Annotated in this window: 50 protein-coding genes (1 of these 50 only partly in view); 27 read left to right on the top strand and 23 right to left on the bottom strand. The window is 36.4% G+C overall.

The features are described from left to right. Both ACUXEY_RS21060 and phnA read left to right on the top strand, forming a co-directional pair. Positions 1 to 223, top strand: partial view of a DUF2628 domain-containing protein gene (locus ACUXEY_RS21060; RefSeq protein ID WP_461301538.1) — the 3' portion only. Its footprint begins 572 nt before the window's first position; the window shows 223 of its 795 coding nt (coding positions 573–795); its start codon lies beyond the left edge, outside the window; its stop codon occupies positions 221 to 223. Between the two features lie 237 nt (positions 224 to 460). Next, a complete protein-coding gene (phnA, locus tag ACUXEY_RS21065; protein ID WP_000212737.1) occupies positions 461 to 802 on the top strand; it encodes an alkylphosphonate utilization operon protein PhnA in 342 nt (113 codons plus the stop codon). 195 nt (positions 803 to 997) lie between these two features. Here the strand turns inward: phnA and ACUXEY_RS21070 are convergent, their stop codons facing one another. The 4 genes from ACUXEY_RS21070 to ACUXEY_RS21085 all read right to left on the bottom strand — a co-directional run bounded on the left by ACUXEY_RS21070 (position 998) and on the right by ACUXEY_RS21085 (position 3,966). Continuing rightward, positions 998 to 1,795: an ABC transporter permease gene (locus tag ACUXEY_RS21070; protein WP_088022635.1), complete on the bottom strand. Its 798-nt coding sequence runs from the start codon at positions 1,793 to 1,795 to the stop codon at positions 998 to 1,000. Then, the gene (locus ACUXEY_RS21075; protein WP_461301539.1) at positions 1,779 to 2,438 is read right to left on the bottom strand and encodes an ABC transporter ATP-binding protein; all 660 of its coding nucleotides are present in this window, start codon (positions 2,436 to 2,438) and stop codon (positions 1,779 to 1,781) included. Before ACUXEY_RS21075 ends, ACUXEY_RS21070 begins: the two co-directional genes overlap by 17 nt. Positions 2,439 to 2,492: 54 nt before the next feature. Then, positions 2,493 to 2,666, bottom strand: a complete 174-nt coding sequence (locus tag ACUXEY_RS21080) for an aspartyl-phosphate phosphatase Spo0E family protein (RefSeq protein WP_048561647.1) — start codon at positions 2,664 to 2,666, stop codon at positions 2,493 to 2,495. Positions 2,667 to 2,895: 229 nt separating this feature from the next. Beyond that, positions 2,896 to 3,966 carry an NAD(P)/FAD-dependent oxidoreductase gene (locus ACUXEY_RS21085; protein WP_376906868.1) on the bottom strand — a complete coding sequence of 357 codons (1,071 nt, stop codon included), beginning with the start codon at positions 3,964 to 3,966 and terminating at the stop codon, positions 2,896 to 2,898. 352 nt (positions 3,967 to 4,318) lie between these two features. On the opposite strand from ACUXEY_RS21085, the gene ACUXEY_RS21090 reads away from it, so the two are divergent. From ACUXEY_RS21090 to ACUXEY_RS21100, 3 genes are all read left to right on the top strand, one after another. Further along, positions 4,319 to 4,558, top strand: a complete 240-nt coding sequence (locus tag ACUXEY_RS21090) for a YuzB family protein (protein ID WP_000595026.1) — start codon at positions 4,319 to 4,321, stop codon at positions 4,556 to 4,558. Between the two features lie 243 nt (positions 4,559 to 4,801). Beyond that, positions 4,802 to 5,668 carry a diaminopimelate epimerase gene (gene dapF / locus ACUXEY_RS21095; RefSeq protein WP_000077403.1) on the top strand — a complete coding sequence of 289 codons (867 nt, stop codon included), beginning with the start codon at positions 4,802 to 4,804 and terminating at the stop codon, positions 5,666 to 5,668. A gap of 41 nt (positions 5,669 to 5,709) precedes the next feature. Then, on the top strand, positions 5,710 to 6,063 hold the full coding sequence (locus ACUXEY_RS21100) for a HesB/IscA family protein (protein ID WP_000573830.1): 354 nt from the start codon (positions 5,710 to 5,712) through the stop codon (positions 6,061 to 6,063). A 146-nt stretch (positions 6,064 to 6,209) separates the two neighbouring features. Here the strand turns inward: ACUXEY_RS21100 and ACUXEY_RS21105 are convergent, their stop codons facing one another. Beyond that, a complete protein-coding gene (locus ACUXEY_RS21105; RefSeq protein WP_166704714.1) occupies positions 6,210 to 6,773 on the bottom strand; it encodes a GNAT family N-acetyltransferase in 564 nt (187 codons plus the stop codon). A 162-nt stretch (positions 6,774 to 6,935) separates the two neighbouring features. On the opposite strand from ACUXEY_RS21105, the gene ACUXEY_RS21110 reads away from it, so the two are divergent. Continuing rightward, complete coding sequence (locus ACUXEY_RS21110) at positions 6,936 to 7,034, top strand: methyltransferase (protein ID WP_461301540.1); 99 nt, start codon at positions 6,936 to 6,938, stop codon at positions 7,032 to 7,034. A gap of 105 nt (positions 7,035 to 7,139) precedes the next feature. Continuing rightward, complete coding sequence (locus ACUXEY_RS21115; RefSeq protein ID WP_098346624.1) at positions 7,140 to 7,493, top strand: YxeA family protein; 354 nt, start codon at positions 7,140 to 7,142, stop codon at positions 7,491 to 7,493. Between the two features lie 27 nt (positions 7,494 to 7,520). Here ACUXEY_RS21115 and ACUXEY_RS21120 read toward each other — a convergent pair whose 3' ends face one another. Then, positions 7,521 to 7,982, bottom strand: coding sequence for a 2-thiouracil desulfurase family protein (locus ACUXEY_RS21120; RefSeq protein WP_461301541.1), 462 nt, complete (start codon positions 7,980 to 7,982; stop codon positions 7,521 to 7,523). A 79-nt stretch (positions 7,983 to 8,061) separates the two neighbouring features. On the opposite strand from ACUXEY_RS21120, the gene ACUXEY_RS21125 reads away from it, so the two are divergent. Next, a complete protein-coding gene (locus ACUXEY_RS21125; RefSeq protein WP_461301542.1) occupies positions 8,062 to 8,943 on the top strand; it encodes a helix-turn-helix domain-containing protein in 882 nt (293 codons plus the stop codon). Positions 8,944 to 9,377: 434 nt separating this feature from the next. Here the strand turns inward: ACUXEY_RS21125 and ACUXEY_RS21130 are convergent, their stop codons facing one another. After that, the gene (locus tag ACUXEY_RS21130) at positions 9,378 to 10,565 is read right to left on the bottom strand and encodes an MFS transporter (protein ID WP_431144410.1); all 1,188 of its coding nucleotides are present in this window, start codon (positions 10,563 to 10,565) and stop codon (positions 9,378 to 9,380) included. A gap of 91 nt (positions 10,566 to 10,656) precedes the next feature. On the opposite strand from ACUXEY_RS21130, the gene ACUXEY_RS21135 reads away from it, so the two are divergent. Beyond that, on the top strand, positions 10,657 to 11,526 hold the full coding sequence (locus tag ACUXEY_RS21135) for a LysR family transcriptional regulator (protein ID WP_000158035.1): 870 nt from the start codon (positions 10,657 to 10,659) through the stop codon (positions 11,524 to 11,526). 565 nt (positions 11,527 to 12,091) lie between these two features. Here ACUXEY_RS21135 and ACUXEY_RS21140 read toward each other — a convergent pair. The 3 genes from ACUXEY_RS21140 to ACUXEY_RS21150 all read right to left on the bottom strand — a co-directional run bounded on the left by ACUXEY_RS21140 (position 12,092) and on the right by ACUXEY_RS21150 (position 15,107). Further along, positions 12,092 to 13,339 carry an MFS transporter gene (locus ACUXEY_RS21140; protein ID WP_061679570.1) on the bottom strand — a complete coding sequence of 416 codons (1,248 nt, stop codon included), beginning with the start codon at positions 13,337 to 13,339 and terminating at the stop codon, positions 12,092 to 12,094. Positions 13,340 to 13,513: 174 nt separating this feature from the next. Beyond that, the gene (locus tag ACUXEY_RS21145) at positions 13,514 to 13,990 is read right to left on the bottom strand and encodes a GyrI-like domain-containing protein (RefSeq protein ID WP_461301543.1); all 477 of its coding nucleotides are present in this window, start codon (positions 13,988 to 13,990) and stop codon (positions 13,514 to 13,516) included. Positions 13,991 to 14,117: 127 nt separating this feature from the next. Then, on the bottom strand, positions 14,118 to 15,107 hold the full coding sequence (locus ACUXEY_RS21150; RefSeq protein ID WP_166688319.1) for an NAD(P)/FAD-dependent oxidoreductase: 990 nt from the start codon (positions 15,105 to 15,107) through the stop codon (positions 14,118 to 14,120). A gap of 462 nt (positions 15,108 to 15,569) precedes the next feature. On the opposite strand from ACUXEY_RS21150, the gene ACUXEY_RS21155 reads away from it, so the two are divergent. The 5 genes from ACUXEY_RS21155 (at position 15,570) to pepA (ending at position 20,048) form a co-directional block, all read left to right on the top strand. Beyond that, complete coding sequence (locus ACUXEY_RS21155; protein WP_144615327.1) at positions 15,570 to 16,778, top strand: NAD(P)/FAD-dependent oxidoreductase; 1,209 nt, start codon at positions 15,570 to 15,572, stop codon at positions 16,776 to 16,778. A gap of 123 nt (positions 16,779 to 16,901) precedes the next feature. Beyond that, on the top strand, positions 16,902 to 17,408 hold the full coding sequence (locus ACUXEY_RS21160; protein WP_166704709.1) for an NUDIX hydrolase: 507 nt from the start codon (positions 16,902 to 16,904) through the stop codon (positions 17,406 to 17,408). Next, the gene (locus ACUXEY_RS21165; protein ID WP_000027015.1) at positions 17,405 to 17,722 is read left to right on the top strand and encodes a YuiB family protein; all 318 of its coding nucleotides are present in this window, start codon (positions 17,405 to 17,407) and stop codon (positions 17,720 to 17,722) included. Before ACUXEY_RS21160 ends, ACUXEY_RS21165 begins: the two co-directional genes overlap by 4 nt. A gap of 86 nt (positions 17,723 to 17,808) precedes the next feature. After that, positions 17,809 to 18,435 (top strand): 3D domain-containing protein, encoded by a 627-nt coding sequence (locus ACUXEY_RS21170; protein WP_140386927.1) that lies wholly within the window; start codon positions 17,809 to 17,811, stop codon positions 18,433 to 18,435. Between the two features lie 128 nt (positions 18,436 to 18,563). Next, positions 18,564 to 20,048 (top strand): cytosol aminopeptidase, encoded by a 1,485-nt coding sequence (pepA, locus tag ACUXEY_RS21175; protein ID WP_461301544.1) that lies wholly within the window; start codon positions 18,564 to 18,566, stop codon positions 20,046 to 20,048. Between the two features lie 108 nt (positions 20,049 to 20,156). On the opposite strand, the gene cdaS is transcribed toward pepA, so the two are convergent. Beyond that, complete coding sequence (cdaS, locus tag ACUXEY_RS21180; RefSeq protein ID WP_001158741.1) at positions 20,157 to 20,762, bottom strand: sporulation-specific diadenylate cyclase CdaS; 606 nt, start codon at positions 20,760 to 20,762, stop codon at positions 20,157 to 20,159. A 143-nt stretch (positions 20,763 to 20,905) separates the two neighbouring features. On the opposite strand from cdaS, the gene ACUXEY_RS21185 reads away from it, so the two are divergent. Both ACUXEY_RS21185 and galU read left to right on the top strand, forming a co-directional pair. Then, on the top strand, positions 20,906 to 22,630 hold the full coding sequence (locus ACUXEY_RS21185; protein WP_461301545.1) for a phospho-sugar mutase: 1,725 nt from the start codon (positions 20,906 to 20,908) through the stop codon (positions 22,628 to 22,630). A gap of 107 nt (positions 22,631 to 22,737) precedes the next feature. Continuing rightward, positions 22,738 to 23,625: a UTP--glucose-1-phosphate uridylyltransferase GalU gene (gene galU / locus ACUXEY_RS21190; RefSeq protein WP_029440499.1), complete on the top strand. Its 888-nt coding sequence runs from the start codon at positions 22,738 to 22,740 to the stop codon at positions 23,623 to 23,625. Positions 23,626 to 23,670: 45 nt separating this feature from the next. Here galU and ACUXEY_RS21195 read toward each other — a convergent pair whose 3' ends face one another. After that, entirely contained in the window at positions 23,671 to 24,264 is a 594-nt protein-coding gene (locus tag ACUXEY_RS21195; protein ID WP_166704704.1) for a biotin transporter BioY, read from the bottom strand. A gap of 50 nt (positions 24,265 to 24,314) precedes the next feature. Beyond that, complete coding sequence (locus ACUXEY_RS21200) at positions 24,315 to 25,058, bottom strand: DUF3298 and DUF4163 domain-containing protein (protein ID WP_166704703.1); 744 nt, start codon at positions 25,056 to 25,058, stop codon at positions 24,315 to 24,317. A 95-nt stretch (positions 25,059 to 25,153) separates the two neighbouring features. Here ACUXEY_RS21200 and ACUXEY_RS21205 point away from each other — a divergent pair, with 95 nt between their 5' ends. Continuing rightward, the gene (locus ACUXEY_RS21205) at positions 25,154 to 25,537 is read left to right on the top strand and encodes a hotdog fold thioesterase (RefSeq protein ID WP_001140606.1); all 384 of its coding nucleotides are present in this window, start codon (positions 25,154 to 25,156) and stop codon (positions 25,535 to 25,537) included. Positions 25,538 to 25,576: 39 nt separating this feature from the next. Here ACUXEY_RS21205 and ACUXEY_RS21210 read toward each other — a convergent pair whose 3' ends face one another. Both ACUXEY_RS21210 and ACUXEY_RS21215 read right to left on the bottom strand, forming a co-directional pair. After that, positions 25,577 to 26,953, bottom strand: a complete 1,377-nt coding sequence (locus tag ACUXEY_RS21210; RefSeq protein WP_000287154.1) for a glycine--tRNA ligase — start codon at positions 26,951 to 26,953, stop codon at positions 25,577 to 25,579. A gap of 347 nt (positions 26,954 to 27,300) precedes the next feature. Next, entirely contained in the window at positions 27,301 to 28,014 is a 714-nt protein-coding gene (locus tag ACUXEY_RS21215) for a DNA alkylation repair protein (protein WP_166704702.1), read from the bottom strand. 117 nt (positions 28,015 to 28,131) lie between these two features. Here ACUXEY_RS21215 and ACUXEY_RS21220 point away from each other — a divergent pair, with 117 nt between their 5' ends. Next, entirely contained in the window at positions 28,132 to 28,599 is a 468-nt protein-coding gene (locus ACUXEY_RS21220; protein ID WP_166704701.1) for a hypothetical protein, read from the top strand. Between the two features lie 89 nt (positions 28,600 to 28,688). Here the strand turns inward: ACUXEY_RS21220 and ACUXEY_RS21225 are convergent, their stop codons facing one another. Beyond that, positions 28,689 to 30,014, bottom strand: coding sequence for an ArsB/NhaD family transporter (locus ACUXEY_RS21225; RefSeq protein ID WP_142952729.1), 1,326 nt, complete (start codon positions 30,012 to 30,014; stop codon positions 28,689 to 28,691). 289 nt (positions 30,015 to 30,303) lie between these two features. On the opposite strand from ACUXEY_RS21225, the gene kapD reads away from it, so the two are divergent. Next, entirely contained in the window at positions 30,304 to 30,927 is a 624-nt protein-coding gene (gene kapD, locus ACUXEY_RS21230; RefSeq protein ID WP_166704700.1) for a 3'-5' exonuclease KapD, read from the top strand. A gap of 41 nt (positions 30,928 to 30,968) precedes the next feature. On the opposite strand, the gene kapB is transcribed toward kapD, so the two are convergent. Further along, positions 30,969 to 31,352, bottom strand: coding sequence for a kinase-associated lipoprotein KapB (gene kapB / locus ACUXEY_RS21235; protein WP_429601846.1), 384 nt, complete (start codon positions 31,350 to 31,352; stop codon positions 30,969 to 30,971). Between the two features lie 164 nt (positions 31,353 to 31,516). Here kapB and ACUXEY_RS21240 point away from each other — a divergent pair, with 164 nt between their 5' ends. Further along, complete coding sequence (locus ACUXEY_RS21240; RefSeq protein WP_048528424.1) at positions 31,517 to 31,693, top strand: hypothetical protein; 177 nt, start codon at positions 31,517 to 31,519, stop codon at positions 31,691 to 31,693. Positions 31,694 to 31,761: 68 nt separating this feature from the next. After that, the gene (gene sodC / locus ACUXEY_RS21245) at positions 31,762 to 32,301 is read left to right on the top strand and encodes a superoxide dismutase [Cu-Zn] (protein WP_166704699.1); all 540 of its coding nucleotides are present in this window, start codon (positions 31,762 to 31,764) and stop codon (positions 32,299 to 32,301) included. Positions 32,302 to 32,434: 133 nt separating this feature from the next. Here the strand turns inward: sodC and ACUXEY_RS21250 are convergent, their stop codons facing one another. Further along, positions 32,435 to 33,589 carry a MalY/PatB family protein gene (locus tag ACUXEY_RS21250; protein WP_429601844.1) on the bottom strand — a complete coding sequence of 385 codons (1,155 nt, stop codon included), beginning with the start codon at positions 33,587 to 33,589 and terminating at the stop codon, positions 32,435 to 32,437. 117 nt (positions 33,590 to 33,706) lie between these two features. Between ACUXEY_RS21250 and ACUXEY_RS21255 the strand changes: the two genes are divergently transcribed. Continuing rightward, positions 33,707 to 33,958 carry a YugE family protein gene (locus tag ACUXEY_RS21255; protein WP_429601842.1) on the top strand — a complete coding sequence of 84 codons (252 nt, stop codon included), beginning with the start codon at positions 33,707 to 33,709 and terminating at the stop codon, positions 33,956 to 33,958. A gap of 30 nt (positions 33,959 to 33,988) precedes the next feature. Here ACUXEY_RS21255 and ACUXEY_RS21260 read toward each other — a convergent pair whose 3' ends face one another. Then, the gene (locus ACUXEY_RS21260) at positions 33,989 to 34,828 is read right to left on the bottom strand and encodes an alpha/beta fold hydrolase (protein WP_166704697.1); all 840 of its coding nucleotides are present in this window, start codon (positions 34,826 to 34,828) and stop codon (positions 33,989 to 33,991) included. 109 nt (positions 34,829 to 34,937) lie between these two features. Next, positions 34,938 to 35,930 carry a 2-hydroxyacid dehydrogenase gene (locus tag ACUXEY_RS21265; protein WP_429601840.1) on the bottom strand — a complete coding sequence of 331 codons (993 nt, stop codon included), beginning with the start codon at positions 35,928 to 35,930 and terminating at the stop codon, positions 34,938 to 34,940. 265 nt (positions 35,931 to 36,195) lie between these two features. On the opposite strand from ACUXEY_RS21265, the gene ACUXEY_RS21270 reads away from it, so the two are divergent. The 3 genes from ACUXEY_RS21270 (at position 36,196) to yugI (ending at position 38,478) form a co-directional block, all read left to right on the top strand. Next, positions 36,196 to 36,693, top strand: a complete 498-nt coding sequence (locus ACUXEY_RS21270) for an Lrp/AsnC family transcriptional regulator (RefSeq protein ID WP_038356754.1) — start codon at positions 36,196 to 36,198, stop codon at positions 36,691 to 36,693. Next, positions 36,690 to 37,880, top strand: a complete 1,191-nt coding sequence (locus ACUXEY_RS21275; RefSeq protein WP_461301546.1) for an aminotransferase — start codon at positions 36,690 to 36,692, stop codon at positions 37,878 to 37,880. Before ACUXEY_RS21270 ends, ACUXEY_RS21275 begins: the two co-directional genes overlap by 4 nt. Positions 37,881 to 38,133: 253 nt before the next feature. Beyond that, positions 38,134 to 38,478, top strand: a complete 345-nt coding sequence (gene yugI / locus ACUXEY_RS21280; protein ID WP_000003765.1) for a S1 domain-containing post-transcriptional regulator GSP13 — start codon at positions 38,134 to 38,136, stop codon at positions 38,476 to 38,478. Between the two features lie 112 nt (positions 38,479 to 38,590). Here the strand turns inward: yugI and ACUXEY_RS21285 are convergent, their stop codons facing one another. Further along, complete coding sequence (locus ACUXEY_RS21285) at positions 38,591 to 38,824, bottom strand: DUF378 domain-containing protein (protein ID WP_000105788.1); 234 nt, start codon at positions 38,822 to 38,824, stop codon at positions 38,591 to 38,593. Positions 38,825 to 39,099: 275 nt separating this feature from the next. On the opposite strand from ACUXEY_RS21285, the gene ACUXEY_RS21290 reads away from it, so the two are divergent. Both ACUXEY_RS21290 and ACUXEY_RS21295 read left to right on the top strand, forming a co-directional pair. Further along, entirely contained in the window at positions 39,100 to 40,452 is a 1,353-nt protein-coding gene (locus tag ACUXEY_RS21290) for a glucose-6-phosphate isomerase (RefSeq protein WP_078419259.1), read from the top strand. Between the two features lie 107 nt (positions 40,453 to 40,559). Continuing rightward, a complete protein-coding gene (locus ACUXEY_RS21295) occupies positions 40,560 to 40,973 on the top strand; it encodes a YugN-like family protein (protein WP_166704694.1) in 414 nt (137 codons plus the stop codon). Here the strand turns inward: ACUXEY_RS21295 and ACUXEY_RS21300 are convergent. Together ACUXEY_RS21300 and ACUXEY_RS21305 are read right to left on the bottom strand one after the other, a co-directional pair. Beyond that, a complete protein-coding gene (locus tag ACUXEY_RS21300) occupies positions 40,960 to 41,955 on the bottom strand; it encodes a potassium channel family protein (RefSeq protein WP_461301547.1) in 996 nt (331 codons plus the stop codon). The genes ACUXEY_RS21295 and ACUXEY_RS21300 overlap by 14 nt on opposite strands. Positions 41,956 to 42,048: 93 nt before the next feature. Continuing rightward, a complete protein-coding gene (locus ACUXEY_RS21305; protein ID WP_048528454.1) occupies positions 42,049 to 42,729 on the bottom strand; it encodes an MgtC/SapB family protein in 681 nt (226 codons plus the stop codon). Positions 42,730 to 43,150 lie beyond the last annotated feature (421 nt).

Genomic DNA, 43,150 nt, shown 5'->3' on the forward strand with positions numbered 1-43,150 from the left:
TAACCCAACTTGGAAGTTTGTGAAGAAAGAAAAAGATTATGATGTAGTAGAGTTTACTGGTTATGATTATACAGAGAAGAAAAACGTGAAAATAAAATTTGCTGTTTATTTCGATGAAGATTATTTCGAGTGGCAAGAGGTATACGAGAATACTAAGAAGTTAAGTGAAGAAGAGTTAGAAGAGTATCAATTTTATATTGAAGAAAATAGTTGGAGTTTCTAGAGCGAAACTCGTTCATTTTGGAAAGAAGGATCTTGTGAAGGTTCTTCTTTTTTTTATTGGAAACACCATACGAATTGAAATTTTGTAAAATACAATAAAAAATGAGAATTCCAGGTAGGCTTGTCAATAACGTGAGACTATGGCACTATAAAGAAATGCTGTACAAATTTTATTTATCGAGATGTAAACATCAATTTTGATTTTTACGTATAAATAATGAACGGAGGAAATGAATTTATGGCTACTTTACCAAATTGTCCAAAATGTAATTCAGAATATACGTATGAGGATGGCGTTCTTTTCGTATGTCCTGAGTGTGCTCATGAGTGGGGCCAAGAAGCAGAAGCTGAAAATAATGATGGTGCAAAAGTTGTAAAAGATGCGAACGGAAACGTTCTTCAAGACGGCGATGCTGTTACTGTTATTAAAGATTTAAAAGTAAAAGGAACTTCTTCAGTTGTGAAGATCGGTACGAAAGTAAAGAGTATCCGTCTAGTTGATGGCGATCACGATATTGATTGCAAAATCGACGGTTTCGGAGCTATGAAGTTAAAATCACAATTCGTTAAGAAGGCGTAAGTAAAAAGAGGAGGCGAGTGGCCTCCTCTTTTTTATTGTCATTTTTTGTCGGTAAGTCGATATTCCTTGTCGAATCGTCGATATATTTCAAAAATCGTTGATATATTTTGAGTTATGATAGATATATTCGAAAAATCGTCGATATAATTTCACTCGCCGAGAAAGGTGTATCATTTACCGAGCAAGAAGTATCATTTACCGCGCACTATAGTCAATCTCTTTCAACTGACACCGCTTATTAAAGAATGTTTTATATCCAAGCTGTAAGAAGATAATGACAGCGAAAGCGGTACTGCCTGAGATACCGAGTATGATGGCAATTTGATATTGAATAGCTGTGAACGGTGATACACCAGATAAGATTTGTCCTGTCATCATGCCTGGTAGGCTTATAATCCCCATTCCGACCATAGAATTGATTGTAGGTAAAATGGCAGAGTCAAAAGCGTCGCGTATGAGCGGAGCAGCTGCTTCTTTCGGTGTTGCGCCGAGCATAAGTGCACCTTCAATTTGACCTCTTTGCGATTTCATATTGTTTAAGAACGTATTTGCACCGAGAGAAACACCAGTCATCGCATTTCCGACTAACATTCCCGTAATCGGAACGATATATTGCGGCGCGTACCAAGGATCGTGCCCGATAATAACAAAGATAAATAGTAGAAGTGGCCCAATTGATCCGGCAACCATGGAAAGAGCGGCTACTCGTTTTAAGTCTTTTGACATTGGGATGTTAACTCGTTTATAAATATTAAAAATTGCAAAGGTAGTAATAGAAGTAATGAGAGCAATTGTATAAAATGGATTACTATTTTCAAAGACGTATGTAAGAACATATGCAACAAGTACGAGCTGAATTGTCATACGAAACGTTGCGAGCGCAATTTGTTTTTCGCGTGGTATTCCTTTTAATTTCACAAGTCCAATTAATATAAGAATGAAAATATATGCAGCGGCAAGTTGCCAAATTTGGAGTTCAATAACGCCTTTCAACTGAGAGCACTTCCTTTCTAGTTGCACCGTTTGCTTTGCTAATCTCAATAATATCGTCTGCAATTTCTTCTGGAAGTTGTTGTGAGTGTGTGATGAAGATAACTGTTTTTTTCTTTTCTCTTGCCAGCGTAGTAAATTGCTTCATAACGCGTCTTTCGGTATCGCTATCTAACGCCGATGTTGGTTCATCTAATAAATAAACTGGTGGATCCATAAGTACGATACGTGCAAAAGCAAGTCGTTGTTTTTCCCCGCCTGATAAGGAATCAGCGTTGTCTTCTAAATTTTTTTCTAAGCTAACAGTCGTTAATGCGCTTCGCAAGGCATCATCATTTGGAAATGGTTTTTCAGAAAGACGAAGTCCCATTAATAGATTGTCTTTAATCGTTCCATCAAAAATAGGTGGTGTTTGCCCAAGCATGACTACGTCACGTCGTAATTGAATAGGGGGATAGTCAGAAATTAGCTTTCCGTTATATTCAATTGTACCGGATGTTGGAGAGTGTAAATCATTTAGCATGCGGAGCAATGTACTTTTTCCGCTCCCACTCTCACCGATAATACATGTGATTTTTTCTTTTTGAATCTGTAAATAAGGAATGTGTAGTATATCTTTATATGTAACGTCTTTTAATATAAACATAAATGGCTCCTTTCTGATTCTAGCTCTATCGTATCAAAAAAGAGAAGATAACGGTTATAAAGAGCAACGTTTTTTCTTTGTCTTAAGTTCTATTAATAAGTTAAGTAAACGATCTAATTCTTGGCTGAAAGAAATCACTTTATCATGAGTGAATCCATATTGTTCAACGAGATGGATCAATTCTTGCTTCTTCGCTTCTATTCGATCGTTTAGTTTCGTTAAGTTCATAAGTGAAATGGAATGCCTCCTGTAAAAGTATTTATGACACAAAAAATAAGACCGAATGACTTCGGCCTTAAAGGAAATAAAACAACTTATAAATAGCATACACTGTTTATCGATAGTTTTTAATATAAAAATGAAAAATAATCATCATCCATATTGAGAAAGATGTGTCAGATAATTATATTGTAACTTATAAAAAAAGCTGCCTACTTAGTAGACAGCATGTAAAGTATTAACCCTTATGATATTTGTACATCCAAAGAAGACCGGATTTTAATAATCTCGGTACACGCCCCATTAATGGTTGGTTTGCTAGTAAACCGAAGCCGTGCTTCTTCCCAAGAGAGCCGAGAACACCTTTTAATTTAATAACAGGTAGTTCGTCAGGAAGTGGTTCATTATTCCAACGTTTTAATAATATTTGGACAATTTGTTCTCCTTGACCTTCAGCAAGTTGGGCAGATGGAGCGTGTGGAAGTGCTGCGCAATCTCCTACAACATAAACGTGCTCGTTATTCGGAATATTGTGATATTTTGTTAAAACAACCCGTCCGCTACCATCTTGTTCAACTGGAAGGTTTCGAACAACTTCATTTGCTTGAATACCAGCTGTCCAGACGATTGCATCACATTCAAGTGGTTCATCATGGTTGTACACAATATTTGGTTCTACTTTTGTAATGTTAGAGTTTCGTATAATAGCAACTTTATGTTTTACGAACCATTCTTCTACATATCTACTTAATTTCTCTGGATATGGGAATAGAATTCTATCTTTTCGATCAAATAAGTAAATTTTTAAATCAGAACGGCTTTCGCGAAGTTCACTTGCAACTTCAACGCCACTTAATCCAGCACCAACGACAGCTACTGTTGCATTTGGTTCTAGACTATTTAATTGTTCATATGTCTTACGTGTTTGTTCAATCGATTGTAGGCTATGCGTATATTCCTTCGCCCCAGGAACGTTATGATATTTATCCTCACAGCCAAGACCGATAATTAAATCATCATATTGGATCGCTTCACCGCCATCGAGATGAACAGCTTTTTCTTCGAGATCAATATTTGTTATCGTGCCGTATTGAATATTGAGGCGTGGGTGTTCAGGAAACGGTATACGAATATGCGTTTCTGAAATAGTACCCGCAACTAATGCATAATATTCAGTTTTGAAGCAATGATATGGTACTTTGTCGATTAATGTCACTTGTACATCATCTGGAAGTTGGTTACTTGGAAGTAGCCGCTGCAGAATTCTCATTCCCCCGTAGCCGCCACCCAGTATTACGAGGTGTTTCATGATGGATTACCCCTTTTCTGTTGAAATATCCCCTAATCACACAATTTTATATTAATAAAATATTTTGACTTTACTCAATCAAATTATATCGAATTTGTGAACAAATAACAATGCATGAATGAATACTCTGTTGTACAATAAGAAGAAAAGTAAAGTAAACTGTTTTGCCTTTTTAGTTACTATTTCATTGCAAGTAGCATGTTATATAAAATAAGACCATCTACTTTGAAGTGAAATAGTGAAGTAACTAAATAGTTTAGAATGTATAACAAAAACAACAAGAGACAGCTTAGTTTTCTTCTTATAGATGAAGTCAGAAAGTAATTTGTTTTGTAGTACAGGGGGGAGAATTTTGATTAAACCATTAATTGAATTTTGTGTAGGTAACCTTGCGAGTGGTTCACAAGCAGCTTTAGAGAAATTAGAAAAAGATCCGAATTTAGATGTAATGGAGTATGGTTGTTTAGGATATTGTGGTATTTGTTTTGAAGGACCTTTTGCACTTGTAAATGGTGAAGTTGTACAAGGTGCTACAGTAGAAGAACTGGTCAATAATGTATATGAGTATTTGGATGAAAATCCAATGTTTTAAGGTGTTGCAATCGGCAGCACCTTTTTCTTTTTCTATGAGATAAAATTTTGTTTCGCGGGAGAGGATAATATTGTATGTAAATAAAAAAGGCCCTTTTAGAAGGGCTTTTTTCTTACACAACTTGTGCAAGAATGGCTCATCGCCAAATGTTGTCAAATATGAGAAACGGGGGACATTCATATTGTGTTCTAAAAGCGTGCATTTTATACTTACAATAACAAACTATTTTTGGAGTGAATACAAATGAGCCAATTTTCTTTTACAAAAATGCATGGTCTTGGCAATAGTTATATATATGTAAATATGTTTGAAGAACAAATTCCGGAAGAAGATTTAGCTCTTGTGGCGGAAAAGGTTTCTAATATTAATACTGGTATTGGAGCAGATGGAATGATTTTAATTTGTCCATCTGACGTAGCTCCGGTGAAAATGCGCATGTTTAATAATGATGGATCAGAAGGAAAGAGCTGTGGTAACGGTTTACGTTGCGTAGCGAAATATGCGTATGAGCATAAACTAGTAGAAGAAACAGTTTTCACAATTGAAACGTTAGCTGGCATTGTAACGGCGGAAGTAACGGTAGAAGAAGGGAAAGTTACGTTAGCGAAAATCGATATGGGAGCGCCGCGTTTAACACGTGCAGAAATACCGATGCTTGGTGAAGGTGAAACACCATTTATTCGTGAAAACTTCTTATACAATAATCATCGTTATGCATTTACAGCTGTTTCAATGGGAAATCCACATGCGGTTATTTTTGTGGATGATGTAGAACAAGCACCTCTTACAACACTTGGCCCAGTTCTTGAGACACATGAAATGTTCCCAGAACGAGTAAATGTTGAATTCATCGAGATTTTGAATGAGGAAGAGATGAACTTCCGCGTTTGGGAACGTGGATCTGGTGTAACACAAGCTTGCGGAACAGGGGCGTGTGCTGCGGTTGTAGCCTCTATTTTAAATGGGAAAATGGAACGTGGTAAGGAAATTACAGTTCATTTAGCTGGCGGCGATTTAATGATTGCATGGACAGAAGAAGGCAATGTGTTAATGAAAGGACCCGCGGAAGTAATTTGCCGCGGAGTGTATGAGTACAAGATAGAAGCGTAAAGATGTATAATAGAATGAGAACAGAAAGGATGGTGTATTTCATGATTGAAGTTACAGAACAAGCAGCTTTTCAAATTAAAGATATGTTAAAAGATGCTGAAGATGGAGAGAAGTACGTGCGCCTTGCTGTACATGGCGGCGGATGTACTGGCCTTTCTTACGGCTTAGGATTTGAAGTAGAACCAAAAGAAGACGACACAGTTCTTGAGTTTTTCGGTGTTGAATTTGTTATCGATACAGAAAGTGCTCCAATTGTTAAAGGAGTAAAAATTGATTATAAACAATCGATGCTTGGCGGCGGATTTACAATCGACAATCCAAACGCAATCGCATCATGCGGATGTGGATCATCTTTCCGTACAGCGACGAATGCTGGTAAGCCAGAAGAGTGCTAAGTTTTTAGCAGAAATAGAGAAAGACCTTTTTAGCGATGAAATAAAATCGTTAAGGAGGTCTTTTCTTTTGTCGTAAAAAATCAAAAACTTCGATTTCCAAATGTAGAAACCGACCTTAAGATATGTTGCATAACGAATGTTGAAATCTAATTTATTTTTGCATAGATGCAAGTATCAGTTAGTTGTTTGCCGTCAGCTGAAAAATCTTCATTACGTAATATCCCTTCAAGTTCAAAGCCTAGTTTTTCAGGGATTGCACGACTTTTCGTGTTATTAGATTCACATCGTATTTCAATCCTTCTAAATTTGAATAACTGAAATCCAAGGTTTATTAACGCACTTACTGCTTCTGTCATATATCCCTTCCCACTAAATTGCGTGTTAATCCAGTATCCAGTTTCACATTTAGAAACTTTCCAATCAATTGCGTGAAGGCTAGCAGTTCCAATAAAATCATTCGTCTCCTTATGGTAGATAAGATAGCGAAAGCTTTCTCTTTTCAAAAAATCTATATGCGCATTTCTCAGAAGAATTTCCGTTTCTTCAACAGTAGGAATGGACTGGAATAAAGACAACCATTGCTTTAATTCACGAATGGAATCTTTAATAGCTTCGTGTACTACATTCCCTTCACCAGATTGAAGTGGTGCTCGAAGAATGAGTCTATCTGTTTCTATTTGTAACGGAACATCTAATAAAATGGGATTCATATTATTTCTCCTCTCAAAAGCTAGAAAACAATAAATATATATTCCATTCATCGTTTAGAAATCCCTTTTCACATATTGAAGACGGAATTGTTAGTTGGATAAGGAGTGATTATTTTTCTTCTGATTTTTGTCTTTTGCATAATTAGAGGTTGGTTTATATGTATGAAGAAGTTTAACGAAGTAATAGCAACTCATCCAAGTTTAGAATCCGTACTCATTCCAATCGGTGACGGGATGACTGTTTCTAAAGTGAAGAAATAATTATTATCTTACAAAAGTGTAATGTTCATGTCATGTTTTTGAATTTCTTCTTTAAAGTTTAGGCCTTAAGATAACAATATAAGAAAAACACATGAGGTGAAGGAAATGAAAAGATATATTGCACTTTTTAGTATTTTAGTTGTATTTGCAAGCCTGTTAGTTGGCTGTGATTTAAATCGTATGGGTAAAGACGAGTATTACGTTCAAATTACAGTAGATGGAAAAGAGTATAATGGTAAATCTGATAATGGTGAGCCGTATAAAAATTACGAATATAAACTAAATGGTTTTGATAAAGACGGAAAAGAAAAAGAATTAGAATTTAATGCACAAAAAAATCTTCGTAAAGAAGCATTCTTACGTGTATATCACTCAGATAAAAAAGGTGTAACAGCTTGGGAAGAAGTGAAGAAAGACGAGCTTCCTACGAAAGTGAAAGAAAAATTAGGTGCGAAATAAGAAAGAAAAAGGAATTGACGAACAGGGTCAATTCCTTTTTTCTTTCTCAAAATCCTCTTCTGAAATGACTTTAAATCCGTGTCTTTTGAATAAAGCAGTTGTTACCCCGTAACCAGTCTGTTTATTCCCGTTAAATTCTCCAGTGTAAATTGTAGAGCTACCACAAGATGGACTGCGTTCCTTTAAAATAATATATTCTGGATGTAAATCTTTCATTTGTTCTAGAGCTTTATAAGCACCGCTCACGAAAGCGTCTGTAACATCTTCACCGTCTTTTGTCATCACTTTCGCTTTACCATCTAAAACGTCATCGCCATTTCCGCCAATAATTTCAGCTGAGGGACGAGGCGTTGGCAGTCCTCCTAATACTTCAGGACAAACAAGTAAGGTATCTTCTCTTTGTAATAACTCCTCTATTTTTGAAACGAGATTGTCATTTCCATCATACCGACAAGCGATGCCACCTAAACAAGCACTGATTACAATCATATTTTCATCTCCAATAAAAAATATTAACTATCACGCCAATTTCTCTTCCTGCCTCTTATTTATAAGTGAGGTGATAAAAATGGGAAGCTTATATAATTTAATGAAACCATATAGTGAATTTCGAAGTAAAGAAGAGTTTAATACATACCAAAAACAAGTTTTGAAATATTATCGATTTCAATTAAATAAAACGGATGCTACTATTATTCATTTTTTAGGAAAATATGCGGTGAATGAGAAACAGAACACAGTGGGAGTTGCTTGTCCGTTAATGGAGACGATTGCTACGAATGTTGGAAAAAGTATTCGTACAGTACGCCGCTCTATTGCAAAGTTAGAGGAACTAGGAATTATAAAGCGTGTTGCGACAAAAGAAAGACATAAACGCGGCGGGTATAGTGCGAACTTATATGTATTTCTTATATCTGCAATTGACCGCATGGATGACCGTATGAAAATGTCCGCATGTGAAAGTGAGGATCGTGCAGATGGCTGTAGTAAAACTGAGCAAAAAAATAAGGGGGAAACAATTTTTTCTAAAAACATCCCACAAATAAAAGAGAATAGAAAAGAAACGTACGAACTTGATGAGACGTATTGCCGCCACGATATACCGAAGCCTTTTATATACGCACTTGTACCGATGACGAGTAATCCGAAGAAGATTAATATATTTTGGAGTAAGGTGGAACTTGCGTATAAAAAGAGCGGATTATTAGAACAAGGTGTTTTACTGGAGCAAATATTAGCTAATGAAGAAGTGTATGGAAATTTCATTTGGCGAGTGAAGAGTGTCGTGAGAGCGTATAAATATGGGGAAATCCGTAAAAATGTTAAGGCGCTTTTATATAGTACAGTGCGGGATCTATTTTTAGAGGTTGGACTAGAATGGGGAGCAGCTATGAGAAGAAGTAAGGGGATACCGTTATTTGATCCGTTTAAAAAGGAGCCATGCGTATAACACATGACTCCAAGTGTGGCTTTAAAATAGCGTTTGATCAAAATTACCTTTCAAACTCGTATTTTACGTTAAATAAAAGGAATCCGTTCTGAAAAAAGATTGATCAAAACGGATTCTTCTCTTGTGAATTAGTATAGATCTTTTATAAAAAAGTTTGATTATTTTATGCCTGTGATCTTCCACAATCGCGCACTTTAATGGAATAACTAAAATATTTATCAAATCCTATACTCATTAGTCATACTCTAATGAAAGTTTCCTTGTTCTCTTCTTCAATACAAAAGCCGTTAAATGCACAGCGAACTTGATATTCGGTACGTTCGTTCTAATATACATTTCCTCTCCCTTCACAACTGCAAAGGTGGGTGATGATTTCCCCTTTCAAAACCTTCAACAAGTTTTTGAAATGCTGGTATTGGAAAGTATTTTTATCCTTAAAATTGGTGATTCTTCATAAAATTTCTATTTAAATAGAAAGAATATCTGATAAAAATAAGTGCAAGTATACCGAATAATCCTCCAATCCAGCTTAAATTCACTATATTTGTATACTGAATAATGATTCCTCCTAATGCAGAACCTAGCATCATTCCAACATTCATTAAGGCGGTATTAAAACTGAGTACTGTTTCAGAGGATTGTGGTTTTAGTGAAATTAGATAAAACTGCTTTGCTGGTGTTGTTGTCCAAGTTGCTACTCCCCAACAAGCTAGTGTGACAAATACACCGACTGCCCTATACTGTGTAAATGTTAGTACAAATAAAGAGATGATATGAACACATAAACTTAATGAAATCGTTCGATTAGGTCCCCATCTGTCTACCGCATATCCTCCAAAGCGTGAGCCAATAAAAGCAAAAGTGCCTAAAACAAATAAAGCGATACTTGTCATTTCTATAGAAAAACCAGCAGTATGACTTAATAATGGAGCAATGTAGGCGAACACAATCGTATATCCTAAAATCCAAAAGATCGTTGTCATTAAACCAGTAAGGACTCGTTTATCTTTCATAATTTGTAGCTGTTGTGTAAATGGCAGCGGTTGGTTTCCTTTTATTGATGGTAATAATTTGTAAAGTCCTATTATTAAAAAAACTGTGCCAAGCGCAATAATTAAGAAAATATAGTGCCAATCAAAATGTCCAGCTAAAAATGTTCCGATAGGTACTCCAAGTACTAATGAAACAGTGAAACCTGTAATGACTGTTGCCATAGCACTACCTCTTTTTTCTGGAACTGCAATTTGCGCAGCATAATTGGTGGCAACAACAATGTATAACCCTCCACTCATCGCCATAATGACTCTAGATAACATAAGAAAGACAAAATTATAGCTAAAAAATGCAACTAGATTCCCTAGAATAAATATAGAGATAGCATATAAAAGTACTTTTTTACGATCCAATTTAGACGTTAGCATGACCAAGATCAAAGCTCCAATAGCATAAGATAAAGAATAAATCGTAATCAACTGACCAGCCATTGAAATTGAAATATCTAATTCAAAAGAAATCAATTCTAAAATTCCAGAAACAACAAACTCTGCTGTTCCTGTTACAAAAGCCCCTAAAGCTAAAAGTATGATGATTAGTTGATTCATATTATTTTTCAATTTGTACATCTCCTTATATTTGAACTACTGTTTTTATTTTATGTTCCATGTTAACATAAGTAAAATTGATGTTTTTAATAGAGGAGATGAGTAATTACTCATGACTATTGTGCGCTACGAAATCATTGCAAAAGTAGTTGAGCTAGGAAGCTTTACAGAAACTGCTGAAACATTAAATATGACCCAATCTGCCGTGAGTCATGCAGTTGCGAGTTTAGAATCTGAATGGGGAGTTTCTTTATTAATTCGTGATCGAAAAAAAGGAATAACACTTACAGATATAGGACAAAAAATTCTGCCGCATATTAGAGAAATATTGAAAAGAGTGGAAGTCATTAATCAAGAAATTGCGCTTATGACAAGCTTGGAAACAGGTATTATTCGTATCGGCACTTTTGCAAGTGCTTCTTCCTGCTTATTGCCTAAATTACTTGCAAAATTCCGGAAAAAGCATCCTAAAATAGAATTTAAATTTTACGAAGGAACCTATGAAGAGATTACGGAATGGTTAGGTTCAGGCATTATTGACATTGGATTTGTAGTAAAAGGAAAATCAAACCCAAATTTCGATTTGGTTCCTTTGATTAAAGACAAGATGGTAGTCGCTTATCACCCTGATCATCAATTTCATTCTAAAGAAATAGTAGAAATGAATGATTTAATGTATGAATCCTTTATTATGCCAACAGGGATGTACCAATCACATGTTGAGGAATTATTTGCAGAAGCGCAAATTAAACCATCTATTCTTTTTGAAGTACACGACTGTACAACCATCGCTAATATGGTACAGGAAGGACTTGGCGTTACGATAGGTCCAGAATTATTTTTAAAGACACAGCAAAACATAAAAATCAGCAAACTAAATATTGAAAACAGCCGTGAAGTAGCACTTGCCTGTCAATCAATTGCAAATGCTTCTCCTGCGGTTAAGGAATTTCTTCATGTGGCAAAAAATAGGAATTATTAATAAAACACTAAACTACTCCCCATAGTAAGCCAATCCTATTCATGGTTTGTGACGCTTTGAACGCCAAAACCATGGCAGGACTGGCCCTTTAGTTTAATAAGATATCCTACAATTCTTAAAGAATAGAGAACGAGAATACTGAGTACTAAAAAGATTTGAATGATAATTCCCACCACACTACAAATTGAACCGGAAGTAGCTAATCCACTACCACTTTGGTTTTTTTCTACAATTTCTTTTGTCGCTTTTCTAGCAACTACAACTCCTAAACCACCAAAAAAAACCGATAAATGGTATTAGGATATAAATAATACCAAGGTTTAAAGAAATTACTGAATTACTGTTTGTTTGAGCATTTTCAACCATTTAGATTTCCCCCTTTACAACCCTTTAGTTTAAGGGAAAATCTTCACAATTTTTTTGCTCCATAATTATTTTCAGTAAAGTGTTACTCAAGAAAATGGCCCGTTTGTGGAACAAGAAAAAATCCTGCATATCAACACAGGATCTTTAATCAAACTTTATTATAAATAATCAGACTTTTTTCAAAAGCTACACCAAGTAGTTAATCAAACTTTCTTACAACTGGAACACGAATCGCTACAAATAGTACGAAGACGATAACGGCGATTGCACCGCTTTTCATAACGGTTACGATTGGAATTCCTATTGCAAGTGCGATTGATGTGAATGCATAAGAAAGCGGGATAAAGCCCATTGATGATAGCATAAGTAGACTCATTACGCGTCCCATCATTTCTTCTTTTACTGTCGATTGAATCATCGCCATAAGCGGAACGATAGCCATTGCGATTGTAATACCGTAAAACATGCCAGCTAATAATGCTTGCCAAAGTACGGTGCTAAAGTTAATGGATAAGAAGAACACACCAGACAGTAGCATCATGATAATGCAAAATAGACCACGTCTACGATTAATATTTTTTAAACCGACAATGACAGCACCTATTGCCATTCCGCCACCTACAGATGCTTCTAAGTAACTAAACTGAAGAGAATCACCGTGCAGAACATTTTTAACGAAAAGCGGGAAACCGACTTGCATCGGACCAATTAAAAATAAGTTTAAAAAGGCACTACAAAGAAGGAAAGTTGAAAGGAATGGTGATTCTTTTACATATAAGATTCCTTCTTTAATAGAAGTGAACATGCCTTTGTCTGTATTTTCCTGTTCTGGCATCGTAAATTGTATTTTTTGAACGAGTATGGCTGCGACGATCAGTAATAAAATCGTGATCGAAAAGATCGTTTCATAGTTCGTAAATTTGATAAGAATGCCGCCAAGTACAGGACCTAAGATGACCGATGCTTGGTTTGTCATTTGTGTAAGTGAGTTTGCTTGTGTTAAACGGCTTTTTTCTACAAGTTCAGGTAAGATAGATCCGTCAGCTGACCAGAAAAAAGCATCAGCAAGTCCAAAGAATAAAGCGAATAAAGCAAATGTATACAGTGTTACATCACCTACGATGAACCATGTAAGAATGGTCGCGACGAGAATAGCACGAATAATATTAGAATAAAACATAATGTTTTTTTTCGGGAATTTATCAGCTACAGCGCCGCCGATAATCATAAAAATAAGCCTTGGAACACTAAGAGCTACGAAAACAACACCGAGTGAAGCCTCAAGGTTTAATGTTTTTGCTATGTACCACGTTTGTGAAAAAGTAAAAAAGGCTAAAGCAAAACTTGAAAAGAGTGTAGCTGCCCAAAGAAAAAGGAAATTCGTATTTTTTAATAACGGTTTTCCGCTTCCCTCTAAAGCAGATTTATTTTGTTGTAGTTCCTCCATATTGCTTCCTTTCTATGTGACAAATTTAAACTAAAAACTTGTTAACAATCACTTTATACAGTTTCTAATATTTCTATACTGCACTTTCTCATTGTAGACAATAATATTGAATTTGCACAGTGGCTATTTAACGACAAAAAAGAAGATACCAGATGGCATCTTCTTTTTTGTCGTTCAGGCTAATGCAATATAAATATCTAATTGTGCGTTAGTTGGATCTGTTGCTTTTTCATCATAAAGCTCAAAATCTGTTGTAAAAGCACGTTTGTTTTCTTTTGACCATTTCCAAATATATTCCCAGGCTTCGCAAACGACTTCAGCAATTGGTCCTTTTCTCGTTGTAAATACCGCATACGTAGCAGCAGGTATTGTTACAGTTGTCATATTTTCAGGAATGTCTTCTAATGAAGAAACGGGCATACCGATTGTAAATTGATATGTACCTGTTTCATCGGATTCGTAATTTGAGTAAAAAGCGAATGTTTCTTTCGTTTGTTGATTTGGGATGTGATGCATCATTTGTTCTTGGAAGTATCGGTTCCAAAGCTGTGGGATTTTTCCTTCAGTAGATGCTTCTTTTTCGTTTATCGTCGTAATCGAAACGCCGATTGCTTGGAAAGCTTCTTTTTTTACGATAATAGGTTCTTTCATTTTTAAAATATCCCCCTTATTAGATAGAACATTTGTTCTTTTTGAGTATAACATATTTTGGAAGGAGAAGGTAGCACAATAACAAAAGAACTCCTTTTGCGTAAAAGGAGTTCTTATCATTTCTATATTAAAACATACTAGAGCTGTGCATCGGTTGCAGTTTTGCGCTTGGATCGAAGTAAGCTTTTGCATTGTTTACTGCTGTTGGTGCTTCACCGAAGCCGCAAGCAATGAGTTTTACTTTTCCTTCATATGTACAGATGTCACCAGCAGCGTAAATGCCAGGAATATTTGTTTCCATTTTCGAGTTCACGAGAATGCTGTTTTTTTGTATATCTAAGCCCCAGTTTTTAATTGGCCCAAGGGAAGAAACGAAGCCGTAGTTTACGATTACGTCATCAACATCGATGATAATTTTTTCTTCCGTTTTTACATGCTGAAGAACGACTTGTTCAATTTTGTCATCACCAATGAGTTCTACTGGAACGTACGGTGTGCTTACTTCTGCACGAGAATTCATTAAGCTTTCTACGCTATGTTCATGCGCACGGAATTTATCACGGCGATGAACGATTGTAACTTTGTCAGCAATCGGCTCTAACATCATTGTCCAATCAACCGCTGAATCGCCGCCGCCAAATACTACGACGCGCTTACCAGCAAATTTATTCATATCATCAACGAAATAATGTAAGTTTTTCTTTTCATACTTTGCTGTACCTTCTAATTCTAAACGGCGCGGTTGGAAAGCACCATTGCCAGCAGTAATAATAACTGATTTAGAATAGTGAGTTTGCTTATTCGTAACAAGTTTAAATATACCGTCAGCTTGTTTCTCAAGCGTATCAACAGCTTCTTCTAAACAAACGGTTGGGTCAAATTTCTTCATTTGCTCTTTTAAGTTATCAACTAACTCTTGTGCGCGCACTTTTGGGAATCCAGCTACATCATAAATGTATTTTTCAGGGTAGAGTGCGGATAATTGTCCGCCAAGTTGAGGTAAGCTTTCAATGATTTTTACACTTGCTTGTCTCATACCGCCATAAAATGCTGTGAACAGTCCTGTCGGACCACCACCAATAATTGTTATGTCGTAAACTTTTTGATTTTCTGCCACTTTCATTCCCCCTATAGATGGAATTTTGATATTGATTTCATATATTGTTCATATGTACACGAAAATCCTGCAAATGATGACACTTTCAAATAAATGATAGCATATTTGAGTTCATAATACTTCTGAAAACGACTGAATTGTGTGTAAGTTTTCGCATAGATGCGTTTTTAATTGTATAAAATATGGTGAAAGGAAAATACATGAAAAAAAGGCTGAAAAACCCTTGAAAACGCTATGTTATTTTAAAATATTGATAATTCTCCAGACGCTTGAATTCTGGAATAAAACCGACTAATATAGGGAAGTATTATGTTAAATTTCTATGACAAAATTCGTACGATTTTTTGACTGCGTTTTGTTATGATATAGAATGTGATAAATTCCACATTCTTGACAAATAGAGTTTTTAGTACTTGGTATTATTTTTCATTACTATTATATAAAGAAAAGGGTTGTGATTTGGTGAAGACTCCAAAAATCGTAGTTTTAGGTGCAGGTTATGGCGGGATGATTACGACTGTTCGTCTGCAAAAAGCATTATCTGTAAATGAAGCTGAAATTACGTTAGTAAACAACAACAGCTATCACTACCAAGCGACTTGGTTACATGAGAGCGCAGCTGGTACATTACAAGATGAAAAAATCTGTCTAGATATTCAAGACGTTATTGATACAAATAAAGTAAACTTTGTACAAGACACAGTAGTAGAAATTAAAGCTGCTGAAAAACGCATTATCTTAAAAAATGGCGAGTTAGAGTATGACTACTTAGTAATCGGTCTTGGTTTCGAATCAGAAACATTCGGAATTACAGGATTAAAAGAGCATGCATTCTCAATCGCTAACATTAATGCAACTCGTGAAATTCGTGAGCATATGGAAGCTAGTTTCGCTAAATATGCAACTGAACAACGCGATGAGCTAGTAACAATCGTTGTTGGTGGTGCTGGATTTACTGGTATCGAATACGTAGGTGAGCTTGCAAACCGTGTTCCTGAACTTTGCAAAGAGTACAATGTACCACGTGAAAAAGCACGTATTATCTGTGTAGAAGCTGCTCCAACAGCACTTCCAGGTTTCGATCCAGCATTAGTAGAATACGCTGTAAAACAACTTGAGAAAAAAGGTGTAGAATTCCGCATCGGTACAGCAATTAAAGAAGCAACTGAAGAAGGTATTATCGTTGCAAATGGCGATGATACTGAATTAATTAAGTCTGAAACGGTAGTTTGGGCTGCAGGTGTTCGTGGTAACGGTATTGTAGAAGAGTCTGGCTTTGAAGCAATGCGCGGACGTGTAAAAGTTGATGAGTACATGCATGCTCCAGGATACGAAGAAGTATTCATGGTTGGTGACGCAGCGTTAATCATTAACGAAGAAATTAACCGTCCATACCCACCAACAGCACAAATCGCAATTCAACAAGGTTACAACATTGCACACAACTTAACTGTGTTAGTTCGTGGCAAGGGCGAAATGAAGAAATTCGCATTCGATAATAAAGGATCTGTATGTTCTTTAGGTCATGACGATGCAATGGGCGTTGTTATGGGCAAAAAGTTAACAGGTTGGAAAGCTTCCTTCATGAAGAAAGTTATCGATAACCGTTACCTATTCTTATTAGGTGGACCTTTATTAGTTCTTAAAAAAGGTAAATTAAAGTTCTTTTAATGTATAGTAGAAAAAGCAGAAATGGCTAAGAGCTGTTTCTGCTTTTTTCATTTTAAAAATATAGTATAATATATAAAAAAGAAAGAATATTCTGTCCGTTCTAATAGAGGAGGGTATTACATCATGGAGAAAAGAGGGAAAGTATGGCTAGCCGTCGGTGGATTAGTAGCTACAAAAGATGGCAGGTGGCTGTTCGTTAAGAAAAAATACAGTGGATTAAAGGGGAAATGGTCTTTGCCGGCTGGTTTTGTAAATGAAGGTGAGACGGTTGATGAAGCTGTGAAACGTGAAGTGTTAGAAGAGACAGGCATTGTCGCTCATGTGAAGGGGATCATTGGTGTTCGATCGGGCGTGATTCGAGATGAGATTAGTGATAATATGATTATTTTCCTTTTGGAACCTGAAGGAGAGAGCATTATTGTACAGGAAAAGGAATTGTCTGAAGTGGCATTTCTGCATCCAGATACGATTGCGGACGACCCGAATACGTCTGTACTTATTAAATATTTGTTAGAAAGAAAATCAGAACTACATCTTGAGATGGACAAAACATTAAATCCAGGAGAGCAATTTGGTTATACAGCCTATCATGTATTTACGGCGCATACGAAGGAGAGGGAGAAAGAGTGAGTATACCGGTACTACTTATTTCAATGATGTTATTTTTCATTTTGTTTTTTGGAATTGGATTTTTACTCAACATGATATTGCGAGCAACATGGGTAATGGTTATTGTGTATCCGATTGTTTGTATGCTTATTATTAATAAGGCGAGTATGTGGGATTACTTTTCAAAGCCAAAAGAAACATTCTCTTCATTTGGGACAAGTGTATCGCATTTAGGACAAGCAGATGTATTTATTTTATCGACTGGATTAGTAGGTGCTGCTTTAGCTGGAATTGTCATTAAGAAACTTCGGAAAAGCGGATATCAAATGTTTTAATCTCCAATTCATTTGGAGATTATTTTTTTGCATATTCCTTCATTGTATAGGGAATGATTAACGATGAAGGAGTGTGGAATATAAAAATGTTAAAACGATATTGTATTCGCATTATGATGACTTGTTTACTTGTATCCGCATTATGCGTAACATGGAATGCTTTCACAGGAGTTTCTTTATTAGAGATTGTAAAGAAATATGAGGGAACGAGTGCAAAAGAAGTACATGCAGCAGAAGTTAAGAGAAATGTTGCTCCGAGTAAAGAAGTGATAAATGCTTTAGAGCAGGCAAATGACTGGTCTAAATATCGTTCAATTGAAATGACTGCAACAGGTTATACGTCGGGAATTGAATCAACTGGCAAGAGGCCGGGACATCCGGAGTATGGTATTACATATTCAGGTGTTAAGGCGAAAAGGGATTTATATTCCACAATCGCTGCGGATTTACGCGTATTCCCGATTGGAACGATTCTCTTTGTTCCAGATTATGGGTATGGTGTAGTAGCTGATAAGGGCGGTGCTATAAAAGGAAACCGTCTGGATTTATATTATGATACGGTGAAAGACGTTTATAGCCAATGGGGTAAGAAAAAAGTAAATGTATACGTAGTGAAAATAGGAAATGGTAAGTTTACAGAAGAAGAGTTAACGATGTTAAATGAAGACGAAACGATGCAAGTGTTCCGTGGTCAATATTTAAAACAAAGATAGTCTAGTGATAATTACGCTAGACTTTTTTTATTTCATAATGGAGGTAATAGTAGAAGTTAGAATTGTCGCATTTTATCGAAAATAAAGTTATAATAAAGGTAGAGTAGAGAAATTTAGGGGGTCTGAACATGTTTCAAGTACAAAAAGAATTAGCAAGCCATGAAGCGGTAATTGTTGCCTTATTTGAAGAAGAGAAAACGAGTAGTTTTGTACAAGAACTGGACAAAGCGTTTGAAGGACAATTACAAGTTTTATTAGAAGAGAAAGAACTTTCTACTAAGAAGAAAGCTATTTCAAAAGTACATAGTTTAGGAAAAACAAATGTGAAACGTTATTATTTCGTTGGTTTAGGTAAGAAAGAATCTTATACGACGGAAACGTTACGTGCAGCTCTTGGTAAGGCTTTTAAAACGTTACAAGCAGCAAAAGTACAAGATGCAGCAATCTTACTGGATTCTTTCGTAACAGAGAAACTAGATGCGATTGATGTAGCTCATATTGCAGCAGAAGTACAAGGTCTTGGTACATATGAGTTACAAACGTATAAATCAGATAAAAAGGATCGTGTGAAACTAGAGAAGTTCACGGCTATTACAGCAGAAGATGCACAAGAAATTGAAGCTGCATTAACAGTTGGTTACGTACATGGACGTGCAACAAATTCAGCTCGTACACTTGTAAATATGCCGCCAAACGTATTAACAGCAACAAAGCTTGCTGAGTATGCTGTTGAGTTAGCGGAGAAGTATGATATGGATTATAAAGTTCTTGAGAAAGAAGAGATGGAAGAGCTTGGTATGGGTGCGTTACTTGCAGTAAACCAAGGTAGTACAGAGCCGCCAAAAATGATTGCTCTTATTTATAAAGGAAAAGAAGAGTGGACAGATGTCATTGGATTTGTTGGAAAAGGAATCACATACGATACAGGTGGTTATTCTTTAAAACCGCGTGAAGGCATGATCGGTATGAAAGGTGATATGGGCGGTGCAGCTGCTGTATTAGGTGCGATGGAAATTATCGGTGAACTTCGCCCAGAGCAAAATGTAATTGCTGTTATTCCATCAACTGATAACGTTGTAAGTGGTACAGCATTTAAGCCAGACGATGTAATTACATCTATGAGCGGAAAAACAATTGAAGTATTAAATACAGATGCAGAAGGTCGTCTAGCATTAGCTGACGGTATTACGTACGCTAAAAAATTAGGTGCAAACTACCTTATTGATGTTGCGACATTAACAGGTGGAGTAATTGTTGCACTTGGAAATCATACGACAGGCGCAATGACAAATAATGAAGAATTGTTTGAGCAAGTGCTAGAGGCATCTATGGAAACAGATGAATCAATTTGGCAATTACCGATTTTTGATCGTGATAAAGAACGCGTGAAAAACAGTAAGTTTGCTGATTTAAATAACTCACCAGGCCGCGAAGGACATGCGGTTATGGCAGGTACATTCTTAGGTGAATTCGCTGAAGATACACCGTGGGTACACTTAGACATCGCTGGAACATCTGAATCATCAGGAGTGCATGATTTAGGGCCGGCTGGTGCAACAGGTGCAATGGTACGTACACTTGCAACACTTGTTGAACGTTTCGGAGAAGAATAAGATAATAAGAGAAGGCTGTTCCAATATTTTGGAACAGCCTTTTTTATTGGTATGATTCTGGTTGTCTTATCCTATATGAACTGCCCGCAAACTATATATAGTTTCACTTTATAACGAAATCGTATACAACGTCCCATTTAAGGCGAATGAAGTACGACCTGTTTCTTCAGAGACAACTAAAATAAGTGCATCGCTTTTTTCTGATAAGCCAATGGCGGCTCTGTGACGTGTTCCTAGCTCTGGATCAACTTCTGTACTTTTTGTTAGTGGAAGAATATTAGCAGCTGAAACAATATGATTATTTTTAACGAGAACGGCTCCGTCATGAAGAGGGTTACCTGGATAAAAAATCGATTCGAGCAGTGGTGCGGTTAAATGAGCGTTTAACGTTGTTCCAGTTTGAATACAAGATTCAAGTGTCTCGTTTCGTTCCACAACAATAAGAGCACCGTGTTTTCTGGCGCTTAAATGTTGGACAGCTGTTGTAATGAACTGTGAGCTTTCCGTATAAGGTGATAAATACGCTTGAATATAGTATGTAGCTGCCAGTGTTTGTACATTTGCTAACATATGATGAATATCTTCCATCTTACACAAAATACATTCATCTTCTTTATCAATTGCTTGCCTCATAATTGATAATTCTTTTTCGGCAATTTCAATCATTTGCTTTGTTTGTATTTTGAGTTCTTCTGACAAGCCCCATTCCTGCATAATCCTCATTCCCTTTAGTGGAGTATTTAACCATAGTGTATACAAATATTACTAGTAAAATCCTATTAGATTGTAAAAAATATTGAGATACAGGTTGTTTTTTTCATATAATAAAGGTATGACAAGCGAGAGGAGATTGAAGTATGAACTGGAAACAAGAATTTAGTCGCTGGCTTTCATATGCAGAGTTAGACGTAGAACTAAAAGAACAGTTAGAAAACATGAAGCAAGATGAGAAGAAAATTGAGGACAGCTTTTATAAAAATCTAGAATTTGGCACAGGTGGTATGCGTGGTGAACTTGGTGCTGGTACGAACCGTTTGAACGTATATACAGTTCGTAAAGCAACGCAAGGATTAGCGAAGTTTATTGAAAAATTAGGTGAAGAAGCGAAGAAGCGCGGTGTTGTTGTTGCGTATGATTCTCGTCATAAATCACCTGAGTTCGCAATGGAAGTAGCTGCTACACTTGGTGCACACGGTATTACAACATATGTGTTTGAAAGCTTACGTCCAACGCCAGTGCTTTCTTTCGCAGTTCGTCATTTACATACAGTGAGTGGAATCGTTCTTACGGCAAGCCACAATCCGCCGGAATATAACGGTTATAAAGTATACGGTGAAGATGGTGGGCAATTGCCTCCAAAAGAAGCTGATGAATTAATTAGCTACGTAAACGCAGTAGAAGATGAATTAACAGTTGAGGTTGCTGATGTGGAGCAATTAAAAGCTGACGGTTTATTACATATTATTGGACAAGAAGTAGATGATGCATATGCTGCAGAATTGAACAATGTCATTATTAATAAAGAAATGGTACAAAACGTTGGGAAAGACTTAAAAATCGTCTTCACCCCACTACACGGAACATCAAATATTTCTGTACGCCGTGGTTTAGAAGAAGTTGGATTTACAGATGTAACAGTTGTAAAAGAGCAAGAGTTACCAGATCCGAATTTCTCTACAGTAAAATCACCGAACCCAGAAGAGCATGCAGCGTTTGAGTATGCAATTCGTGATGGTGAGAAGGTAGGCGCAGATGTGTTAATCGCAACAGATCCTGACGCAGACCGCCTAGGTGTTGCAGTTCGTAATCAAGATGGCGAATTCCAAGTATTAACTGGTAACCAAACAGGTGCATTAATGCTTGATTACTTATTATCTCAAAAGAAAGAAAACGGAACGCTTCCAGAGAACGGTGTTGTATTAAAAACAATCGTAACATCTGAAATTGGCCGTACAATCGCGAAAGCATACGGTTTAGATACAGTTGATACGTTAACTGGATTTAAATTTATCGGTGAGAAAATTAGACAGTATGAAGAAAGCGGACAATACGAATTCCAATTCGGTTATGAGGAAAGCTATGGTTATTTAATCCGTCCATTCTGCCGTGATAAAGATGCAGTACAATCTGTTCTATTTGCATGTGAAGTAGCTGCATACTACAAATCACAAGGTAAAACGTTATACGATGGTCTATTAGAAGTATTTGAGAAGTACGGTTTCTTCCGTGAAGACCTTGTATCGTTAACGCTAAAAGGAAAAGATGGAGCGGAACAAATTCAAGAAATGATGGCAACATTCCGTGAAAATCCTCCGAAAGAAGTAGCTGGCTTAACAGTTGTAGCAGTTGAAGACTATAAAGCGAGCATCATTACATCTTTACAAGATGGACATAAAGAAGAGATTCACTTACCGAAATCAAATGTGTTAAAATATCAATTAGAAGATGGTTCTTGGTTCTGCCTACGTCCATCTGGAACTGAACCGAAGATCAAGTTCTACTTCGGTGTTCAAGATAATTCTTTACAAAATAGTGAACAAAAGTTACTTACTATTAAAGAAGATATTATGAATCGTTTATAATATAAAGTAATTTTAAGTAGTAGGGAACAAAAGGGAGCGAAACCTCCCTTTTGTTCTATGTAAGGAAAGATCGTTATTGATTCTGACAGAAGAGAGGGTATTTTGTGATGAAAAGAGTAAGAAAAGCGATAATCCCAGCAGCTGGATTAGGAACACGTTTTTTACCAGCTACAAAAGCAATGCCAAAAGAAATGCTACCGATAGTAGATAAACCAACTATCCAATACATTGTAGAAGAAGCAATAAAATCAGGAATCGAAGATATTATTATCGTTACTGGTAAAACAAAGCGTTCGATTGAAGATCATTTTGATAATGCCTTTGAGTTAGAGCAAAACTTATTAGAAAAGAAAAAGTATGAGTTACTTGAAAAAGTACAGGCTTCTTCAAAAATGGTAGATATTCACTATATCCGTCAAAAAGAACCAAAAGGATTAGGACACGCTGTTTGGTGTGCACGTAAATTCATCGGTGATGAGCCATTCGCTGTTTTATTAGGTGATGATATCGTTCAAGCTGAAAAACCATGTTTACGTCAATTGATTGAAGAATATGATAAAACGCTTTCTTCTGTTATTGGTGTACAAACGGTTCCAGAAGATGAAACACACCGCTACGGAATTATTGACCCATTAGAGCAAGAAGGACGCCGTTATCAAGTTCGTAATTTCGTTGAGAAACCAGCAGCAGGTACAGCACCTTCAAACTTAGCAATTATGGGACGTTACGTTTTAACACCTGAAATCTTCATGTTCTTAGAACAGCAACATGTTGGTGCTGGTGGCGAAATCCAGTTAACAGATGCTATTCAAAGCTTAAACGAAATCCAACGTGTATTCGCTTACGATTTCGAAGGAAAGCGCTACGATGTAGGTGAAAAGTTAGGATTCGTTCAAACGACAATCGAAATGGCCCTGCAACACCCAGAATTACGTGATGACATGGTTGTAATGATGAAGAAAATTTTAGAAGAACATACGAATCAAGAGTCTTAATATAAAAAAGGAGTTATTTCAGTGCGCTGAAATAACTCCTTTTTATTATGAAATCGTCGAATGAGAATGCTGATAAGCGGAACGACGTACAGCATAGTATATGCGAGGTGCAATGATAGCACCGATAATTGTAAATACAATATCTTTTACTGCGAACCACATCATAATCATCCAAGCAGCTTTATAGCTCATATTACCGCCCATGAAGAGATTGACTGCCCCGTACATGTAAGTAGTACCGATAATATAAGTTAAAATAATTCCTGTGAAAGAGGCAATTGCAAATGTACGAAATGTTGGCTTTTCCTTTTGTTCTACGAGTTTTCCTGATACGTAAGCAACGATAATAAATGCGATAATAAAGCCACCAGTAGGATCTAAAAGTGCTCCAAATCCAGCTTTGAAGTTAGCGAAGATGGGCGCGCCTGCTAATCCGACAAGCATATAAACCGTCATTGATAATGCGCCAAGTCTACTTCCGAGAAGAAGCCCTGCTAAAATTGCGAAAAATGGTTGCATAGATAATGGGATGCCCGCTACTTGTAAGAATGGTGCCCAAGATACAATATTTGCACCAATGGCCATAAGAGCAACGAACATGGCAGCTAATGCTAAATCTAAAACATGAAATCTTCTCATAATGTTAACCTCCTGTTGTTTTTAGGTTAACATTATCGTAGCGAAAATATTTACTTGTTGTCAATCAAAATATTTTGATAAGAAGGCTTCAAATAGTCCCTTAGCAACGTATACGGAATACGAAATTGCGGAATTCCGCTTGAATAAGGAGCAATCTCATATAGAGGGAAATAAATGACGAGATTGTTCGGCTCTAAAAAGAAGTGAAACTTTTTCGTGCTCATGACCTTTTCAGTTGCATCGGGAAAATAAATGCTTTCATTTTGTTTAATTTGTCTTACAATCTCAGCACGTATTACTTCTTTATATTTATCTTTTTGTTGAAATAAATCATCTAAGTGTAGTAACTTTTTTTCGTTTAAATCAAATGTGTTTGCTTTCCACGTATAAAGACCGTGCGCACCACCTGTATATTGATAGTAATTCAAATATAGGCTGAGAAAAGGTGGTTTATTTAAAGAGACTTTATAATCAACATTCGCCACGTACGGATGAAATGGTGTACTGGATCCTTCTGTTTCTTTATAATATTTTTTTGCGTCTTTTTCTAATCTGGCTTTAAATTTGTCAGTAGATTTTTTGTAATAGAAATTGAGCTTATTTTGAAATTTAGAATCGGAAAAGTTATGAAATGAAGGTCTATTAATTTGATATTCTATATAAGGTTTCTTACCTTTTTGCGTTACAGTCTGAACATCGATTGTCAGGTTGGATGCTTTGGCTGCTAGTGCACAATTTGGTACAATAGTCAGCAAGGAGAGCATAAGCAGTAATATACAAAATTTCTGTTTCATTTAGGTGAAACCTCCTTATTTAAGTGTTACAAGTAGTTTGAAAATAAATAGGTAAAATTATACATTCAATTAAAGTAAGAGAAGGGGGAAATGATATGGCAAAAACTTTAATGGATTCACTTGGAATTGAGTTGTTAGAGATGACAGAAGATAAGGTGGTTGCTACGATGCCTGTTGATGAGCGTACACATCAGCCGTTTGGTTTTTTACACGGTGGTGCATCTCTTGCATTAGCAGAAACAGTAGCAAGCGTCGGTTCATACAATTTAATTGATCAAGAAAAATGCATCTGTTTCGGTCTAGAAATTAACGCAAATCACATTCGCTCAAAGAAAGATGGAATTGTAACAGCGATCGGAACACCGATACATAGAGGACATTCAACGATGGTTTGGGATGTGCGTATCATTGATGAGAATGACGATTTATTATGTATTTCAAGATGTACAGTAGCAATTAAAGAAAAACGTGAAAAGTAAAAAAGAGGCGGCTCTCATGAGCTGCCTCTTTTTTTATAATTAGAACTGGATTTTCTTCTCTAAGAAACCTTTTAGTTCGCTAATTGGCATACGAACTTGTTCCATTGTGTCACGGTCACGTACTGTAACAGCTTTGTCTTCAACTGAGTCGAAGTCGTAAGTGATACAGAATGGTGTACCGATTTCGTCTTGACGACGGTAACGTTTACCGATAGAACCAGTTTCGTCAAAGTCTACCATGAAGTCTTTAGCTAATTCTGCGAATACTTCAGTAGCACCTTCAGATAGCTTTTTAGATAATGGTAAGATAGCTGCTTTGTATGGTGCTAAAGCAGGGTGGAAACGAAGAACTGTACGAGAATCGTTTTCTAATTGCTCTTCTTCGTATGCATCACATAAGAATGCTAATGTTACGCGGTCAGCACCTAAAGATGGCTCGATGCAGTATGGTACGTAACGCTCATTCGTTTGTGGATCAATATAGTTAAAGTCTTCGTTAGAGTGTTCCATGTGACGTTTTAAATCGAAGTCTGTACGAGATGCAACGCCCCATAGTTCGCCCCAACCGAATGGGAATTTGAATTCAATATCAGTTGTTGCGTTACTGTAGTGAGATAACTCTTCTTCACCGTGGTCACGAAGACGCATGCTTTCTTCAGTCATACCAAGTGAAAGTAACCAGTTCTTACAAGTTTCACGCCAGAATGCGAACCACTCTAAATCTTCACCAGGCTTACAGAAGAATTCAAGTTCCATTTGTTCGAATTCACGTGTACGGAATGTGAAGTTACCAGGCGTGATTTCGTTACGGAAGCTCTTACCGATTTGGCCAATACCAAATGGAAGTTTTTTACGCATAGAGCGTTGTACGTTTTTAAAGTTTACGAAAATACCTTGTGCTGTTTCAGGACGAAGGAAGATTTCGTTTGTGCTAGACTCTGTAACACCTTGGAATGTTTTGAACATTAAGTTGAACTGACGGATTTCAGTGAATTCTTCACTACCGCAATCAGGACATTTTACTTCATGTTCTTTCATTAAGTCAGCCATTTGGTCGAAAGTAAGACCGTCAACAACCATTTCGATGCCTTTTGCATCTAAAGCATCTTCAATTAATTTGTCAGCACGGTGACGCGCTTTACATTTTTTACAGTCGATCATTGGATCGTTGAAGTTACCAACGTGACCAGAAGCGATCCAAGTTTTTGGGTTCATTAAAATAGCTGCGTCTAAACCAACGTTGTATGGAGATTCTTGAATGAATTTTTTCCACCAAGCTTTTTTAACGTTATTTTTTAATTCGATTCCAAGTGGACCGTAATCCCAAGTGTTTGCAAGACCACCGTAAATTTCAGAACCAGGGAAAACAAAACCGCGATGTTTCGCTAAGTTTACAACTTGTTCCATTGAATACATAATAAAATCCTCCTTTTGAAAGTTAACGTATTGGCGATGACGTGCTCAGGTACGGGTGAAACGAGCGGTATATGCTTTGAAAAACATAAAAAAACGCTCATCCCAAGGCTTAATTGCCTAGGGACGAGCGTTTGCCCGCGGTTCCACCCTAGTTGATACACAAAAGGGTGTATCCACTTTATCACGTATTGCTCGAGACTGCCGTTTCCTTGCGGCTTCAGGCTTTCACTATCCCTGAATCGCTTTTTGTGCAAGTACTTATAAGTCCGTCATCGCTACTTATATTAATAATAATGAACATATTCTAACACGTTCTTTTTTAAATCTCAATAGAGGAACGCGTCTATCTATGATAGAGTCTCGCCTATTTTTTCGTTATTTATTCCGTAATTTTCTTTAATGTGCTTAATTGCTTCACGTTTACTTAATGGAGCGAGCTCATTGTTTTGCACGTATTCCCAAACTACATCCGGCTTTGTTTTTGCATATTCACGAAGGACCCAGCCAATCGCTTTTTGAATGAAAAATTCTTTTGAAGAATGTAGTTGTCCAATGATCCAGAAAAGAAGTTCTTCATCCATCTTTTGTTTATATTTTAGCTGGAATAAAATAGCGGCGCGTTGTAACCATATGTTATCTGATGCAATCCATTTTGGAATATAGGCAGAAATTAATTCCGGATGTTTTAAAAAGATATTCCCTAAAAATGTAGGAACGATGCTATCAACTGTATCCCACCAAGACTTTGTGACAATGAGTTCTTCTAAGAAGGGGATATGAGTTTCGTTTATATGCTTTTTATATTTTTGCATAATATCAAGTGCGGCCGCTTGAAATTCACGTTCTGGTAAATCCCAAAGCTCACGTATGATAACTTGGAAGTCTTTTGAATCTGGGAGAGTATGTATTTGAATAACGTCTTTTAATAACTGTCTTCTCTCGGGAGTTTGAATACCGAGAAACGGGAAGTGATTTTTCATATAACGTGCCATCGGTTCTGCTTTTTCCAGATTTTTGTGAGCTATGAAATGTTCTTGTAGTGCTTTTACAAATGGATGCATCAGTTGTTCTCCTCTCTAATTATCTTACTCCTATTATTATACAGAGAGTTTGGTTGAATTTTAAAACATAACTTGTAAAGTAATGAAATATGTTGAAAGTAGAGAGGAGAGGATAAGATGGAAGATCAAGGTTTACTAGCAGGTTTCTTTGCTCTTAGTTTTGCGTTTATTCTTGTTGTATTGATTTGGGCAGTTATTGCGTATTTGTTAACGGCTTTTGCACTGTATACGATGGCGAAAAATGATGGTGCAACGGATGGTGCTCTTGCATTTATTCCTTTTTTAAATAGTAAGATCTGGGGTGATTTAGCGAAAGATAAATTACCAGATTTCTTAAAAGAAGAAGCAGGATGGAAAGTATTCGGCATATATGTCGCGTGTTTCATTTTTAACTTCGTACCAATTCTATATTTAATAGCAACAGCTGTATCGATTGTGCTATCTATTTATCTTATCTACGCAATTTTAGATAGGTACGGAACGAACTCTATATTATTTACAATTATTCATACAATCACGTTTTCGGTTTTCTTACCGATTCACTTATTTATTATTCGGAATGAGCCGGTAAGGTATAACGAGTAGATATATATGTATGGAGCTGTTTCAAAGATATTTTGGAACAGCTTTTTGTTGACCAAAAAAGGGCTGCCACATAGGACAGCCCTTTTCTACTACATAAGGTAACGTAAATAAATATAAATATGAGAAATGATTAATGAAACGATCATAATTGGGAAACCGACTTTTAGGAAGTCCATGTAGCTAAATTTATGTCCTTCTCGGCTTGCGATACCTGCAACAATTACGTTAGCAGAAGCTCCGATTAATGTTCCGTTTCCACCTAGACAAGCACCTAATGCTAATGCCCACCATAATACGTCGATTTGTGCGTCAGAAGGTGATAATCCTAGCCCAACTGCCATATCGTTAATAAGTGGGATCATTGTTGCAACGAATGGAATGTTATCAATTGTTGCCGAGGCGATACCAGATACCCATAAAATAAGGATAGATGCGTAAGAAATATCTCCGCCCGTTATGCCAATTACTTTTTGCGCTAACATTTTGATAAGACCGATATCGATAAGTCCTCCAACGAGTACGAATAGTCCTGCGAAGAAGAAGATTGTTACCCATTCTACACTTGCGAATACCTCTTCAATTTCATGTTCTTTCACACCGATTAGCATAAGAACAGTAGCACCAGTTAAAGCGATGATAGCTGCATCAACATGGAAAATCGAATGAGTCATGAAACCTACAATTGTAAGTCCAAGTACTGTTAAAGATTTTTTCATTAATACGGGATCTTTAATGTATTGCTTTTCATCTAAACTCATTAATTTCTTAACTTGTACAGGATCAGCAATTAATTGTTTACGATACATGAAGTAAAGTATTGTCGCTGTCACACCAATAATAATGATTACGATAGGTGCTAAGTTGAATAAGAACGCATTGAAATCTAAATGCTTATTTGCAGAACCAATCATAATATTAGGTGGATCACCAATTAATGTTGCTGTTCCTCCAATGTTTGAAAAAATAATTTCAGAAAGTAAATAAGGAACAGGATTTACTTGCAGTATGCGCGTAATAGATAAAGTAACTGGAACAACAAGAAGTACAGTTGTAACGTTATCTAAAAATGCGGAACCAAGCGCAGTAAGTAAGGAAAGTGAAATTAAAATTTTAATTGGATTTCCTTGTGCTCCTTTTGCTGCTTTAATGGCAACGTATTGGAAGACACCCGATTTACTCGTAATGTTCACCAAAATCATCATACCGATGAGTAGTGTAATCGTCCCCCACTCAATATGTTTCGTAAAGGCGTTGTGTAAATCAACGACCCCCATAATTACCATGAGTGCTGCACCAAGAAGTGCGATGACAGCGCGATTAATTTTTTCAGAAATAATAATGGCATATGTAATTAAAAAGACTGCGATAGCAAAATAATACTGCCAGTTTGCGAGCTCTTGCGTTGTTTCGTGCAAAACTCTCATCTCCTTTCATTCACTTTTATTAGTGTGTCAAAAATTAATTAGATGAAACACACATAACGTCATTATAAATTAGAAAAATGTCGGATGTAAATGAAAGGGCTTATTTTGTTATATTTTCTGCAAAGGTCATTTTTTCGTATTTTTAAAAATATTTGCGGGCATTTGACATATATATAAGATACATCCAATCTGAATATTTAAAATGGAATTAGCATTCGAGCTTGTTCGTATAGGAGTGTCAAATAGAAAGGAATGACAAAGATGATAAGGAAGGGATCGTATGGATGAACAACAATTTTTATTTTTGGATTTTGAGTTTACGATGCCCCAGCACAGAAAAAAACCAAAAGGATTTTTCCCGGAAATTATTGAGGTAGGACTCGTTTCGGTTGTCGGCTGTAAAGTAGAAGACACATATTCAGCTCATGTTAGGCCGAAAACGTTTCCTTCTTTAACGGACCGATGTAAAAAATTTTTAGGGATTAAACAAGAAGCTGTAGATAAAGGAATTTCGTTTCTAGAACTCGTTGAAAAACTTGCAGAATATGAAAAGAGATGTAAACCAACCATTGTTACGTGGGGAAATATGGATATGAAAGTGTTGAAGCATAATTGTGAAATGGCGGGAGTCGACTTTCCTTTCTTAGGACAGTGCCGTGATTTATCAATGGAGTATAAGAAGTTTTTTGGTGAGAGAAATCAAACAGGATTGTGGAAAGCAATTGAGGCCTATGGAAAAGTAGGGACAGGTAAGCATCATTGTGCGCTAGATGATGCGATGACGACGTATAATATTTTTAAATTAGTAGAAAAAGATAAAGAATATTTAGTGAAACCAGCACCTCCAACATTAGGAGAACTCGTTGATTTTTCAAAAGTTTTAAAGAAAGTGAGTACACAGTAACGACCAAATTGCACAGTATGTAATTTGGTCGTTTTGTTTTTTTATAGTTTGTAGTCTTTTTTTAACTGCTCTAATGTTTCTAGACTACGAACCGCAAAAGGTGAATCATCTTCAGAAAATGAATTCATTTGAGTTTCTAATGCCAATTTGAGTGACTCTGTATACTCCGGAATTTCTCCTTCATATTTCTTCACCATTTGCTCTGGAATGTTCGTCTGTTCACGGAAAGCTAAAGCGCGTCTTTCATGGAAAAATGGTACGTCTGCTTGTTTTACGTTATGTAAGTCACCTTGCACTGGATGTTTTAAAACAGCTAATACTTTTACGACGTAACTGCCAGGACGGCTATTTGTAACTTCGCCGATGTATTTTCCAGTTTTATAAATACCAGTAACGATCTCGCCAATTTCAATTGTTTCTCTCATATTTTTCACCTCAAGTTTATAGTAAGGAAAGTAGGAGGAGGAGTCAAAGAAATCATTCGCTTTCGGAACGCCCCTTGAGAATATGAACTGGTTCAACTATAATTTAAAGGTATATAACAGAAAATTCTGATGTTTTTTGAATCCTATAATAAGGAGTGTTCCGTATGATGCCTTTATATTTTCCGGAAGATAAAACAGAATATATTATTCCAGGGATTGTTTGCGTTCTATTTATCATTGGTGCTGTTGCTACGTGGCGTATGTTTATTCGTGTATCAAAACGAGAAGCAGAGCAATTACAGAAAGTTGAAGAAAAACTGTTAGCTGAAAAGAAACAGTAACTCATTTTTGTATGTTTCCCTCTATGCTCGGACAATCTAAGGGCAGAATATGTTTTGGAGGGAATAGAATGAAAAAACGGCTTTTTTTCAGTTGTTGTTTATTATTTCTGATGGCAGGTTGTGACCAAGGAAAGCCGAAAGAAATTGACGTGAAATTACATAATGCTTCAGGTGATGAAGTTGGGACTGCGAAAGTAGTGCAGCAAACAAGCGGAGTGAAAATTACGATTAAAGGGGAAGGGTTCGCACCTGGCCCGCACGGCATACATGTACACGAAATTGGTGAGTGTAAAGCACCACGTTTTGAATCAGCGGGGAATCATTTTAACCCTGATAATAAAAAGCATGGTCTTCTTAATCCGAAGGGCGCAGAAAACGGTGATTTACCGAACGTAATCGCAGACGGTTCTGGAAAGATTAAAGCAGAAATCGATGCGCCGCACATAACGCTTGAAGAAGGAAAAACGACAATTCATAGAAAAGATGGAGCGTCTATTATTATTACAGAAAACGCTGATGATGGGATGACACAACCGACAGGTAAATCAGGTGATCGAATAGCTTGTGGTGTTATTGTAAAAAAAGCGTCAGATATGAAGAAAAAGTAAAAGCTACCGTGTATGGTAGCTTTTTTTGTGGAACGATTATATCGGCGATTATTGAAATATATCGACCATAACTCAAAATATATCAGCGATTTTTAAAATATATCGATTTACCGACAAAAACTGATAAAGGAGTTTATTGTGAAAACGTATGGCGTAGTCTATTTAAAATTTCTTCTAAAACAGATCTTGGACAGCCGATGTTAATTCGAATATGTTCTTCGCCGCCTAATCCGTATTTTTCACCAGGCTCAACAATTATTTTTCCTTTTTCCTCAAGTAATGTGGTACGTTCGTCTTGAGAAAGCTGTAGGCGAGAGCAATCAATCCATAATAAAAAGCTACCTTCTGGCTTCGTTACGGAAAGAGTAGGTATGTGATCTTTAATATATTTACAAGCGAATTGAGCGTTATCTTCTATATATAATCGAATTTCATTTAGCCAATCGTTACATTCTGTATAGGCACTTTGCATCGCTGTATAGGCAAATATATTTAATCCGTGGAAGCCTTGTCTATATTGGATAGATGTAAAGGCTTGACGGAGTTTTTCATTTGGAATGATGATAATCGATGCTTGTAATCCAGCGATATTAAATGTTTTACTCGGAGCCATACAAGTAATCGTACGTGCTGCTAATTCTTCTGATAGAGAAGCAAATGGTGTATGAGTACGATCTCCGTAAATAATATCGGCATGAATTTCATCTGAGACAACAATTACATTATATTTTGTACATAATGCTCCGAGCTTCGTTAGCTCGTCTTTCGTCCAAATGCGTCCGATAGGATTGTGAGGGCTACAAAGAAGCATGAGTTTAATACCTTGTTCAAATTGTTTTTCTAAATGATCGAAGTCTATCATATATGTGCCATCTTGTTTATATAATGGACTCACGCATAATTGTCTATTGTTTGTTGTGACCATTTCGAAAAATGGGGGATAAATAGGTGGTTGTACGAGAATGGATTCGTTTTCCTTTGTGAAGGCCTGTATGCTCGTACTAAGAGCTGGAACGATTCCCGCGCTAAAGACAATCCATTCTTTTTGAATATCCCAGTTGTACTGTTTTTTTGTCCAGTTACAAATAATATCGCCAATATTTTCGGGAGGAAGTGTATAGCCGAAAATAGGATGCTCGATACGTTCCTTTAAAGCAGTTTGAATTGGTTGTGGTACTTCAAAATCCATATCAGCAATCCAAGCGTGGATAAGTTCTTCGTTTTTATACGTATCCCATTTTATACTATGAGTTCCACGTCGATTGACTGTTTTATGAAATAGTTGCATAAGTTTGCCCCCTTCTTCTGTAAAACCGTTAAGTTATGAAAGTTCTCTCTCTTCTTATAGAATAGCTGATGTGATAGGATAAAGAAAAGTATTAAAAAGTGAAAAGGCGGGAAGCGAATGGGTGCATATGAAAAGATGATAGAGGTTGTGAAGAATTGGGATCCGTTTCAAATGGGACCGGAGTTTTATGAAACAGAAGCGAGCGATGTTGTGAACGTCGCAAGTGTGTTTGATGATCCGAAATACATCGCAAAGAAGATTCAACATATATACTTTATGTCTTTTGAGGAAGTACCTGCGCTTGAAAAATGTGAGAAGTTAGCTGTGGAATTACTTGTAATAAAAGAAGGCGGAAGTTGTTCATTGTAGGCTGTCGGAATTTCCGACAGCCCTTTATAATTATTGCGCAGAAAAAGCGATAATTTCTTCATAAACATGTTCAGGTTTTTCTTCAGGTAGTAAATGCCCTGTGTTTTCGTAAGAAATAAATTTCGAATTCGGTAAATCTTTGTGTAGACGATGACCTACATCTACTGGGACGACGCGATCTTTTTCACCCCAAATGAGTAGTGTAGGTGTTTTGATTTTTTGTAATTCAGTTGAAGATAAGTCACCTTCACGATCTCGTATCATACGAGTCAAAGCAGGGAAGATACGGTTGTCATAAAAAGGAGCGGAGTAACCTTCCTTCATCTCATCATCAATTAAGGAGTGATCATGAACGACATTCATTAAGTTATGAACGATGCCGCGCCGGATAATCCAGTTTTTTACGTATAAATGAAAGAACGGTAAATAAGAAGAGTACAGTAAAGGTAAAGCTGCGCGTGCTAAATAGCTAGAGCTGCATAGTAAAATCGTCTTTGAGATTAATTCAGGGCGTATACGGTTTACATAAAGAGAAATTTGGCCCCCCATAGAATGTCCAACTAATACAATATTTGAGAGAGATAAGTGTTCAATTAAATCGATAATAACCGTTGCTAAATTTTGATAAGAATACTTAAATAGATGAGACTTATCACTTTTTCCGAACGGTGGTAAATCAAGAGCAATTACTGTTCCTTCCTTCGATAGTAAAGGGATAAGACGGCGGTAGCTGAATGAGGAAGATAAAAAGCCGTGAACGAGTACGAAAGTAGGACGTTCTGTTTTATTGTCATGTTCATACAATTCGTAATGAACAGTAGTGCCGCGAGTGGAAAAAGTGAAATAAGGACAAGCATATTCGTGATTCATTTTTTGTCACTCCATTGATTTTTGTTCATATCATCTCCAAGGAAGAAAAAAATATGTTAACAAAAAAAGGCAAGATGACGATGTCATCTTGCCTTTCACTTATTTATTATTATCCGCGAACAATATTTGGCGGAATTTTTCCTTCTAACCCTGCAACTAAATTTTCAGCGGCTGTCATAGCCATTTGCTGCCTAGTTTTTAATGTTGCAGATCCGATGTGTGGTAAAGTAACGACATTTTGTAAGGATAAGAGCGGATTATCTTTTTGAATCGGCTCTTGTGTAAAAGTATCGATGCCTGCTGCAAAGATTTTCTTTTCTGTTAAGGCATGGATTAACGCTTCTTCATCTACTGTTTTTCCTCGAGAAGCATTAATGAAGATTGCCGTTTCCTTCATTAATGAAAATTCCTTTTCTCCGATAAGATGATACGTTTCATCTGTTAATGGAGTAAGAAGAACAATAAAATCGGATTGCTTTAGTAGCGTCTGTAAATCACAATATGTAGCATCGAATTTTTGCTCCGCTTCTTCTTTACGGCGACGGTTATAATATAGAACATCCATATCAAATCCAAATTTTGCTCGTTTTGCAACGGCTTCTCCAATTCGGCCCATGCCGATAATGCCGATTGTACTATGGTGTACATCCAGCCCGAAGTGCTCTTTTCCAATTTCGGCATTCCATTCACCATTTTTTACGTAGGAGTCAAGTTCGCAAACACGGCGACCAGCAGATAACATAAGGGCAAAAACGAGGTCAGCTACTGTATTATCTAGTACGTATGGTGTATTCGTTCCGATGACATTGTGCTTTGCCATCGCTTGCAAATCAAAATTATCGTAACCGACAGAAATGTTGCTTACTACTTTTAAGTTAGGAGCTGCCTCTAATAATTCTTCATTAATAGCAGATCCAAAATTTAATAAACCATCTTTATCTTGTATTTTCTCTAATAGGACATCACGAGGTACTTTCTCATTTTGCTCCCATTTTTCATAATCACAGTGTTCTGATAAATATTTTTCTACAAATGTTGGAACTGGCTCGGCAATATAAACTTTTGGTTTCACGGTTCCATCCCCTTTCGCTTTATCACGCATTTTTCTGCTGATTAAAGTTTCACTTTACCCCGCTTTAACTAGCAGTAAGACTCCCACCTAAAAGACGGTTGAGGCAAAGAAGTGAGGTGGGAGATCAACTGCTCGTAAAAGCCCGATTAATGTGGGCTAATAATCAGCGGGGTAAAGCATTCCGCTGATTAAAGTTTCACTTTATTTTGACATAATTCACTAAAAAAATCTTCTTTTCAAACTGGAAAAGGTATTTGTATAATTTAGACACAAACGAAAAGGAAGGATGATTTATATGGTGACAGAAAAGGAATTAGAATTATTAGCTTGTCTTGAAAAAAGTAGTCGATTATCTGTAGATACATTAGCGAAGCTGTTAAATATAGAAGTAGAAGAAGTAAAGAAAATGGTTAAAAAATTAGAAGCGGAAAAGATTATCGTAGATTATGTAACACATATCGATTGGACGAAGGTGAAAGAACATACAGGTTTAACGGCAATGATTGATGTGAAAGTTACGCCAAAGCACGGCGTTGGGTTCGATGCGGTTGCTGAACAAATTTATCGCTATTCAGAAGTAAAGTCTGTGTATTTAATGTCAGGGACATACGATCTTTCTATTACATTGGAAGGAAAGACAATGGGAGAAGTCGCGATGTTTGTTTCTGAGAAATTAGCAACAATTGAATCTGTCGTTTCTACGACAACGCATTTCATTTTGAAGAAGTATAAGCATGAGGGAATTATTTATGAAAAAAACGATGATGATAAGAGGATTGTGGTGACACCATGAAGCAATTTGAACTATCTAGAGCAGCAGAATCTTTACAACCATCAGGTATTCGAAAGTTTTTCGATTTAGCAGCAAATATGAAAGGTGTTATTTCTCTTGGAGTAGGAGAGCCTGACTTCGTTACACCTTGGAATGTGAGGCAAGCGTGTATCCGTTCTTTAGAACAAGGATATACGTCATATACAGCAAATGCAGGATTATTGGAGCTGCGTCAAGAAATAGCAAAGTATCTAAAAAAACAATTTGTAGTATCTTATGATCCGAACGATGAAATCATTGTTACAGTTGGAGCGAGTCAGGCGTTAGATGTAGCGATGCGTGCCATTATAAATCCTGATGATGAAGTACTCATTATTGAACCGAGTTTCGTTTCTTATGCACCGCTTGTAACATTAGCTGGAGGAGTTCCGGTTCCTGTGGCGACTACTTTAGAAAATGAGTTTAAAGTACAACCGGAACAAATTGAAGCAGCTATTACAGCGAAAACGAAGGCAATTTTGCTTTGTTCACCAAATAATCCAACAGGTGCAATGTTAAATAAATCCGAGCTTGAAGAAATAGCAGAGATTGTTGAAAAGTACAATTTAATCGTATTATCTGATGAAATTTATGCAGAGCTTGTATACGACGAAGTATATACAAGTTTCGCGAGTATTAAAAATATGCGCGAGCATACGATTTTAATTTCAGGATTTTCAAAAGGATTTGCTATGACAGGATGGCGCCTCGGTATGATTGCAGCTCCTGTTCATTTTTCAGAATTAATGCTCAAAATTCACCAATATTCCATGATGTGTGCACCGACGATGTCTCAGTTCGCAGCACTTGAAGCGTTACGCGCGGGGAATGATGAAGTAATTCGGATGAGAGATAGTTATAAGAAACGCCGTAATTTTATGACGACATCTTTCAATGAAATGGGATTAACATGTCATGTGCCGGGCGGAGCATTTTATGTCTTTCCTTCTATTTCTTCAACTGGACTATCTTCGGAGGAATTTGCAGAACAGTTATTATTAGAAGAAAAAGTGGCTGTTGTACCTGGAAGTGTATTTGGTGAAAGTGGTGAAGGGTTTATTCGTTGTTCGTATGCAACGTCGCTTGAACAGCTAATGGAAGCAATGAAGAGAATGGAACGGTTCGTAGAGAATAAAAAAAGGACAAAACACAACACGTTTTGTCCATAAAAGGGGGGGAATACTAGAAAGCCATGTGTTAGTATTCTATCCTAATATTGGAGAATTATACTTACTTAAGGAAATTTTTTCATGAATTTTGAATGCGTTCTGTCATAGTGGTATAATTTACTAATATAAGGTATACGTATCCTGAGTAGTTTTATTTAGGGTACGTACTAACTAATCGGATATTTAACAATAAATCATCTGCTTTGCTATCTACAATTGTAGAGAAAATGGTAAACGTATGGGAGTGTTTCATATGTCAGAACAATATACAACAGGAGTGGTTGTAACAGGGAAAGTGACTGGGATTCAAGATTACGGTGCATTTGTAGCGTTAGATGCAGAAACACAAGGACTTGTGCATATATCTGAAATTACAAATGGATATGTAAAGGATATTCATGACTTTTTAAAAGTCGGCGATACAGTAGAAGTAAAAGTACTTTCAATTGATGAAGAACACAGAAAAATGAGTTTATCGTTAAAAGCGGCGAAAAGAAAACAAGGACGGATTCTTATACCGAATCCATCTGAGAACGGATTTAATACGCTGCGAGAAAAGCTAACAGAATGGATTGAAGAGTCCGAGTTAACAAAGTAAAAGAGGAACGCATATGAGCGTTCCTCTTTTACTTTATCTTATGATATATATTTGCAAATATGATTGCATGCAATCATATTCGTATGTCGGAGGTGAAGTAAAGACATACTGACTAGCGAATCTCGTTCGTTTCTGGGTGAGTGCCAAGATTTTCTGATGGTTTAAAGAGTAAACCAAGATTGATAAGCCCAGAAATACCGACGATGCCGTAAATAATACGTGCAAGAGCTGAGTTTTGTCCACCGAAAATGGCTGCCACTAAGTCAAACTGGAAGAACCCGATTAGTCCCCAGTTCACAGCACCAATTACAGTAAAGACTAATGCGATACGTTGCAGTGTACTCATGAAAAAGCCCCCCCTTAATTGTGAAGCATGAGCAAGTGATGAGTTAATTAACTCTTTTATAGAATGGTGTAGTTATGTTGTTTTTATACATAAAAAATATAAGAAAAAGGATGTATATACATCTATACCGAAAAATGCGAATTTTTATGCAAAAAATGAACTTTTTCTAAAAAATATATATTGGTTACGTTTACAATTGTTGAATCGCTTGATTTACAACTTCAGTTTCGCTAAAGTGAATACAGAAATACATATACATTATTGGAGGGAAAAAGATGAGTACACATGTAACGTTCGACTATTCTAAAGCGTTATCCTTCATCGGTGAACATGAAATCACTTATTTACGTGATGCAGTGAAAGTAACACATCATGCAATCCACGAAAAAACTGGAGCTGGGAACGATTTCCTTGGGTGGGTAGACCTTCCGCTTCAATATGACAAAGAAGAATTTGCTCGCATTCAAAAATGCGCAGAAAAAATTAAAAATGACTCTGACATTTTACTTGTTGTAGGTATCGGTGGTTCTTACTTAGGAGCACGTGCAGCAATCGAAATGTTAAACCATTCTTTCTACAACACACTTTCTAAAGAACAACGTAAAACTCCACAAGTGCTATTTGTTGGACAAAACATTAGCTCCACTTACATGAAAGATTTAATGGACGTATTAGAAGGTAAAGACTTCTCTATTAACGTTATTTCAAAATCAGGTACAACAACAGAGCCTGCACTAGCATTCCGTATTTTCCGTAAGTTATTAGAAGAGAAATATGGAAAAGAAGAAGCTCGCAAACGTATTTATGCAACTACAGATAAAGCACGTGGTGCATTAAAAACATTAGCTGATAATGAAGGTTACGAAACATTCGTTATTCCAGATGATGTTGGAGGCCGTTTCTCTGTATTAACGCCAGTTGGTTTATTACCAATCGCAGTTAGTGGCTTAAATATTGAAGAGATGATGCAAGGTGCAGCTGCTGGTCATGGTGACTTCAGTGCATCAGAACTAGAAGAAAACCCAGCTTACCAATATGCGGTAGTTCGTAATGCGTTATACAATAAAGGAAAAACAATTGAAATGCTTGTTAACTATGAGCCAGCGCTTCAATACTTCGCTGAATGGTGGAAACAGTTATTTGGTGAAAGTGAAGGAAAAGATCAAAAAGGTATTTTCCCATCTTCAGCTAACTTCTCAACTGACTTACACTCATTAGGTCAATATGTTCAAGAAGGTCGTCGTGACTTATTTGAAACAGTTCTGAAAGTAGGGAAATCTACACATGAACTAACAATCGAATCAGAAGAAAACGATTTAGATGGATTAAACTACCTTGCTGGTGAAACTGTAGACTTCGTAAACACAAAAGCATACGAAGGTACATTACTTGCACATAGCGATGGTGGAGTACCAAACTTAATCGTAAATATCCCTGAATTAAATGAGTACACATTCGGTTACCTTGTATACTTCTTCGAAAAAGCATGTGCGATGAGCGGCTACTTATTAGGCGTAAATCCATTTGACCAACCAGGAGTAGAAGCATACAAGAAAAACATGTTTGCTTTACTTGGTAAACCAGGATTTGAAGAGTTAAAAGCAGAATTAGAAGAACGTTTGAAATAATAAAAAGCGACCGGAATCCGGTCGCTTTTTATTATTTCATCGAAAAGTCCATCAGTATATTCAAACTAGAGTGGGTATGCTAAGGAAAAAGTCTAGGAGGGATGGGCTTGATTCCAATTCAATCAAATTTAGAAGGACGTACATATGCGTTATATAAGTTAGAAGAGATAATGAAGCCACTTGGATATAGCATTGGTGGTAATTGGGATTATGATAAAGGATGCTTTGATTATAAGATCGATGAAGAAGATGGCTATCAATTTCTGCGAGTGCCATTTACAGCAGTAGATGGAGAATTAGATGTACCCGGTGTAATAGTTCGTCTTGGAACGCCGTATATTCTTTCGCACGTATATCAGGACGAACTAGATGATCATGTAAATACTTTAACAGCCGGAACGAGCGGAATAGATCAATTTGCTGAGCCGAAAGATCCAGATGGAGATGTGAAAAGAAAATATATCAATATTGGAAAAGTGCTCATGCAGGAACTAGAAAAACATTTTCTTAATGGTGAATAACAATGAGTATGTCACTTTCAATGAGAACAAAGGAATGGACTGGATTAATCATATATTGTTCATCACGCTTTATACCTAGTAAGAGAATGTTTTGCTTTAAAAGAGTATAGCTACAATTTGCAAAAGTTTGTTCAGTGCAGGACGGAGGAAGCTCCATTAGTTGTAATTTATTATCAGAGATTTCATTGTAAAGTGAGAATAGTACGCCTGAAATGGAAGGGAATAAAAGAGAAGCGGTAAATACATAGCTCGTTAATTTATTTCCTTCTATAATTTCTGATGCACCAGCTCTCGTTGCATTTTGTATTTGTTCAGAAGTAAGAAGTTCAGCGATGCAGTGAATGTTTTGGTTGAGCCCTTTTGCAGTTAAAATATTTAAAATGGACTGTGTATCTGCTAAGCTTTCATTTTTTTCTTTATCAGCTGTTATTAATATAGTGTGAGCTGTTGTAATATTAGCCTTTAATAACGTTTGATCATGATGAGGACACCCCTTTATAAATTCTAAATGATGAAATGGTTTTGGAAGTAAAGAAAGTGTTTCATCAATTAAAACGATATCAAGGTTCGGTTGTAAAACGTGCATTTGTTTTACAACGCGCTTTGCCCGTTCATTCCAGCCGACAATAATCATATGACCGTTAGAAGTTGCAGCTTCTTCTCCTTTAATTTTCATATATTGTTTATTAATCATATCAGTGGCGAATAGAACCATATAATAAGAACAAAAACCGGTTCCAAATAAAATAATGCCCATACCGATAAGTTTTCCTATTAGTGTATGAGGAGCAAAGTCACCGTAGCCAACGGTGAAAATGGTAACGATTGACCACCAAATTCCATCAAACCATGTAGTGAAGTGCGATGGTTCTAATCTATGTATAAGAAAGCCGGAAAAAGCGGTAAGAACAATGATAAAACAGATTAAACGAAAAATAATGGAATCACGAAATGTATCTACTAAATTTGGACGGGATTTCAAACTCTTATTCCTCCTTACTTTGCAGGACTACATTCATTGTTACCATTATAGAAAAAAGAAAAACTCTCTAATTGAAAAGAGAGTTTTTTTACGTTACATACTTTCCACTTCAGTTTGTTGAACACTTTCAAGATGCTGGAGGGCGTAGTAAACATCAGCAGTATGTCTTTTTTGATCGATACATAATTTCAAATGCAAATAGTGTGAGCCATTCTCCAATGTTTTGAGCTTCATGTTCTTAACTTTTATATCCATTTCTTTTATTTCTTCAATTACAATTGGGATATTGTCCATATTCCGCACAACAAGTTTTACTGCAATATCACGTTGGCGAAATGATCTTGGTCCTATAAATTTCATTGTTAAAGGTATAAGTTCAACACTAATCATAAGGAAACACATCCCGAAAATCGCTTCTATATAGAATCCGGCCCCAACAGCAATGCCGATACCGGAAGCGCCCCAAATCATAGCGGCAGTCGTTAATCCTGCAATACTATCGTTTCCTCTACGTAAAATAACACCGGCACCTAAAAAACCGATTCCTGATACAATTTGAGCAGCAAGTCGAAGTGGGTCCATATTCATATGATCAGTATGTGGTAAATTGTAAGCCGCTTTAATAGAAACAATCGTCAGGAGGCAACTAATGATAGAAATAACTAAACAAGTTTTTAAACCAAGTGGTTTCCGTTTTAATTCGCGCTCTAAACCGATGGCGAACCCTAAAATAGCCGAGAGACCTAGTTTGATTAATAAATCGGTATAGTCCATATGTATTCCTCCTTGTATGATATGGTATATGAATAAAACATTTATTATAGAAAGAAATGTTTTTGGGTAGAGTGACTTTATATAGAATATATGTAGAAATCTCTTAGAAATGAAAGAGATATTTCGTTTAAGTATATGATATTAAAAAAGAAATGTAGTTAATTTAAAAAAAGTTTTCAAAAGGTGTTGCATTTCATTTTTCAACATGATATATTAATAACCGTCGCTGATGCGGAAACGCAGAAAACGACAAAAAAGAAATTGAAAAACTTAGTTGACATCGAAAAACGAAGATGTTAACATAAGGAAGTCGCAAATGAGCGACCAAGTAGTTCTTTGAAAACTGAACGAAACAAACAACGTGAAACGTCAATTTTTATTTTTAGATGCTAGACAAACTAACTTTATTGGAGAGTTTGAT

Source organism: Bacillus sp. F9_6S_D1_P_5 (assembly GCF_054823925.1).

Bases quoted from the DNA above. Each gene is read 5' to 3' on its own strand.
- ACUXEY_RS21195 (WP_166704704.1), bottom strand. From the start codon at position 24,264: ATGAGAAGATTTCATGTTTTAGATTTAGCATTAGCTGCCATGTTCGTT.
- ACUXEY_RS21240 (WP_048528424.1), top strand. From the start codon at position 31,517: ATGATGCCTTTATATTTTCCGGAAGATAAAACAGAATATATTATTCCA.
- galU (WP_029440499.1), top strand. From the start codon at position 22,738: ATGAAAAGAGTAAGAAAAGCGATAATCCCAGCAGCTGGATTAGGAACA.
- ACUXEY_RS21270 (WP_038356754.1), top strand. From the start codon at position 36,196: ATGGTGACAGAAAAGGAATTAGAATTATTAGCTTGTCTTGAAAAAAGT.
- ACUXEY_RS21120 (WP_461301541.1), bottom strand. From the start codon at position 7,982: ATGATTGTAATCAGTGCTTGTTTAGGTGGCATCGCTTGTCGGTATGAT.
- ACUXEY_RS21105 (WP_166704714.1), bottom strand. From the start codon at position 6,773: ATGAATCCCATTTTATTAGATGTTCCGTTACAAATAGAAACAGATAGA.
- ACUXEY_RS21260 (WP_166704697.1), bottom strand. From the start codon at position 34,828: ATGAATCACGAATATGCTTGTCCTTATTTCACTTTTTCCACTCGCGGC.
- ACUXEY_RS21185 (WP_461301545.1), top strand. From the start codon at position 20,906: ATGAACTGGAAACAAGAATTTAGTCGCTGGCTTTCATATGCAGAGTTA.
- ACUXEY_RS21290 (WP_078419259.1), top strand. From the start codon at position 39,100: ATGAGTACACATGTAACGTTCGACTATTCTAAAGCGTTATCCTTCATC.
- ACUXEY_RS21140 (WP_061679570.1), bottom strand. From the start codon at position 13,339: ATGGAGGAACTACAACAAAATAAATCTGCTTTAGAGGGAAGCGGAAAA.
- ACUXEY_RS21275 (WP_461301546.1), top strand. From the start codon at position 36,690: ATGAAGCAATTTGAACTATCTAGAGCAGCAGAATCTTTACAACCATCA.
- yugI (WP_000003765.1), top strand. From the start codon at position 38,134: ATGTCAGAACAATATACAACAGGAGTGGTTGTAACAGGGAAAGTGACT.
- ACUXEY_RS21305 (WP_048528454.1), bottom strand. From the start codon at position 42,729: ATGGACTATACCGATTTATTAATCAAACTAGGTCTCTCGGCTATTTTA.
- pepA (WP_461301544.1), top strand. From the start codon at position 18,564: ATGTTTCAAGTACAAAAAGAATTAGCAAGCCATGAAGCGGTAATTGTT.
- ACUXEY_RS21210 (WP_000287154.1), bottom strand. From the start codon at position 26,953: ATGTATTCAATGGAACAAGTTGTAAACTTAGCGAAACATCGCGGTTTT.
- ACUXEY_RS21160 (WP_166704709.1), top strand. From the start codon at position 16,902: ATGGAGAAAAGAGGGAAAGTATGGCTAGCCGTCGGTGGATTAGTAGCT.
- ACUXEY_RS21205 (WP_001140606.1), top strand. From the start codon at position 25,154: ATGGCAAAAACTTTAATGGATTCACTTGGAATTGAGTTGTTAGAGATG.
- dapF (WP_000077403.1), top strand. From the start codon at position 4,802: ATGAGCCAATTTTCTTTTACAAAAATGCATGGTCTTGGCAATAGTTAT.
- ACUXEY_RS21220 (WP_166704701.1), top strand. From the start codon at position 28,132: ATGGAAGATCAAGGTTTACTAGCAGGTTTCTTTGCTCTTAGTTTTGCG.
- kapD (WP_166704700.1), top strand. From the start codon at position 30,304: ATGGATGAACAACAATTTTTATTTTTGGATTTTGAGTTTACGATGCCC.
- ACUXEY_RS21085 (WP_376906868.1), bottom strand. From the start codon at position 3,966: ATGAAACACCTCGTAATACTGGGTGGCGGCTACGGGGGAATGAGAATT.
- ACUXEY_RS21285 (WP_000105788.1), bottom strand. From the start codon at position 38,824: ATGAGTACACTGCAACGTATCGCATTAGTCTTTACTGTAATTGGTGCT.
- ACUXEY_RS21130 (WP_431144410.1), bottom strand. From the start codon at position 10,565: ATGTACAAATTGAAAAATAATATGAATCAACTAATCATCATACTTTTA.
- ACUXEY_RS21080 (WP_048561647.1), bottom strand. From the start codon at position 2,666: ATGAACTTAACGAAACTAAACGATCGAATAGAAGCGAAGAAGCAAGAA.
- ACUXEY_RS21100 (WP_000573830.1), top strand. From the start codon at position 5,710: ATGATTGAAGTTACAGAACAAGCAGCTTTTCAAATTAAAGATATGTTA.
- ACUXEY_RS21170 (WP_140386927.1), top strand. From the start codon at position 17,809: ATGTTAAAACGATATTGTATTCGCATTATGATGACTTGTTTACTTGTA.
- ACUXEY_RS21145 (WP_461301543.1), bottom strand. From the start codon at position 13,990: ATGAAAGAACCTATTATCGTAAAAAAAGAAGCTTTCCAAGCAATCGGC.
- ACUXEY_RS21255 (WP_429601842.1), top strand. From the start codon at position 33,707: ATGGGTGCATATGAAAAGATGATAGAGGTTGTGAAGAATTGGGATCCG.
- ACUXEY_RS21215 (WP_166704702.1), bottom strand. From the start codon at position 28,014: ATGCATCCATTTGTAAAAGCACTACAAGAACATTTCATAGCTCACAAA.
- cdaS (WP_001158741.1), bottom strand. From the start codon at position 20,762: ATGCAGGAATGGGGCTTGTCAGAAGAACTCAAAATACAAACAAAGCAA.
- ACUXEY_RS21200 (WP_166704703.1), bottom strand. From the start codon at position 25,058: ATGAAACAGAAATTTTGTATATTACTGCTTATGCTCTCCTTGCTGACT.
- ACUXEY_RS21250 (WP_429601844.1), bottom strand. From the start codon at position 33,589: ATGCAACTATTTCATAAAACAGTCAATCGACGTGGAACTCATAGTATA.
- kapB (WP_429601846.1), bottom strand. From the start codon at position 31,352: ATGAGAGAAACAATTGAAATTGGCGAGATCGTTACTGGTATTTATAAA.
- ACUXEY_RS21135 (WP_000158035.1), top strand. From the start codon at position 10,657: ATGACTATTGTGCGCTACGAAATCATTGCAAAAGTAGTTGAGCTAGGA.
- ACUXEY_RS21075 (WP_461301539.1), bottom strand. From the start codon at position 2,438: ATGTTTATATTAAAAGACGTTACATATAAAGATATACTACACATTCCT.
- ACUXEY_RS21110 (WP_461301540.1), top strand. From the start codon at position 6,936: ATGAAGAAGTTTAACGAAGTAATAGCAACTCATCCAAGTTTAGAATCC.
- ACUXEY_RS21265 (WP_429601840.1), bottom strand. From the start codon at position 35,930: ATGCGTGATAAAGCGAAAGGGGATGGAACCGTGAAACCAAAAGTTTAT.
- ACUXEY_RS21115 (WP_098346624.1), top strand. From the start codon at position 7,140: ATGAAAAGATATATTGCACTTTTTAGTATTTTAGTTGTATTTGCAAGC.
- sodC (WP_166704699.1), top strand. From the start codon at position 31,762: ATGAAAAAACGGCTTTTTTTCAGTTGTTGTTTATTATTTCTGATGGCA.
- ACUXEY_RS21125 (WP_461301542.1), top strand. From the start codon at position 8,062: ATGGGAAGCTTATATAATTTAATGAAACCATATAGTGAATTTCGAAGT.
- phnA (WP_000212737.1), top strand. From the start codon at position 461: ATGGCTACTTTACCAAATTGTCCAAAATGTAATTCAGAATATACGTAT.